The organism is Massilia sp. TSP1-1-2, assembly GCF_049896185.1.
Classification (GTDB): domain Bacteria; phylum Pseudomonadota; class Gammaproteobacteria; order Burkholderiales; family Burkholderiaceae_D; genus Telluria_A.
The window spans coordinates 166503-221693 of the sequence record NZ_JAFCTU010000005.1 but is presented as its reverse complement, the minus strand read 5'-3'; the positions used below and the strand labels follow the sequence as shown (position 1 = coordinate 221693).

General features: G+C 62.1%; 57 protein-coding genes and 1 tRNA gene (2 of these 58 running past the window's edge). 14 read left to right on the top strand and 44 right to left on the bottom strand.

All coding sequences use genetic code 11. The annotated features are described in order from the left end of the window. From ACP7BV_RS06660 to ACP7BV_RS06620, 9 genes are all read right to left on the bottom strand, one after another. Nucleotides 1-2053, bottom strand: the 5' portion of a protein-coding gene (locus ACP7BV_RS06660; protein ID WP_426102774.1) for an efflux RND transporter permease subunit. The gene continues 1064 nt to the left of window position 1, outside the view; the window shows 2053 of its 3117 coding nt (coding positions 1-2053); its start codon is at nt 2051-2053; the stop codon falls past the left edge of the window. Further along, complete coding sequence (locus ACP7BV_RS06655) at nt 2050-3555, bottom strand: efflux RND transporter periplasmic adaptor subunit (RefSeq protein WP_426102772.1); 1506 nt, start codon at nt 3553-3555, stop codon at nt 2050-2052. The genes ACP7BV_RS06660 and ACP7BV_RS06655 overlap by 4 nt, the downstream gene beginning before the upstream one ends. 252 nt (nt 3556-3807) lie before the next feature. Next, nucleotides 3808-5664, bottom strand: a complete 1857-nt coding sequence (gene sppA, locus ACP7BV_RS06650) for a signal peptide peptidase SppA (protein WP_426102770.1) — start codon at nt 5662-5664, stop codon at nt 3808-3810. A 156-nt stretch (nt 5665-5820) separates the two neighbouring features. Further along, nucleotides 5821-6285, bottom strand: a complete 465-nt coding sequence (locus tag ACP7BV_RS06645) for a metallophosphoesterase family protein (protein WP_426102768.1) — start codon at nt 6283-6285, stop codon at nt 5821-5823. A gap of 4 nt (nt 6286-6289) precedes the next feature. Continuing rightward, nucleotides 6290-6715 (bottom strand): hypothetical protein, encoded by a 426-nt coding sequence (locus ACP7BV_RS06640; RefSeq protein ID WP_426102766.1) that lies wholly within the window; start codon nt 6713-6715, stop codon nt 6290-6292. A gap of 413 nt (nt 6716-7128) precedes the next feature. Next, a complete protein-coding gene (locus ACP7BV_RS06635) occupies nt 7129-8697 on the bottom strand; it encodes an NYN domain-containing protein (protein WP_426102764.1) in 1569 nt (522 codons plus the stop codon). Between the two features lie 382 nt (nt 8698-9079). Beyond that, nucleotides 9080-11059 carry an alpha/beta hydrolase domain-containing protein gene (locus ACP7BV_RS06630; protein ID WP_426102762.1) on the bottom strand — a complete coding sequence of 660 codons (1980 nt, stop codon included), beginning with the start codon at nt 11057-11059 and terminating at the stop codon, nt 9080-9082. 10 nt (nt 11060-11069) lie between these two features. Continuing rightward, entirely contained in the window at nt 11070-11492 is a 423-nt protein-coding gene (locus ACP7BV_RS06625) for a DUF1810 domain-containing protein (protein WP_426102760.1), read from the bottom strand. A gap of 45 nt (nt 11493-11537) precedes the next feature. Next, on the bottom strand, nt 11538-11939 hold the full coding sequence (locus ACP7BV_RS06620) for a GFA family protein (protein ID WP_426102758.1): 402 nt from the start codon (nt 11937-11939) through the stop codon (nt 11538-11540). A gap of 42 nt (nt 11940-11981) precedes the next feature. Between ACP7BV_RS06620 and ACP7BV_RS06615 the strand changes: the two genes are divergently transcribed. Both ACP7BV_RS06615 and ACP7BV_RS06610 read left to right on the top strand, forming a co-directional pair. Continuing rightward, nucleotides 11982-12206: a DUF3820 family protein gene (locus tag ACP7BV_RS06615; RefSeq protein ID WP_426102756.1), complete on the top strand. Its 225-nt coding sequence runs from the start codon at nt 11982-11984 to the stop codon at nt 12204-12206. 57 nt (nt 12207-12263) lie between these two features. Next, nucleotides 12264-13142, top strand: a complete 879-nt coding sequence (locus ACP7BV_RS06610; protein ID WP_426102754.1) for an alpha/beta hydrolase — start codon at nt 12264-12266, stop codon at nt 13140-13142. 73 nt (nt 13143-13215) lie between these two features. On the opposite strand, the gene ACP7BV_RS06605 is transcribed toward ACP7BV_RS06610, so the two are convergent. The 4 genes from ACP7BV_RS06605 to ACP7BV_RS06590 all read right to left on the bottom strand — a co-directional run bounded on the left by ACP7BV_RS06605 (nt 13216) and on the right by ACP7BV_RS06590 (nt 18659). Further along, nucleotides 13216-13416 (bottom strand): hypothetical protein, encoded by a 201-nt coding sequence (locus ACP7BV_RS06605; RefSeq protein ID WP_426102752.1) that lies wholly within the window; start codon nt 13414-13416, stop codon nt 13216-13218. Then, nucleotides 13413-15266, bottom strand: a complete 1854-nt coding sequence (locus ACP7BV_RS06600; protein WP_426102750.1) for a glycosyltransferase family 2 protein — start codon at nt 15264-15266, stop codon at nt 13413-13415. Before ACP7BV_RS06600 ends, ACP7BV_RS06605 begins: the two co-directional genes overlap by 4 nt. 87 nt (nt 15267-15353) lie before the next feature. Beyond that, nucleotides 15354-17513: a putative bifunctional diguanylate cyclase/phosphodiesterase gene (locus ACP7BV_RS06595; RefSeq protein ID WP_426102748.1), complete on the bottom strand. Its 2160-nt coding sequence runs from the start codon at nt 17511-17513 to the stop codon at nt 15354-15356. A 168-nt stretch (nt 17514-17681) separates the two neighbouring features. Then, nucleotides 17682-18659: an EAL and HDOD domain-containing protein gene (locus ACP7BV_RS06590; protein WP_426102746.1), complete on the bottom strand. Its 978-nt coding sequence runs from the start codon at nt 18657-18659 to the stop codon at nt 17682-17684. Between the two features lie 237 nt (nt 18660-18896). Here ACP7BV_RS06590 and ACP7BV_RS06585 point away from each other — a divergent pair, with 237 nt between their 5' ends. The 6 genes from ACP7BV_RS06585 to ACP7BV_RS06560 all read left to right on the top strand — a co-directional run bounded on the left by ACP7BV_RS06585 (nt 18897) and on the right by ACP7BV_RS06560 (nt 24061). After that, nucleotides 18897-19598, top strand: coding sequence for a pirin family protein (locus ACP7BV_RS06585; protein ID WP_426102744.1), 702 nt, complete (start codon nt 18897-18899; stop codon nt 19596-19598). A 91-nt stretch (nt 19599-19689) separates the two neighbouring features. Continuing rightward, on the top strand, nt 19690-20334 hold the full coding sequence (gene ribA, locus ACP7BV_RS06580) for a GTP cyclohydrolase II (protein WP_426102742.1): 645 nt from the start codon (nt 19690-19692) through the stop codon (nt 20332-20334). A gap of 57 nt (nt 20335-20391) precedes the next feature. Continuing rightward, the gene (locus ACP7BV_RS06575) at nt 20392-21828 is read left to right on the top strand and encodes a S1 family peptidase (protein WP_426102740.1); all 1437 of its coding nucleotides are present in this window, start codon (nt 20392-20394) and stop codon (nt 21826-21828) included. Then, the gene (locus ACP7BV_RS06570; RefSeq protein WP_426102738.1) at nt 21825-22796 is read left to right on the top strand and encodes an FHA domain-containing protein; all 972 of its coding nucleotides are present in this window, start codon (nt 21825-21827) and stop codon (nt 22794-22796) included. Before ACP7BV_RS06575 ends, ACP7BV_RS06570 begins: the two co-directional genes overlap by 4 nt. 121 nt (nt 22797-22917) lie before the next feature. Then, the gene (locus ACP7BV_RS06565; protein ID WP_426102736.1) at nt 22918-23292 is read left to right on the top strand and encodes a cupin domain-containing protein; all 375 of its coding nucleotides are present in this window, start codon (nt 22918-22920) and stop codon (nt 23290-23292) included. A 217-nt stretch (nt 23293-23509) separates the two neighbouring features. After that, complete coding sequence (locus tag ACP7BV_RS06560; protein ID WP_426102734.1) at nt 23510-24061, top strand: outer membrane beta-barrel protein; 552 nt, start codon at nt 23510-23512, stop codon at nt 24059-24061. Between the two features lie 107 nt (nt 24062-24168). Here ACP7BV_RS06560 and ACP7BV_RS06555 read toward each other — a convergent pair whose 3' ends face one another. Further along, entirely contained in the window at nt 24169-24453 is a 285-nt protein-coding gene (locus ACP7BV_RS06555; protein ID WP_426102732.1) for a WGxxGxxG family protein, read from the bottom strand. 259 nt (nt 24454-24712) lie between these two features. Between ACP7BV_RS06555 and ACP7BV_RS06550 the strand changes: the two genes are divergently transcribed. The 3 genes from ACP7BV_RS06550 (at nt 24713) to ACP7BV_RS06540 (ending at nt 27817) form a co-directional block, all read left to right on the top strand. Then, entirely contained in the window at nt 24713-25771 is a 1059-nt protein-coding gene (locus tag ACP7BV_RS06550; protein WP_426102730.1) for a sensor histidine kinase, read from the top strand. After that, nucleotides 25759-26472, top strand: a complete 714-nt coding sequence (locus ACP7BV_RS06545) for a LytR/AlgR family response regulator transcription factor (RefSeq protein WP_426102728.1) — start codon at nt 25759-25761, stop codon at nt 26470-26472. The genes ACP7BV_RS06550 and ACP7BV_RS06545 overlap by 13 nt, the downstream gene beginning before the upstream one ends. A 136-nt stretch (nt 26473-26608) precedes the next feature. Next, the gene (locus ACP7BV_RS06540) at nt 26609-27817 is read left to right on the top strand and encodes an acyltransferase family protein (protein ID WP_426102726.1); all 1209 of its coding nucleotides are present in this window, start codon (nt 26609-26611) and stop codon (nt 27815-27817) included. Between the two features lie 144 nt (nt 27818-27961). On the opposite strand, the gene ACP7BV_RS06535 is transcribed toward ACP7BV_RS06540, so the two are convergent. Together ACP7BV_RS06535 and ACP7BV_RS06530 are read right to left on the bottom strand one after the other, a co-directional pair. Continuing rightward, a complete protein-coding gene (locus tag ACP7BV_RS06535) occupies nt 27962-28594 on the bottom strand; it encodes a phasin family protein (RefSeq protein WP_426102724.1) in 633 nt (210 codons plus the stop codon). Nucleotides 28595-29011: 417 nt separating this feature from the next. Continuing rightward, nucleotides 29012-29443, bottom strand: a complete 432-nt coding sequence (locus tag ACP7BV_RS06530; RefSeq protein ID WP_426102722.1) for a VOC family protein — start codon at nt 29441-29443, stop codon at nt 29012-29014. A gap of 152 nt (nt 29444-29595) precedes the next feature. On the opposite strand from ACP7BV_RS06530, the gene ACP7BV_RS06525 reads away from it, so the two are divergent. Beyond that, the gene (locus tag ACP7BV_RS06525) at nt 29596-30504 is read left to right on the top strand and encodes an ABC transporter ATP-binding protein (protein WP_426102720.1); all 909 of its coding nucleotides are present in this window, start codon (nt 29596-29598) and stop codon (nt 30502-30504) included. Further along, the gene (locus ACP7BV_RS06520; protein ID WP_426102718.1) at nt 30494-31234 is read left to right on the top strand and encodes an ABC transporter permease; all 741 of its coding nucleotides are present in this window, start codon (nt 30494-30496) and stop codon (nt 31232-31234) included. Before ACP7BV_RS06525 ends, ACP7BV_RS06520 begins: the two co-directional genes overlap by 11 nt. Nucleotides 31235-31245: 11 nt before the next feature. Here the strand turns inward: ACP7BV_RS06520 and ACP7BV_RS06515 are convergent, their stop codons facing one another. The 4 genes from ACP7BV_RS06515 to ACP7BV_RS06500 form a co-directional block, all read right to left on the bottom strand. Then, a complete protein-coding gene (locus ACP7BV_RS06515; RefSeq protein ID WP_426102716.1) occupies nt 31246-31797 on the bottom strand; it encodes an NADPH-dependent FMN reductase in 552 nt (183 codons plus the stop codon). Nucleotides 31798-31899: 102 nt separating this feature from the next. Beyond that, the gene (locus ACP7BV_RS06510; RefSeq protein WP_426102714.1) at nt 31900-32208 is read right to left on the bottom strand and encodes a hypothetical protein; all 309 of its coding nucleotides are present in this window, start codon (nt 32206-32208) and stop codon (nt 31900-31902) included. Between the two features lies 1 nt (nt 32209). After that, nucleotides 32210-33463, bottom strand: a complete 1254-nt coding sequence (locus tag ACP7BV_RS06505) for an MFS transporter (protein ID WP_426102712.1) — start codon at nt 33461-33463, stop codon at nt 32210-32212. Then, the gene (locus ACP7BV_RS06500; protein ID WP_426102710.1) at nt 33447-33911 is read right to left on the bottom strand and encodes a MarR family winged helix-turn-helix transcriptional regulator; all 465 of its coding nucleotides are present in this window, start codon (nt 33909-33911) and stop codon (nt 33447-33449) included. The genes ACP7BV_RS06505 and ACP7BV_RS06500 overlap by 17 nt, the downstream gene beginning before the upstream one ends. A 140-nt stretch (nt 33912-34051) precedes the next feature. Here ACP7BV_RS06500 and ACP7BV_RS06495 point away from each other — a divergent pair, with 140 nt between their 5' ends. Next, the gene (locus tag ACP7BV_RS06495; protein WP_426102708.1) at nt 34052-34579 is read left to right on the top strand and encodes a PaaI family thioesterase; all 528 of its coding nucleotides are present in this window, start codon (nt 34052-34054) and stop codon (nt 34577-34579) included. Nucleotides 34580-34588: 9 nt separating this feature from the next. On the opposite strand, the gene ACP7BV_RS06490 is transcribed toward ACP7BV_RS06495, so the two are convergent. The 24 genes from ACP7BV_RS06490 to tpiA all read right to left on the bottom strand — a co-directional run. Beyond that, entirely contained in the window at nt 34589-35275 is a 687-nt protein-coding gene (locus ACP7BV_RS06490) for a hypothetical protein (protein ID WP_426102706.1), read from the bottom strand. Between the two features lie 45 nt (nt 35276-35320). Then, the gene (locus tag ACP7BV_RS06485) at nt 35321-36259 is read right to left on the bottom strand and encodes an alpha/beta fold hydrolase (RefSeq protein WP_426102704.1); all 939 of its coding nucleotides are present in this window, start codon (nt 36257-36259) and stop codon (nt 35321-35323) included. A 91-nt stretch (nt 36260-36350) separates the two neighbouring features. Then, complete coding sequence (gene ispF, locus ACP7BV_RS06480; RefSeq protein ID WP_426102702.1) at nt 36351-36866, bottom strand: 2-C-methyl-D-erythritol 2,4-cyclodiphosphate synthase; 516 nt, start codon at nt 36864-36866, stop codon at nt 36351-36353. A gap of 23 nt (nt 36867-36889) precedes the next feature. Further along, entirely contained in the window at nt 36890-37597 is a 708-nt protein-coding gene (ispD, locus tag ACP7BV_RS06475) for a 2-C-methyl-D-erythritol 4-phosphate cytidylyltransferase (RefSeq protein ID WP_426102700.1), read from the bottom strand. A gap of 4 nt (nt 37598-37601) precedes the next feature. Beyond that, entirely contained in the window at nt 37602-38294 is a 693-nt protein-coding gene (locus ACP7BV_RS06470) for a hypothetical protein (RefSeq protein WP_426102698.1), read from the bottom strand. Nucleotides 38295-38305: 11 nt separating this feature from the next. Continuing rightward, a complete protein-coding gene (locus ACP7BV_RS06465; RefSeq protein WP_426102696.1) occupies nt 38306-38860 on the bottom strand; it encodes an NUDIX domain-containing protein in 555 nt (184 codons plus the stop codon). Between the two features lie 20 nt (nt 38861-38880). Then, nucleotides 38881-39183: a DUF2818 family protein gene (locus ACP7BV_RS06460; RefSeq protein WP_426102694.1), complete on the bottom strand. Its 303-nt coding sequence runs from the start codon at nt 39181-39183 to the stop codon at nt 38881-38883. Nucleotides 39184-39193: 10 nt separating this feature from the next. Further along, a complete protein-coding gene (nuoN, locus tag ACP7BV_RS06455; RefSeq protein WP_426102692.1) occupies nt 39194-40702 on the bottom strand; it encodes an NADH-quinone oxidoreductase subunit NuoN in 1509 nt (502 codons plus the stop codon). An 11-nt stretch (nt 40703-40713) separates the two neighbouring features. Continuing rightward, on the bottom strand, nt 40714-42195 hold the full coding sequence (locus tag ACP7BV_RS06450) for an NADH-quinone oxidoreductase subunit M (protein WP_426102690.1): 1482 nt from the start codon (nt 42193-42195) through the stop codon (nt 40714-40716). A gap of 24 nt (nt 42196-42219) precedes the next feature. Beyond that, nucleotides 42220-44298, bottom strand: coding sequence for an NADH-quinone oxidoreductase subunit L (nuoL, locus tag ACP7BV_RS06445; protein WP_426102688.1), 2079 nt, complete (start codon nt 44296-44298; stop codon nt 42220-42222). Nucleotides 44299-44363: 65 nt separating this feature from the next. Further along, nucleotides 44364-44672, bottom strand: a complete 309-nt coding sequence (nuoK, locus tag ACP7BV_RS06440; protein ID WP_426102686.1) for an NADH-quinone oxidoreductase subunit NuoK — start codon at nt 44670-44672, stop codon at nt 44364-44366. Then, nucleotides 44669-45355 (bottom strand): NADH-quinone oxidoreductase subunit J, encoded by a 687-nt coding sequence (locus ACP7BV_RS06435; protein WP_426102684.1) that lies wholly within the window; start codon nt 45353-45355, stop codon nt 44669-44671. The genes nuoK and ACP7BV_RS06435 overlap by 4 nt, the downstream gene beginning before the upstream one ends. A gap of 23 nt (nt 45356-45378) precedes the next feature. Continuing rightward, on the bottom strand, nt 45379-45867 hold the full coding sequence (gene nuoI / locus ACP7BV_RS06430; RefSeq protein WP_426102682.1) for an NADH-quinone oxidoreductase subunit NuoI: 489 nt from the start codon (nt 45865-45867) through the stop codon (nt 45379-45381). Between the two features lie 12 nt (nt 45868-45879). Next, nucleotides 45880-46968: an NADH-quinone oxidoreductase subunit NuoH gene (nuoH, locus tag ACP7BV_RS06425; protein ID WP_426102680.1), complete on the bottom strand. Its 1089-nt coding sequence runs from the start codon at nt 46966-46968 to the stop codon at nt 45880-45882. Next, on the bottom strand, nt 46968-49307 hold the full coding sequence (gene nuoG, locus ACP7BV_RS06420; RefSeq protein ID WP_426102678.1) for an NADH-quinone oxidoreductase subunit NuoG: 2340 nt from the start codon (nt 49305-49307) through the stop codon (nt 46968-46970). Before nuoG ends, nuoH begins: the two co-directional genes overlap by 1 nt. Before the next feature lie 15 nt (nt 49308-49322). Continuing rightward, a complete protein-coding gene (gene nuoF, locus ACP7BV_RS06415; protein WP_426102676.1) occupies nt 49323-50618 on the bottom strand; it encodes an NADH-quinone oxidoreductase subunit NuoF in 1296 nt (431 codons plus the stop codon). Beyond that, the gene (gene nuoE, locus ACP7BV_RS06410; RefSeq protein WP_426102674.1) at nt 50615-51094 is read right to left on the bottom strand and encodes an NADH-quinone oxidoreductase subunit NuoE; all 480 of its coding nucleotides are present in this window, start codon (nt 51092-51094) and stop codon (nt 50615-50617) included. The genes nuoF and nuoE overlap by 4 nt, the downstream gene beginning before the upstream one ends. Nucleotides 51095-51136: 42 nt before the next feature. Then, a complete protein-coding gene (locus tag ACP7BV_RS06405; RefSeq protein WP_426102672.1) occupies nt 51137-52390 on the bottom strand; it encodes an NADH-quinone oxidoreductase subunit D in 1254 nt (417 codons plus the stop codon). Continuing rightward, entirely contained in the window at nt 52383-52997 is a 615-nt protein-coding gene (locus tag ACP7BV_RS06400) for an NADH-quinone oxidoreductase subunit C (RefSeq protein ID WP_426102670.1), read from the bottom strand. Before ACP7BV_RS06400 ends, ACP7BV_RS06405 begins: the two co-directional genes overlap by 8 nt. A gap of 23 nt (nt 52998-53020) precedes the next feature. Beyond that, nucleotides 53021-53497, bottom strand: coding sequence for a NuoB/complex I 20 kDa subunit family protein (locus ACP7BV_RS06395; protein ID WP_426102668.1), 477 nt, complete (start codon nt 53495-53497; stop codon nt 53021-53023). 3 nt (nt 53498-53500) lie between these two features. Beyond that, nucleotides 53501-53875: an NADH-quinone oxidoreductase subunit A gene (locus ACP7BV_RS06390; RefSeq protein WP_426102666.1), complete on the bottom strand. Its 375-nt coding sequence runs from the start codon at nt 53873-53875 to the stop codon at nt 53501-53503. Nucleotides 53876-54051: 176 nt separating this feature from the next. Beyond that, nucleotides 54052-54138 (bottom strand) — tRNA-Leu (locus ACP7BV_RS06385). Between the two features lie 153 nt (nt 54139-54291). Continuing rightward, entirely contained in the window at nt 54292-54723 is a 432-nt protein-coding gene (gene secG / locus ACP7BV_RS06380; RefSeq protein ID WP_426102664.1) for a preprotein translocase subunit SecG, read from the bottom strand. Nucleotides 54724-54811: 88 nt separating this feature from the next. Next, nucleotides 54812-55191: the 3' portion of a triose-phosphate isomerase gene (gene tpiA, locus ACP7BV_RS06375; RefSeq protein ID WP_426102662.1), read on the bottom strand. It continues 376 nt past the right edge of the window; the window shows 380 of its 756 coding nt (coding positions 377-756); its start codon lies off the right edge, out of view — the gene reads right to left on this strand; it ends in the stop codon at nt 54812-54814.

Genomic DNA, 55191 nt, shown 5'->3' with positions numbered 1-55191 from the left:
CCAGTTTGCTCGCCCATTCGGTGACGGTGGCGTTGTCGGCCCCTTCGATCGATGCGCGGTATTGGGTGGGGCCGGTTTCGGCATCGATGGTCAAGTCCTGCGTCGGCTGCACATAGAGCGTCACGCCCGCCACCTGCGCGGCGCGGCGGCGCAGTCGCTCCATGATGGCCGCCTGGTCGCTCGTGCGGTCGTGCTTGAGATTGATCAGCATGCGTCCGGTGTGCAGCATCATGTTGTTGGCCGCGTCAACGCCGACGTTGGAGCTGAGCGACTCGACATCCGGATCGGCCAGGATTTCCCTGGCCGTCGCCTGCTGCAGCTCTGCCATGCGGTCATACGAGATCGCCTGGCGCATTTCAACGCGCGCCTGCAACTGGCCGGTGTCCTGGGTCGGGAACAAGCCCTTGGGTATCAAGATGTAGAGCAGCACGGTGAGCAGTAGCGTTGCCAGCGCCACGATCAGCGTCAGGCCCTGGCGCGCCAGCACCCAGTTCAAGGCATGGTCGTAGCGCACGATCACGCGGTCGAAAAAAGCCTGGGTCTTGAGCGCGAAGCGGCCCGGCTTTTCATCTGCGCTTGCCCGCAGCCAGCGCGCCGACATCATCGGCACCAGCGTGAGCGAGACCACGGCCGAGATCAGAATCGTGATCGCCAGCGTGATGGCAAACTCGCGAAACAGGCGCCCCACCACGTCACCCATGAACAGCAGCGGAATGAGCACAGCGATCAGCGACACCGTCAGCGAAATGATGGTAAAACCGATCTGCTGCGCGCCCTTGATGGCCGCAGCCATCGGCGTTTCGCCTTTTTCGATGTAGCGCGCGATGTTCTCGATCATGACGATGGCGTCGTCGACGACAAAGCCGGTGGCAATCGTCAGCGCCATCAGCGACAGGTTGTTCAGGCTGTAGCCGAGCATGTACATGGCGCCGCAGGTGCCGATCAGGGAAATGGGCACGGCCAGGCTGGCGATCACGGTGGCGCGCACGCTGTGGAGGAAGGCAAAAATCACCAGCACCACCAGCAGCACGGCCAGCAGCAACTCCAGTTCCACGTGTTCGACCGAGGCGCGAATGCCGGTGGTGCGGTCCGACAGCACGTCGAGCCGGACCGCCGCCGGCAGGCTGGCCGACAGCTCGGGCAGGCGCTTTTTGATGGCGTCGACGGTGGCGATGACGTTGGCGCCGGGCTGGCGCTGCACATTCAGGATGATGGCCGGCTTCAGGTTTGCCCAGGCGCCGAGCTTGACGTTTTCGGCGCTGTCGACCACCTTGGCCACGTCTTTCAGGCGCACCGGCGCGCCGTTCTTGTAGGAGACGATCAGGTTTTCATAGTCGGGCACGGTCAGCAACTGGTCGTTGGCGTTGATCGCGTAGGAGCGCGTGGGGCCGTCGAAATTACCCTTGGCGCTGTTGGCGTTGGCGCCGGATATGGCGCTGCGCAGCGTGTCCAGGCCGAGGCCGTAGGACGCCAAGGCGCCGGTATCGGCCTGGATGCGCACCGCCGGCCGCTGACCGCCGCTGAGCGTCACCAGGCCGACGCCCGAGACCTGGCTGATTTTCAGCGCCAGGCGTGTATTGACGAGGTTTTGCACTTCGGTCAACGGCAGCGTGTCCGACGTAATAGCCAGCGTGAGCACTGGCGCGTCGGCCGGGTTGACCTTGGCGTAGACCGGCGGCGCCGGCAGGTCGGCCGGCAGCAGCGAGCCGCCCGCGTTGATCGCGGCCTGCACTTCCTGTTCGGCGACGTCGAGCGTTTCTCCAAGCCCGAACTGCAGCGTCACGACCGACACGCCCGAGGCGCTGTTTGAACTCATGCGCTGCAAGCCCGCCATCTGGCCGAAGCGCCGTTCGAGCGGCGCGGTGACGGTGCGCGCCATCACTTCGGGGCTGGCGCCGGGATACAGCGTTTGCACCTGGATGGTCGGGAAATCCACCTGCGGCAGCGCCGACAGCGGCAGGAACTTGAAGCCCACCAGCCCGGCCAGCACGATGGCCAGCATCAGCAGCGATGTCGCTACCGGGCGTTGGATGAACGGGGAGGACGGATTCATTGCGCCTCCGCGCCTTCACGCTGGCGCCGCGGGCGCTCGCCTGTGGGCGCGGTTTCGCCCGTGCGCGGCGGACGCTCGCCGGTGGCGCCGTCACGCGCACGGCGGCCCTCGCCGGCTGCTGGTGCGGCTGCCGGTGCGGCGGTTGGCACGGCGCTTGGTACGGTAGCCGGTGCAGGTGCCGCTGCCGCAGTCTCGGCAGGAGCCGCGCCTTCAGGCCGCTGGCGGCGGCCCGCGCCACCGCGTTCGCCACGTTTACCGCCGGCACCGGCTGCCTGCGGCTTGTCACCCGGCAGCGTCACCTTGGCGCCATCCTTGAGGCGGTCGGCCCCTTCGGAAATCACCTGCTCGCCGGCTGACAAGCCGGTCTTGATTTCGACCTTGTCGACGGTGGCCTGGCCGCGCGTGACGGGCCGCACGGCCACCGTGCGTTCTGCGGCGTTGAGCACATACACAAAGTCGCCCGTGCTGCTGTTGCGCAGCGCCGTTACCGGCACCATGACGGCGCCCTTGATGGTGCGCAGTTCCAGGCGCAGGTTGACGAACTGGCTCGGGAACAGCGATTGGTCGGCATTGGCAAAGCGCGCCTTGGCGCGCACGGTCCCGGTTTGCACATCGACCTGGTTGTCGAGGGCGGCGAACTTGCCCGTTGCAAGCGGCACCGTGCGGGTGCGGTCAAAAGCGGTCGCCGGCAAAGGGCTGTCGGCGCGCACGCTGGCCTGCAGGTCGGGCACGCGGTCTTGCGGCACGGCAAATTCAACGTCGATCGGCGAGAGCTGGGTTATGACGGCGATGCCGGCCGCGTCGCCGCTGCCGACCAGGTTGCCCATGTCGATCACGCGCAAGCCCACGCGGCCACTGATCGGCGCCTTCACTTGGGTATAGCTCAGGTTCAGCTTGGCGATGCCCTCGGCGGCGCGGTCGGTCATGGAGGTGCCTTCGAGCTGCTTGACGAGGGCAGCCTGGGTGTCGACCTCCTGGCGCGCGATGGAGTCTTGCGCCAGCAGCGTGCGAAAGCGTTCGAGCGTGACGCGCGCGCTGGCCAATTGGGCCTCGTTGCGCTGGCGCGTCCCGGAAGCTTGCAGCAGCGCCATCTCGAACGAGCGCGGGTCGATGGTGGCGAGCACCTGGCCGGACTTGACCAGTTGCCCTTCGCTGAAGTTGATTTTCTGGAGGATGCCGGACACCTGCGGGCGCACCGTGGCCGTGGCCGCTGCGGTAACGGTGCCCAGCGCGTCGACGCTGACGGGAATGTCGGCCAGTTCGGCAGTGGCCACGCCGACGGTGGTGGCCAGCCCTCCACGCCCGCCTCGTCCGCCGCCGCCGCCGCCGCCACCGGCGACCCCGCGCGCACCGGCTGCGCCCTGCGCCGCGCCGCCCTCAGGCGCTTGGTGCGTCAAGTACCACGCCAGCCCACCCAGAGCGGCCATTGCCAGCACGGCGATAACGGTGCCAATGAGCTTGGCGCGCCGGGTACGCGCAGGTTTTGTCGTGAGGGCATCCATGTGTTTCCTTGTCTTGATAGCAACGATTGTTGTAAAGACTGTAGCATGTGGAGCGGTAAAAATATGTTTCGGACCGTACATTAAAGTTGGAACTTTTAAGCAAGCAGCCTTGTCGGGCTTGGCTGGTCAAGGCGCTGTCATAGTGCAACGCAATAAAAAACGGGCGCATGATCATCATGCGCCCGTCAAAATGGCCGTCTATTCAGCTACATAGCGTTACAAACTCGCTACAAAACTCCCGTTATGGTCGCCTTATGGCAGGGTGCACATGCAGTGGGTGATTGTCTGGAACGGGTTATGGCTGCCGCTCATGTCGGTCAGCCACGCCATGTCCTTGCCCACTTGCGCAACCGAACTTTGCGGCAAGCCGGCCGGCAGCAAGCCCAGTTTCACCTGGACCGTGAAGGCAGTTGACGCGCTGGCGCCGAACATTTCTAGGAAATGCTCGAAGGCCGAACCATCGCGCTCGATGTAAGCAACCCGAAAGCCAGGCGCCAGCTTGGCCAGCTTGGCGGCCGACTTGAGCGCGTCGCCGTAGCTGCCGATGGTGTCGACCAGGCCACGTTCCTGCGCCTGCAGGCCGGTCCATACCCGGCCCTGGCCCACTTCATTGATCTTGGCCGGCGTGGTCTTGCGTGCCACTGCCGCCTTGGTGGTGAAGTCCGTATAAATACGTTCCACATTGCTTTGCAACAGCTGGGCCACGCGCGGGTCGAGCGGGCGCAGGGGGTTGTAGGCATCCGCCAGCCAGGTCGTGGTGTGGCCCGCCGTGTGCACGCCCAGCTTGTCGGCCACCTTGTCGGCGGTCGGAATCAGCGCAAACACGCCGATCGAACCGGTGATGGTGGAGCGGTCGGCGATGACTTCATCGGCCGCCATCGCGATCCAGTAACCGCCGGACGCGGCAACGTTGCCCATCGACACCACGACCGGTTTGCCCGCCGCGCGCGTGAGTTCAAGTTCGCGCCGGATCAGTTCGGAGCCGTACGGGCTGCCGCCGGGCGAATCGACACGTAGGACGATGGCCTTGATGGCGTCGTCTTCGCGCGCCTTGCGGATCATGTTGGCCGTCGACAGGCCGCCGATGGCGCCCGGGCTGGCGGTGCCGTCGGTGATCTCGCCTTCGGCCACGACCACGCCGACGCCGTCGCCAAACAGCTTGGGCGTCTGGCGCACCAGGTAGTCATGGAAGCTGACCTGGCGGAACGTCTTGTTGTCTTCATCTTTGGCGCCGCGCTTGATCATCATGGCGCGGATTTCGTCGCGCGTTTTCAGGCCGTCGACCAGTTTGTTGGACATGGCCAGCTTGCCGATATCGCCTTTCGCCTCTTCAAGCAGCTTGGGCAGATTGTCGATCAGCGTCATGACTGTGCCGGCGGGCAGCTTGCGGTTCTTTTCAATGTCGGCGGTGTAACCTGCCCACAGCGCGTCGTACAGGTAGGCTTCAGCCTCGGCTGCGGCGGGCGACGGGCCGTTGCCGATGAACGGCTCGGCGGCGCTCTTGTAGGTGCCCACTTTGAGCAGGTTGACCGTCACGCCCAGTTTGTCGAGCGCATCGCGATAGTAATTGCGGTGGCCGCCGAAACCGCGAATGAGCAAGGTGCCCATCGGGTGCATGTAGACCTCGCTGGCGTGCGAAGCGAGCAGGTAGCGCTTCTGGTCATAGCTGCCGCCCCAGGCGATGACGGGCTTGCCGGCCGCGCGCACCCGGTCGAGCGCGGAGCCGACTTCGTGCAGCGTGGCCAGGCCGGCACCGTTAAGGTCGTCAAGCATGAGGACGACGCTGCCGATGTTTTTGTCCTTGGCGGCTGCATCGAGCACGGTGAGCACGTCGCGCAACTGCACCGAGCGCTCCTGTTCGCCGCTGATATTGGACACCAGCGCATCGCGCACGGTTCCGCTGTGCTGCTCGACCAGGTCGCCCTTGAGTTCCAGGACAAGCGACGTCTTGGCGGTGATCGGCTTGGCGCCGCCGCTGAACATGGCCGCGACGATGATAATCAGGATCAGCAGGAACAGCAGATTCAGGACAGCGCGGCGCGTGGCGTCGAGCGTTCTCCACACCGCGCCGAAGCCGCGGCGCAAGGGGGAAATGGGTTTGGATGACATTAAAGCTCCGGCAGGTAAAAGTTATGGTTATGGTGGGAAAAACGCGTACTGTAAGCGAAAGCGAGGTGATTATGGTCTAAATGATCATTGTATGGGGTGCGACGCGACGAGCAAGGGTTATATGCCGCTGAAACGCATCAATTCAAGAACGAACGCCTAAGCCAGGTTCAATTCGACGATGCGCGCGTGCATGGTGCCGTCGTTGACGTCGATGAGGGCCACCGAAACGGGCAGCTTGAAGCGGCGCGGCCCTGCGCTGCCGGGATTGAGGTAGAGCACCGGGCCGCGCTGCTGGGCCAGCGGGCGGTGCGAGTGGCCGTAAATGACGACTTGCACCCCTTCGCGCACGGGATCGATGTCGAGGGTGGCGATGTCGTGTACCGCGTAAAGCAACACCGATCCGACCTGCAGGCGCGCGCTGGCAGGCACGGCGCGCGCCCACGCCCCCGTGTCGTTGTTGCCGCGCACCACCGTCAGCGGCGCGATGGCGGCCAGCTCGGCCAGGATAGCGGCGTTGCCGATGTCGCCGCCGTGGACGATGTAGTCGCTCCCGGCGAGCGCCGCCATTGCTTCGGGCCGCAGCAGGCCGTGGGTGTCGGAGATGACGCCGATGCGGACCATGCGATCAGGTCTCCTGGCCCTGCATGCGGCGAAACGGCCCGATGCAAGCCTCAAGCGACTCGGACGCGCACATCAGGAACAGCGCGCCGGACGGATGAAAGTGAACGAAATGGGTCGCCTTGGCGCCTGCCTTGGTGATCTGGCCGACGCAATCTTTTTTGCCGTTGTCCTTGACCAGGCGGTCTTCGAGCTTGTAGAAGCCCTTGGCGCTGGGCTGGGGCAGGATGTTAAATTCGCTCTGGGCGATTTCTTCGGCGCTGGTGACGAGCGTAGTGCCGTCGCCGCGGAAGCGATAGACTTCGGAGCAGCTGCCGTCAGGGAGCGTGAGTTTCCAGATGCCGAGAATGGGATGGTCGGCCGCAGGCGGCGCCGCGATGGCGGGCTGAGCGAGAATGACCAGGGAAAGCATGACTCCAATGAGCGAACGCATGGCGGACTCCTTGATGCCTGATGGGTGTGCAGGTTAGACAGGGATGCTGCTTGTCAGTTTGCCCGTTTTTTGGAGATTGTGCATGGCGCAAGTGCGGATGGCAACAAGCGAAGTGCACGCATACGAGCACGTCAGTCCAGGTCTTTCGCGCTAAGGAGCGCAGCAGAGTCACGTCGTCCTCGCGCACGCGGCTGTCGCAAATGGGGCTGCAGCGCCGCAAAGTTACATCGTCCTCGCGCACGCGGGGACCCATGGAACGGTTCAACTGAGCAACTGTTCTATGGGTCCCCGCGTACGCGAGGACGATGTGGTGGTGCTCATAGCGCCACTTACCCCGCAAGAGTGGTGCACACAGCACCATTTACTTCGCAAGTGTGACGCTCACACCACCAATCGCCTCACAAGCGGAAAGCTTACTCCGCTTCCGCCTTCGGCTTGGCCGGCTTGCGCGGACGCGCCGCCGGCTTGCGGGCAGCCTTCTTCGGGGCCTCGGCTTCGACAGCAGCCTCGGCCGCCTCAGGCGCGTCTTCCACCCGCGCCTCGGCCACCGGCTCTTCGGCCACCGGCTCTTCCGCCATCAGCGCAGCGTCAACCTTGCTCACTGCACTCTTGCGCGCACCACGCGTGCTGCGGCGCTTTTCCTGCACGGGCTCTGGCACCAGCTCCGGGGCTGGCTCCGGCGCCACCTGAATTACTTCAGCGACGCTCTCGTGCTCGTCCTCATCGTCGCCTTGCGCCAAATGCATCTGGCGTTCCAGCTCGGCCTGATTAGGCACCGGCTCGTAGACATCGGCCCCCTTGCGACCATTGCGCCCGCCCCGGCCCGCACCACGGCGCGCGTCGCCCTTGCCCTGCGGCTTGGGCATCGGCGGCTGCAATTCGATCGGGTCGATCGCTTCGCTGTCCTGCGCCGGCGGCGCCTGGTCGTTGACCACTGCCTCGCTGCGGTAACCACGCCCACCACGGCGGCGCGCATCGGATTGGGGCGCCTGTTGCTGGCGCTCGCGCGGCGCTCTTGGCTCCCGCGGCGCGCGCCCTTCGCGCGGTGGGCGCGCTTCGCGTGGCTCCTGCACCTCGACCAGCGCGCTGTCCTGCTCGCCCGCCTGCTCCGTCGCCGGCTCGCCGGCGGCCGCGTTCAGGGCCGGCGGATTGCTGCTGCGGTACACATAGGCGCCCGATTTCTCGTCACGGCCAAATTCAAGCATGCCGCGGTTCTGCGCTTCTTCGAGCAGGTTGCCGAAGGTGCGAAAGCCGTAGTAAGTCTCATTGAAATCGGGACGGCGGCGCTTCAAGGTATCCTTGAGCAGCGAGGCCCAGATCTTGCCGCTGTCGCCGCGTTCGGATACCAGCGCGTCGAACATCTCGACCACCAGCTCGATCGCCTTGGCCTTGCGCTCTTCCAGTTCTTCCTTGCGGCGGATGGCTTCGTCGGACGTGCCGGCAACAGCGGGACGGCGCGTTTCAGGCTTCTTGCGCTCGTCGCGCTTGGCGGCGGCGCGTTTCACTTCGCGTACCAGGTCGTCGTAGAAAATGAATTCGTCGCAGTTGGCCACCAGCAGATCCGAGGTCGACTGCTTGACGCCCACGCCGATCACCTGCTTGGCGTTCTCGCGCAGCTTGGACACCAGGGGCGAAAAGTCGGAGTCGCCACTGATGATAACGAAGGTGTTGACGTGCGATTTTGTGTAGCAAAGGTCGAGCGCATCGACCACCAGGCGGATGTCGGCCGAGTTCTTGCCCGACTGGCGCACATGGGGAATCTCGATCAGCTCGAAGTTCGCTTCGTGCATGGTGGCCTTGAAGCCCTTGTAGCGCTCCCAATCGCAATACGCCTTCTTGACCACGATGCTGCCCTTGAGCAGGAGACGTTCGAGTACCGGCTTGATGTCGAATTTTTCGTAGTTCGCGTCGCGCACGCCGAGCGCGACGTTCTCGAAGTCGCAAAAGACGGCCATGCTGATGTTGTCGTTCGATGATGCCATATTGTGTGTTCTCTGATGATGGTTGGTCTGACTAAGGACAGATTATACGCAACAACCAAAAAAGGGCGGTTTGGGCTTGACCTGGCGCCTGCCACATGTCATTGGGCGATCCTTGCCAATCACTGCTTCGGGAGAAGAAACGATACTGATCGCGTCCCTACCGCCGTTTTCCCTCGCCTTTGCCCAGCGTGCGCCGGTTTTGCCATCAGCTACACATACCACATCGTCCTCGCGATCGCGGGGACCCAAAGAACGGTGGATCTGAGCAACTGCTCCATGGGTCCCCGCGTTCGCGAGGACGATGTTGTTTTAGTTTTTCGATTGCCGAACTTCGCGATTTCTGGGTCAGTCACCGCTTGTAAAAATGGATGACGACTGCCGCCTATGGCGCCACGCGGGTGTCCCCCTTGGCGCGCTCGATGTAGCGCTCGACATCTTCCTGCAGCAACAGTCCTTGGTCGCGCAGCTCGCGCGCGGCCAGCGCCACCGCCTTGGCGTATGCAATCCGGCTGGCGTATCGCTGGGCGATGGCGCGGCGCGAATCGCCGACGCGCGCGCTCGCCGGGAAAGGCAGGTGCATGCCGTTCAAGCCGCACAGCTGCCCTTCGGCGTAGCCCCTGCGGCGCAGGTTCCAGCCAGTGTAGGTCGCCAGCGGCACGGCCACGTCGGGCAGGCGGATGCCGGCGATGTCGTTGCCGTCCACATCGACCATCGGCACCTGCACGTTGTAGCGCAGGCCCGGCTGCGCGCGCGCCGACTCGCCGCTGTAATCGACTACTATCAACTCATTAAGCGCGGCTGGAAAATCCACTCCGGCCAGGTCGGGAAAGCCGACAGCCTCGCGCGTAGGCTGGGTCAGCATGCTGTCGGCATGGCGCGGGTAGCGGCTGGCAGGCGGCTCCTTGCCACTGCGCGCCCAGTCGACCAGCCGGTCGAGCAGCACGCGCACCGCCGGCCCCTGGCGCGCCGGATTGCTCGGGTATTTGCATACGACAGTAAATGGCCGGTCGGCGGCCATGTGCTGGGTGGACGACATCAGGTACGCGCGCACGTCATTTGGCAATGCGATGTCCTTGCCGGCGCCGTTGTCCACCACCAGCGACGCGCGGCCCTGCCAGAATTCGACGCTGCTGTCGACATGCATCAGCTTAGGACAGGTGGCCGTGGCCTGGCAGCGCGCAAAGATGCCGTCGGTCCTGCCGCTGACCGGGTCGGTGGTGACCGCGTAGCTGAAGGGGAACTGGTCGCCATAAGTGACGTGATCCAGATGCTGGGTCGAGTAGCGGCCCGGTTGGCCAAAGCGCACGTTCACAAAACTTTTGCGGCTTCCGGCGATCAGCGGCATGGCGCCGTCGAAGACTTTGCCACCGGCCGGATCCTGGTTGAAGCCCTGCCAGATCAGGTCGCGCAGCACCCGCCCGGACTGCGATACGCCAACCGCGATGGCCACGTTGGGCCGGATGTCGGACAGCGGATTGGCCTGCCCTGCCCCGTCAGGCGCGCCCGACTTGAGAAAGCTGGTCACGTCGCGCACGGCCGCCATGCCAAGGCCCATCAGACGGGGGTTGCTGGCCTGGTAGTCAAAGCGGTAGATGGCGCCGGCATCAACTCCGCCGGGCCGGGCGATCGTGACGGCCGACGCGCCCTCGAAGCGCCACGCGCTGCGCGCCACGAGCACCGGAGCCGCCGTGGCGTAGGCGCGCACCGTGAGCGCAGCTTGCGACTGGTCGAGCGAGGCGGCGGGATAGGCAAGCGCTATCGTTCCCGTGGTCTCGCCATTGTCGAACACGGCCTCGGCGAAGCTTGGCCCTGTGATCGGCATGCCGGCCCGCGTGGCGAGCGGCAGTTGCATGCCGGCCGCGCTGCCATTGGCGGCCAGCGGGACATCGCCCTGCCAGCCGATCCAGGCCAGCGTGTGCCCGCGCCGCATGGTAAAGCCATTGCCGGCGGTGGCCGGCTTTCCGGCCTCGCTGACGGCGTCGTTGGCCATGACGGGGAACAGATAGCCGCCGCGATTGGGCAGCTCGACCAGCAGTGCGCGCGACGCGTGCACTGCTTCGCGCGGACGCAGGATCACGACATCGGTCTGGTATGAAATCCAGGCGAGCGGCGTGCCGCCCTGGTCAATATCGGCGATGATCCGGTTCAACGGGTGGCGCGGATTGATGCGCATGTGGGCTACCGCAACGATGGTCTCGTATTCGCCGCCGCCTTCGAACGGGGCGCCGGCAAAGGCGGGGGTGCGGCTGACGATGTCAAAGCGGTCGACGACGCTGGCGAGCGTGTCGGACGGGCCGGTGGATGCACAGCCGGCCAGCAATAGCGCGGGAAATAGGCACAGCAGGTGGCGCGTTCGGGTCAATGAAGGCTCCTCAGGAAAGCAGCGCCAGCGTGGCCGCATCGGGCGCGCCGTTGTAGAATTTTTTTAGGCACGTGCGAAACAGCGGCTCGTCCGGCGCCGCCTGGGCGAACAGGGTCAGCGAGGAATGCAGTTTCAACTCGTCCGGATCGCCGAAGATCTGGTGGGCGCTGCGCCCTTCGGTGGCGGCGAGCAAGGCGGCGCATTCGCGCAGCCGCGCGCCAAGCACCGGATGGGCGAGCAAGGCGCGCGCTTCAGCGATCGAGGAAATCGCATAGCGCTGCGCCATCGCGCTGCGGCCAAGGCCGGCAAGCTGCGGGAAAATAAACCACATCCAGTGGGTGCGTTTGTGCGCCGCGCGCAGTTCGGCGACGACGGCGTCGTAGACCGGCGCCTGCGCCTCGGTGAAACGGGCAAGATCAAATGGTTCTTCCATGCTTTTCTCCTTGGGCACGATTATGCACTGGCGTGACGGTTGCGCTTACAAATAGCCGGTTTCCATGGGCATGCTATCCCAGCGATCGTTGTGCCCGTCCAGATAGGTCACTGGCGTCGCTGCGAGCTCCTGGTCCGTGACATCGTCCAGACAGGTGACGTTCACGCCGTAGAATCTGCCCCACCGCGGCGAGTTGCCAGTGCCGAACGACCTTACGCCGCAATGCTTGCAGAAAAAGTGCTCATCCGTTTTGGTGCCGAACTGGTAGAGCGACAGCGCCTCGGCGCCGGCAAGCAAGCGAAAGGCGTCGGGCTTCACCACCGCCGGCCAGCATCGCAATTTTTTGCAAATCGAGCAATTGCAGCGCAAAGTGCCCAGGCTCAAGTCAATGTCGGCCTCGAAGCGCACCGCCTTGCAATGGCAGCTGCCGTGATAAGTCTTGCGCATCGTTTCCCCGTTATGTCATTTTGCGTTAGAGTGTTGCCCACCATGAAGCCCGAACATCTCCAACTGCTGCTAACCCGTGAAATGCCTTATGGAAAATACAAAGGCAAATTCATTGCCGACCTCCCTGGCCACTACCTCGGCTGGTTCGCGCGCGAAGGGTTTCCGCGCGGCGAACTGGGCGAGCTGCTCGCGCTGATGTACGAGCTTGACCACAATGCGCTGCGCGGCTTGCTCGACCCTTTGCGCCCCACCCGTAGGCGCTATTAAGCAACATTGGCCGAAAATTAAGTGATAATGAGCACTACCTTATCACTGGAGCGCTCATTGAAAAAGCTGTTTTTTGCCCCGTTTTTTGCCATGTGCATGGTCGCCTTGTCCAACACTGCCTGGTCGCAGGCCGCGCCGCCCTACGTTCTTGACGATACTGCCGTGCACAGCCTGCACGCCAAGGAACTCAAGCGCGATTACCAGATCATGGTCAGCCTGCCGCCTTCGTACAACAGCTCGACCAGGCGCTATCCCGTCGTCTTTGTGACCGACGCAAATTATGCGTTCCCGCTCACGCGCAGCGTGGCAAAGCGGGTCGGCGCCAATGGACGCGGCCTGGAAGAATTCATTTTGGTGGGCCTGGGCTATGCGACCGGCGATACGAGTGAATTTAGCCGGCGGCGCGACTACACGCCGGTTAATCCTCCGGATTCCAATTATGTGTCCGACATGCCGGGCCGAACGCCGCAATTTGGCAAGGCAGAAGCTTACCGGCGCTTTATCGCTACCGACGTTTTCCCGCTGATTGCGCAGCGTTACCGATCCGATATGGCCCGGAAGGTCTTTGTGGGCCACTCGTACGGTAGTTTGCTCGGGTTGCAGGTGCTGTTCACCGAGCCGTCGATGTTCGACCAATATATTTTGGGCAGTCCGTCACTGTGGTACGGCAAGCGCGTGATGTTCGAGCGCGAAAAGGCCTTCGCGGCATCCCACAAGGAGTTAAAGGCACGGCTGTATTTTGGCGTCGGCTCGCTCGAGACGGGGCCGGAGGAAAACATGGTGGCCGATCTCAAGCAGTTTCAGGCGCTGCTCAAAGCGCGGCATTATCCGGGCTTGCAGATCGAGAGCCGCGTGTTTGCCGATGAAGACCATCTGACGCTGGCGCCCGGCTTGATTACCCGCGGCCTCAAGTGGACGCTGCCAGGGAAAAAATAGCGGCTGCGGACGGCGGCTGGCGTCACGCGCTGGCAATTTTCCGTCCCGGCGCAGTGCGCATTAAGGGCGCGCCTTACCTGCGCCGTTTGTGCGGCATCGTGATGACGCGCAGGATGGTGTCGAGCGAGACGCCGTTCGAAAGCAGGTACCAGGTCGCCACCTCGTGCCCAAGCGACTCGAGCGACACCAAGCCTACTGCCACCTTCCCCGCCAGCTCCTGGTGCTTCCTGCGGTCTGTGTAGGAAATGACGATCTCGCAGCGCATGCGCTTCAAGCTGCGCTCCTCGCGCTCGAGGACGCCCCGCTGGCACTGGCGATCACCGTGCGGAAAAACGCCACCAGGTCCGGTACATGATGGTCGAAGGTGAACAGCGCACGCTGCGCCCACACGTTAGCGCGCACCGCTTCCATGGCGCTGCGCTCGCGCAGCTGGTGCGCCAGGCCGGCGACCGTGTCGTAAAAGACGCCAATGCCAAGTTCGCGCGCGAGCGTCTGGCTGGCGACGATGGCGCCTGGGTTGGCGCGCTGGATCATCGGCAGCCCAGCCGCAGCCAGCGTTGCCATGCGCGCGGGGATGTTCAGGTCGTCCCAGTTGGCGCGCCGCAGTTCGCCGTGGTTTTCGCTGACAAAGGCGTGCAGCCAGCCGGCGTCGTAACGCGAAAACTCCTGCACCCAGCGCGCCTGTTCGACGTTGGCGTGCAAATGCAGGTGCGCCGGCGCCAGCGCGCGGGCCTTGGCGATCCATTCGCGCCATTGCCCCTGGGTGAAGTCGCCGTAAAAATGCAGGTGAACGCCACGCTGCGCCAGCTCGGCCACCGTTTGCGGATGCAGGCCCATGGGCCGGCCCGGCACCACGGTGTGGATCTCGCCGCTGCAAGAAGAAAGCAATTCGCCGGCGCTTTGCTCGAACCAGTCTTTTTTGGGCAAGTCGCCGTCAAGCACAAAGCATGGCCGGGTGTGCGACAGGCCCGGCACCACGGTGTCGAACCAGTCGCGCATTTCGGCACTGGCGAACATGCGCCCGTCCGCATACCGGAACAAGTCAATGAGCTGTGGCCAGGTTCCTTTTTCCATGCAGATGAACGGGCCTTCCTTAAAGTGCCAGACAAACGGAATGCCGGCGGTGGACATGAGCACCTCATGCGCGAAAGGCACGGCCTGCCAGTTAAGCTGCGCGTAGATGAGATCGGGCTTGATGCGCGCGATCTCTTCGCGCCACTGGTCGTGCGCCAGGTCGGTCACGCGGCCAAACGGCAACGGGCCGATGCTGTTGTACCAGTACGGTTCCTGCATCCACAGACCATACAGCGTGTGACCTTGCTCTTCGAGCGCCAGCACGCGCTCGGCGTTGTAGGCCAGTTCGCCCACCAGCAGGATCTTGAGACCGTCGGGCGCACTGGCTGTTGCAGGCCGCGCGCGCATGGCCGCGTAGTGCGCCACCTCGTCGATCGCGTTGCCAACGGTGCTGTGAAACCTGAGCGGCTCCTGCACGCGGTAGCGCAGGCGGAAAGGGTTGATGCCGCCCACCGGTTCCTGCATCACCTTGTGCCGCTGGTGCGGATGATCGACCCACTCGCAGGTGACGTGGCCGGTGTACGCAACATCACCTGCCAAGCGCAGTTTTCCCCAGAACAGCCGCTCCAGATCATCCGATTCGATCTGCGAGCGTTCCAGCCAGCGCTCGCTGCCTTGGCGGTGCATGCACTGCACCAGCTGCAGCGGGTAGCCGGCGATGTGCCCGTCGGCGCTGCGGTTGTAATGGTGGCGCACCCCGGCGCAGGCAAGCGAAGCGCGCGGGTTGGCGTCCAGCGCCTGGCACAGCGCCAGCAGATGATCGCGGTAATACACGTCGTCGCTCGGGAGATAAGCAACGCGCGGCGCGCGGGCGCGCGCCAGGCCTTGGTTAAGCGCCGCGCCCAGGCCGCCGTTACGCGGCAGGCGCACGTAGCGCACGCGCGCGTCTTCCTGGTAAGGCAGCACCGCGCTGCCCGTATCGTCTTGCGAGCCGTCGTCGATGATGATCAGCTCCCAGTCGTCCAGGCTTTGCGCCAGCAGGCTGTCGAGCGCGCGCCGGATGAAACGGCTTTGTTGAAACGTCGGCATGACGACACTAGCCTGTGGCACGGCACACTCCCCTGATTGGAACACGCAGCAGATAATGGGCTAAAAAGTGTCGATTCGATTGAGCTAAAACAGCCGGGCGAAGGCGCGTCACGGAGAAAGCAGCAGCGTCTTTCCTGCGCGCAGCATGGCGGCGAATTCGTCGGCAGTTACAGCCGGACTGAACAAGTAACCTTGCAATTGGTCGCAGCCAAGGTCGCGCAGGAAAGCCATCTGTTCGGCTGTTTCAACGCCTTCGGCAACAATCTCCTGACGCAATTGCTGGGCCATGGTGACGATGGCGCGCGCGATGGCGCAATCGTTTTCCTCGTGCGGCAGGCCGATCACGAAGCTGCGGTCGATCTTGAGCGTGCTGATGGGAAAACGCTTCAGGTAGGCCAGGCTGGAGTAGCCGGTGCCAAAATCGTCCAGCGCCAGCGTCATGCCCATCGCCACCAGCGCGTTCATGATGGCGACGACGTCGGCGCCCTTGACCAGCAGGCTCTCGGTAATTTCCAGCATCAGCTGGCGCGGCTCGACGCCATGGCGGCCCAGCACTGCGTGCAGGCGCGCGGGCAGCTGCGCGTCGAACTGGCGCGCCGACAGGTTGACCGCGATGGGGGGGGTGGCAAGGCCGGCGTCGCCCCAGGCGCGCACCTGGCGGCACGCCTGGTCCAGCACCCAGCTGCCGATGTCGAGTATGAGCCCGGTTTCCTCGGCCAAGGGGATGAACATGGCAGGCGCGATCATGCCGCGCTGCGGATGGCGCCAGCGCAGCAGCGCTTCGGCGCCCACGATGCGTCCGCTGCGCAGGCTGACCTTGGGTTGGTAGTGCAGCGCCAGCTCACCGGCGGCAAGCGCGGCGCGCAGCTCGGTCTCCAGTCGCATGTGCTCCTTGGCGCGCTGGTCCATTTCGCGGTGGTAGAACAGGTAGCCGCAGGCGTGCAGAGCGGCGCACTTGGTCATGGCCACGTCGGCGTAGCGCACCAGCGTGGCGCTGTCGGCGGCGTCGTCGGGATAAATCGCAATGCCGATCCGCGCGCTCACCTGCAGGCTGTGGCCGGCCACGACGATCGGGTGCGCCAGGGCGCTGAGCAGCTTGTCGGCGACGATGGCGGCGTGCTCGCGTTTTTCAATCAGCGGCATGGCGACGGCAAAGCGGTCCCCTTCGATGCGCGCCAAAATGTCGTCGGGGCGGATCAGTTGCCGAAAGCGCCGTCCAATCTCAGATATCAAGTCGCTCGCAACGTCGTCGCCGAGCGTGTCGCCAATGGCGCCGATGCGGCCAATTTCTACGACCATCAGCGCGCCGTGCTGGCCGATGCGGTGCGCCTCGACCAGCACCTGGCGCAGCAAGGTGCCAAGCAAGGCGCGGTTCGGCAGCCCGGTCACGCTGTCGTAGTTGGCCATGCGCTGCATGCGCGCCTCGGCGTCTTTGTGCACGCTGATGTCGGAAAACAGCGAAAACGTATGCGTGATCACGCCTTGCGCACTTCTCACCACGCTGATGGTGACCGACTGCGGGAACAGTTCGCCGTTCTTGCGCCTGCCGATGATTTCGCCACGCCAGGCGCCTTCGCCGGCCATCGCGGCGCGCACCTTGGCGCGAAACTCGGCGTCGTGCACGCCCGAGCGCAGCAGGTCGGGCGTCTGGCCGATGGCTTCAAGCGGCGAATAGCCGGTGATGCGCGTAAACGAACTGTTGATCGAGACGATGCGCTCACTGGCGTCGGTAATGAGCACGCCCTGGTCGCTGTCTTCGATGATGCGCGCGTGCAGGCGGGTCTTTTCGGCCGCGTTCAAGTGCTCCACCGCGTTCGACAGGTGCACCAGCCTGCCCGCCGGCTGCAGGGCGTCGTCGTGGAGCATCGACACGGCCAGCCGTACCCAGATCAGAAACCCGCTTTTGGTGCGGCGCTGCGCTTCGATCAGCCCTGCGCCGCCTTCCAAAAACAGTTCGCGTACGGTCTCGCCGCGGTCGGCGTCGCCGTACAGGAACAGCACGTGCTGGCCGATCGCTTCCTGGCGGGTGTAGCCGAACATCGCTTCGGCGCCCTTGCTCCAGCCGGTCAGGTAGCCGGCCGCGTCGAGCATGATGACCGGATCAAGGGCCTCGTCAACACGTTGCGCGTGCTGCTCCGTGTTCGCTTGCAAGAGCGCCGCTTCCAGCTGCGCCAGGGTGTGTGCCGAGGTGTGTGCCAACTCCGCGCCGTCGAGAGCGCGGGCCGCGCGCACCAGGAGCAGACAGCGCTCCAGCGCCGTTTCAGGCATCGAAGCCGGCCTGGGCGCCGTCTAGCAGCCTGTCGGACTTAATGGAGGCGGCCGAAAAATCCACCTGACCGGTCCATATTTTACCGCTTTTTTGGTCAATAGAACCACTATTGACCTTCAAAATCGTCGAAATCTGTCCTCGGCCAGCTGAATTTCCGGCTCGCCTCGTTAAGTCCGACAAGCTGCTAGCGCGCCAAGCATCCAGAGGTTGGCGTCGGTCGCCGCCGCGTTAAATTCGGCCACGCCCAGCCCCAATGCGGCGAGCTGGCCGGCGACGGCGGCATCGTCGCCCTCTTCAAACGCTTCGGACAGGCGCAGCATCAGGCCAAGCTCGCCCTTGTACTCGAGCAGCGCCTGGTGCACCGTGTCGCTCATCGACAGCGGCGCAAGCACCTCGGTCAGCGGCATGCCGAACAGGACGCCGAGCAGCGAAAACATGCCGATGATGAAAGCCTGGTCCTGGGTATGCTTGTCCAGGCCGCGCGCCTTGGCCAGTTGTTCGAGCAACCGCGCGCGCACTGCCACGCGCGCAAGCAGCATCCCGGAGCGAACATCGCCCTGGCGCGCCGCAAACAGCATCAGGTTGACCCAGCGCCGCAATTGCTGGCGCCCCAGGATCAGGATGGCCTGCGAAAAACTGGTGATGCGCCGCCCGGTGCCCATGCCGAGCGAATTGACCAGCCTTAGCAAGTGGTAGGACAGCGTGGGATCTTTGCGCAGCAGCGCTTCGATATCGTGGGTGTGGGCGTCGGCGGCGACCAGCTGCGCCAGTTGCAGCGACAAGGCGCGCGAGGCGGCCTGGGCGCCGGTGGCCTTGGGCGGCGCCGCCATGTACCAGTCGCCTTCAATGAGCAGCGTGCCTTGCGGGATGGCTTCCTGCAGCAGGCGCTTGTCCTCGCGCAGCAGCGTGCCGAGCACCAGCTGGTGCCAACCGGCGGCGCTGAGCGCCTCGGCCAGCGGAACGGCCAGCGCCGTGCGGTAGTAGCACGGCATCCCGCCGCCAAGGGCGACAAAATCGGCGCTGTCGAACAGCGCCAGCACGTCAGCCGCGTTGCCCGGGCCGATATCCATCAACAGCGCGGCGGGCGCGCCGCTCTGGTTTGCCAATACGCGGAAAAACACCAACGGAGCCGAGGAAGTTGTCATTTTTTGTCGCAATGGTTCCCAATTATTCCTATAGTACATCTAAATGTTTGCCAGCCACCGACGATTGCAATCCCGACAATTGCGCCCCCGAACCGCTACTATTTGTCATGTTCGATTTTTTCGATCATAGCTGATGAGATTCTCCGTTTTTCAATTGTGTGCAGTGCTTCTATACTGGCTACATCAGTCAGGCAAACACATCGAAATTATTGCATCTCAACTTTACCGGAGCACATCATGCTGGAAGTCAGAAAAAGCGCAGAACGCGGCAATGCAAACCACGGCTGGCTGCAGTCGCAGCATACGTTTTCATTCGGCGACTACCACGATCCGCAACACGTCGGTTTCGGCCCGCTATTGGTCATCAACGAAGACCAGGTGGCGCCGGGCCAGGGTTTTGGCACGCACGGCCACCGCGACATGGAAATCATTTCCTACGTGCTGGAGGGCGCGCTGGAACACAAAGACAGCCTGGGCACCGGTTCCGTGCTCCATTACGGCGACGTGCAGCGCATGAGCGCAGGCTCGGGCGTACGCCACAGCGAATTTAACGGCTCGCAAAGCGAACCGGTGCATTTTTTGCAGATCTGGATCAAGCCGCACGTGACCGGCATTGCGCCCAGTTACGAGGAAAAGCATTTTGCGCCCCACTCCAAGCAAGGACAGCTGCGCCTGGTGGCCTCGAGCGACGGGCGCGACGGTTCGGTGCTGATCCACCAGGATGCGGCCCTGTACGCGGCAATCCTGAACGGGGCCGACAGCGCCGAACACGCGCTCACGGCAGGGCGCACCGGCTACGTGCACGTGGTGCGTGGGCGCATCAACGTCAACGGCACCACGCTGGAAGGGGGCGACGCGCTCAAGATCAGTGGCGAAAGCGCCATTCGCCTTAGCCAGGCCGAGGCGGCCGAAGTGCTGGTATTCGACCTGCCCTACTGATCAGACAGGCAGCTTTAGAGCCCGGCCCCCAACGGGAGGCCGGGTTTTCCGCTACACTTGGGGCTACAGCAATAGATTTGAGAACAGCACCATGCCGTCCGTCCCGCACCAAGATTTGTTGGATTACACCACCTCGTGCCTGCTCCCCACCCCGTGGGCGCAGTTCACGCTGCATGCGTTTGTGGAGCATGCCACCGGCAAGGAACACCTGGCCATGACGCTGGGCGAGATCGGCAATGGCGAACCGGTGCTGGCGCGCGTGCACTCCGAATGCCTGACCGGCGACGTACTCTTTTCACAACGTTGCGACTGCGGCGCCCAACTCGAGGGCGCCCTCAAGCGCATTGCCGACGAAGGCCGCGGCATCTTGCTGTACCTGCGCCAGGAAGGCCGCGGCATCGGGCTGGTGAACAAGATTCGCGCTTACCGCCTGCAGGAAGCCGGCGCCGACACGGTCGAAGCCAACGTCGCGCTCGGCTTTCATGCGGACGCACGCAATTACGAATTGTGCCAGCCCATGTTCGCCCAATTCGGCATCCGTTCGCTGCGCCTGATGACCAACAATCCCCGCAAGATCGAAGCGATGGAAAAACTGGGCGTGCGCGTGACCGAGCGCGTGCCGCTGCTGGTGAACCGCAATGCCTTCAACACGGGCTACCTTGACACCAAGGCCGCCAAGCTCGGCCACATGATGACGCCGCTGGCCGAGGCCGTCGCACAGGACGGCGAACTCTGATTGGTGCGGATACGGTAAGCTGGCGGCAAGACGAAGAATCATTTTGCCAAGGATTGCATGAAATTAATTCCGATTGCCGTGCTGATGTCGTGCCTGGCCGCCCATGGCGCGCACGCGGCGCAAAGCGCGCCCCCGGCTAAAGCCCCCGCCCCGATCAAACTTCCCGCGCCAGTGGCGCCGCCTGCCGCTGCCATCGCCGTACCGCCCACCGCAGCCGTGCCGCCTGCCACCGGTGCGGCGACCAGCGCCGCGATTGACGATGCCGCCCCGCTGCCGCCACCCTCGTCGGCTGCGCAAAAGCTGTATTCGGCCGCCAAGGGCGACCTTTTGCAAATCCGCATGCTGCTCAAGAACGGGCGCAGCCAGTCTTCCGTGGGCTCGGGCTTCATGGTCGGCACCAGCAACCTGGTGCTGACCAACTACCACGTGGTGTCGCAAATGGCGATCGACCCGGACGTATATGTGGGCGAATTTGTCGACACCGACGGCAAGAGCGGCCCGGTGCAACTGCTGGCCGTGGACGTGCTGCATGACCTGGCCGTGGTGCGCATCAACCGCGCCGGCACCGGCTTTTTCGAGGTGCCCGACAAGCCCGTCAAGCTGACGCAAGGCCAGTATCTGTACTCGCTGGGCAATCCGCTAGACCTGGGCTTTGCGATCTCCGAAGGCTCGTACAACGGCATCATCTCGCGCAGCTTTTACGACCAGCTGATGTTTACCGGCCCGATCAACTCGGGCATGAGCGGCGGCCCGAGCGTGACGGTGGACGGGGTGGTGGCCGGCGTGAACGTGTCGAAGCGGCGCGACGGGGAGCTGGTCAGCTTCCTGGTGCCGATCCGCTTTGCCCAGGAACTGCTGAAAAAGGTGGCCGCGCAGCCGGCCCCGCCCAAAGACTTCAATCCGCTGATCGGCCAGCAGTTGCTGGCGCATCAGCGCGCGATGATCGACCGCCTGCTCGACGCCCCGCTCGACCTGAAGATGATGGGACCGTACGTGGTGCCGGTGCGCGAGTCCGAGCAGGTGCGCTGCTGGGGGCGCTCGAATGTCAAGGCCGAAGCGACCTTCAATGCTGACACCATCGCCTGCGCGATGGAGTCGGCCATTTTCGTGTCGGAGTCGCAGCAGACCGGGCATGTCTCGATGACGCACCAGTACGTGCGTTCCACCAGCCTGGATGAATTGCGTTTTGCTGCGCTGGCCAGCACGCTGTTCAAGGCGGAAAATCTGGGCAACAACAAGGATGCGCGCCTGACCGGCCCGATGTGCACCGAAAGCTTCGTCAAGACCAAGACGCTGCCGCTGCGGGTGGTCAGTTGCGTGCGCGCGTATCGCAAGTTCGCGGGCCTGTACAACTTTACGTTGCTCACGGCCAGCACCGACGACGGCAGGGCCAATTTGCAAAGCCGGCTCGACGTCTCGGGCGTTTCGTACGAAAACGGTTTGCGCACCACGCGCGCGTTTCTCGATGCGCTGGGCCGCAGGGGCGCCAAATGAGCGCGCCCTACTTCATCGAAACGCTGGCGCGCAATGGCGACGTGCTGCACCGGCATCAGGTCAATACGCTGCCGATCCGGCTCGGACGCGGCTACGACAACGATTTTATTCTCGACGACGCCTTTGCCGCGCCGCGCCACGCCGTGATTGAAGCTGACGCCGACGGCGCCATCGTGCTGCGCGACCTGGGCAGCAAGAACGGCGTGATCCATCGGGGCAAGCGCCATGCGACGCTGGCGCTGACGGGCAACACCGTGGTGCGGATCGGCCACACCACGCTGCGCGTGCGCGCCGCCGATTTTGCCGTGGCGCCTGAAATGCTGGACCGCACGCGCCACGGCTGGGAAGGCGTGCTGCCGGGGCTGGTGGGCATGCTGATGATCGGCGCGGTGGCGCTGTTCATGGTGTGGATCAACGACACACAGGCGTTCCAGCTGGTGCGCTATATCCAGGCGCTGGCGTACGGCATTGGCGCGGGGCTGGTCTGGAGCGGCGCGTGGGCGTTCGCCAACCGCCTGTTCGGGCGCCACGCGCGGCTGGGGCGGCATTTGTTCATCTTTGGCTGCGGCGTGACGGCGCTGACCGCCTACAAGATCATTTCGAGCGCGACGGCGTATGCGTTTTCGCTCGAAGGGCTGACCCGTTACAGCTCGCACGCGGCGATCGCGATCGCCGCCGGCGTGGTGTTCTATCACCTGGGGACGGTCAAGCCGCATAACACGCGCCGCTTTGCGCTCGCGTGCGTGGTGCTCGCGCTGCTGGGGTCCGGTCTGAAACTGCTCAGTAACGAGCAGCGCACCGGCAGCCTGGCCGATGATCCGTATATGTCGGTGGTGCTGCAACCATCGATGCGCGTGAGTCCCGATCACAGCGTCGACGAATTCATGGGCGACGTGACTGCGCTCAAGAAGAAGCTCGATGAGGAGCGGACCAAGAAGGTAAAAGATGATGAGAGCGGCGACGAGTAGCAGGATCAATTGAGACATAGCTTGCTTGCCGGAAGAGCGCAAACGCAGGTAGCGCACCGGCGCGGGCAGACCCGTCAATGACAGGGAAACCGTCATGGACCTTTCACGCAGGCGGTAAATAATGAAAGCTTCTGCTTCCGAACTCATGCGATTGCTTCCTGGCAAAGCCAGCGAACGTTGGCCTTCCGGCGCCCCGTTCATCGCAGCCATGGCGCACGGTTCAATGTCCGTCGAACTGTATGCGCCCATCGGCAGCGATCAGCAGTCGCCGCACGAACAGGACGAACTCTACTTTATCCAGCAGGGCAGCGGGACAATTGCCATTGGAGAATCGCAGTACGGCTTCGCGCCCGGGGACTGCTTTTTCGTCGGTGCCGGCGTGGAGCACCGCTTTACGGCGTTCACGCCGGACTTTTCGACGTGGGTTGTATTTTGGGGGCCGAAGGGTGGCGAGTCTGCTGCCGCCCTTCCAGAGTCCACCGATGGTTCCCGATGAATAGCGGCCTCGCCTGTCTTGTGCCTGCCAAAGTCGGTGAAAGACGATCAGGGCGCAGACGCGTGTAAGAGATGGCGGCGCCGCGACCACAAGCTTGTCAGAACGGCAGCTCATACATTACCATTCGTCAATATCGCATTGGCATCCCGACTTTCCGTAGCAAGGCAAGCGCGGCAGGCTATATTTTTCGCGACTCACTGACTACTGAAGGTTTGCAATGAAGAAGATCCTGTTCGCAACGCTGGTTGCCGCTGCGACGGCAGCGCCTGCCGTCCACGCCGATCCATCCGCCTATGTCGGCCTGGCAGTCGGCGCCGGCAGCGGCAAGGTGACCATCAGGGACGGCTTGACGTCGCTTGACAGCAACAACAATCCGTTGCCCTTGAACGGTTATGTCGGCTACGCCTTCCACCCCAACTTTGCGGTCGAGGGCGGCATCACGTTTTTTGGCGAGTACACCTTTAACGGCGAGCCAACGGCGCTGTTTGGCATTTTTCACGCGGCCATCAAAGGCAGCATGAACTTGAACGATAAATGGCTGCTGACCGGCAAGGTCGGCGTGGCGCGGCAGCGCATGGTGGTTGACGTGCCGGGCAGCACCAGCTTTACGTTTGAATCGACCACGCCCTTGCTGGGCGTAGGGACGGAATATCGCTTCTCGGAGCGCTTTTCGGCAACGCTGGAATTGAACGACTATGGCACCAGCAACAAGCGCGAAGCGCGGATGCAAGTGCGCAACCTGGAAGCTGGCATCAAGTATCGCTTTTAGGCTGCCGGGCATTTCAACGATGCGCTGCGTGCAAGCGGAGGGGAAACGTCAGCGATGTCGTGTTCGCCCCCATCCGCCGTGTTCGATCAGGCCAACCGCGCTGTAGCTTAACGCTGCGGGCTCATGGTCGTGGTCAAGCGATGTTCTTCCGGTTTGCGGCGCAAGCCGAGCAGACCGGCGAGGCCGAGCAGGCCGATCCAGCCGAAATCACGATGCTTTTCTTCAACGCGCTCGGTCGTCGTGGTGGTCGGTGTCGCGGTCGAAGTGGCTGCCATATTGTTGGCCGTGGTCTCGGCAGGCGCCGTGTTCTGCGCCATGGCGGGAAGGGCGCATGCCGCGCTGAGGGCAACAGCGGCGAGGACTTGGCTAACGGTTTGAACTGGTTTCATCATGGCTCCTTGCAGGTTGTGGGGAAGTTATCGAGGGGCTCTTCGGGCAATCGAAGAAAACAAATCTTATGGCAGGCTCATGCGCTGCAAGGTAGGGCAAGGTATTGCGCCCATGTGGGAATTTGCCGACCAAATTATCGGCTGGAAATTGCGTGGGCGGCAGTGGCAGCCTGGCTCTGGCAACAGGTTCTGGCAGCAGATCGCAGCGGTACCGCTGGAAGCGGCTTCACCTTATAATCGGCAACCTTTACGATAGGCGCCCATGTCCATCCACCGAGGCAAACGCTTCTTCGCACTGGCCCTTCTGCTGTTCTGGGCAATGATGGTCGCGGTCGCGGTCCAGGATTACGCGCGCGACGAAGGCCACGCCTACTGGCAGCCGGTGCTGTGGGAAAGCTCGTCTTTTTTTGCCGGTACCTGCCTGCTCCTGATTCAGTATTACTTCACGCGCAGCCGCGATGACCTGATTAACCAGCCGGCGCGCTGGTTCAGCTTGCAGGCCATGTGGCTGCCGCTGTACTGGACTGCATTCGTCCCGATCGCCTTCGGCATCCGCCACGCCGTCTACGCCATGGCCGGCCAGCGCTACGAACATGAACCCTGGGGCGAGACCTTCGTCTACGAGTCGGCCAAGCTCACCGTTTTCATCATCCTGATCTACCTGGTGCGCTTCGGCGTCCTGTCGTACTTGCAGCTGCTCGAAGAAAAGCTACGCGTCGAAAAGGCCAATGCGCTGCTACGCCAGGCCCAGCTTCAGCGCCTGGCCCAGCAGATGCAGCCGCACTTCCTGTTCAACGCGCTCAACACCATTTCGTCGCTGATGCATACCGACGTCGACCGGGCCGACGCGACGTTGATCCAGCTCGCCGACGTGCTGCGCACCACGCTTGACGTGAGCGACCTGCACGAGGCGCCTTTGGCGACCGAACTGCGCCTGGCGCAAGGTTACGCGCGCGTGATGCAGGAGCGCTATGCCGAGCGCGTGGCAATCGCCTGGCGCATCGAAGACGACACGCTCGCGTGCGTGCTGCCGGTCATGAGCATCCAGCCACTGCTGGAGAACATCTTCAAGCACACGGTGGAGCGGCGCCGCCAGCTGACCCACATTACCATCTCGGCCACTTGCACCGACGGCGTTCTGCTGGTGCGCCTGGACGACGACACGGGCGTGCTGACCCACGCTCCCGCCTCAAGCGGCATTGGCCTGTCCAACTTGCGCGAGCGCCTCTCGGTGCTGTACGGCGAGCGCGCCACGCTGGCGCTGACGCAGCTGGCGCCGGCAGGCGTGCGCGCCGAGATGCGGCTGCCATGCGGATCCTGATCGTCGACGACGAGCGCCCCGCGCGCGACAAGCTGCGCCGGCTGCTGGCGCAGGAAGCCGACGTCACGGCGCTGGCCGAAGCGCGCGACGGCGTCGAGGCGCTCGAGGAGGTCGCGGCCTTCAAGCCGGACGTGGCTTTCCTCGATATCCAGATGCCGGAAATCAGCGGGATCGAGCTGGCCGCCTCGCTGCCGGCGCCCGCGCCGCTGATCGTGTTCGCCACCGCCTTCGACCAGTACGCCATCAAGGCGTTCGACGCCAACGCCATCGACTATCTGCTCAAGCCCTACGACCAGGCCAGGCTGCAGCGCGCGCTCGAACGGGTGCGCCTGCGCCTGCGCGCGCCGCACAGCGTGCCGGCCTTTGACAGCGGCCACGCGGTGCGCCAGCTGCTCATTAGCGAGCGCGGCGTCACCCGCGTGATCAAGGTCGACCAGCTGCAATGGCTGGAGACGGCCGACAATTATGTCGTGCTGCACACGGGGGCCGAGACGCCGCTGATGCGCCAGACGCTGGCCGGCCTGCTGGACAAACTCGGTCCGGGTTTTGTGCGCTGCCACCGGCGCGCGGCCGTGCAGCTGAACTGGATCGAGCGCGTCATTGCGCTGGACAAGGGCGATTGCGAACTGGTGCTGCGGGGCGGCGCGCGCGTGCCGTGCAGCCGCCAATACCGCGCCGGCGTCATCGAAAAACTTTCGTAGTCCGTCCGAGTAATCGACAGGGGCCAGAGCATCCGTTTCGCCCCACCGGCATCCCGGCTCGCCACATGTCGCTGGCCGGGCGCGCGCCGGCCTCTTACGCTGTAGCTGTCATCCACATCTTCAGCGAAGTCTTTTCATGAATCCGAACAGCCGCTTGTATTTCCTTGACTGGGTACGCATTCTCGCCTTCCTGGTCTTGATTCTGTACCACGTGGGCATGTACTACGTGACCTGGGACTGGCACGTCAAGAGCGCTTTCGCCAGCGACGTGGCCGAGCCGTTCATGATGCTGTCCTCGCCATGGCGTCTTGGCCTGCTGTTTCTGATCTCGGGCGTGGCGGCCAGCTTCATGCTGGCCAAGGTTGGCGCGGCGCGCTTCATGCGCCAGCGCAGCGTGCGCCTGCTGGTGCCGCTGGTGTTCGGCATGTTCGTGATCGTGCCGCCGCAGGCGTATTTTGAACTGGTGGAAAAGGTCGCCTACAACGCCAGCTATAGCCAATTCATGCACCTGTACATGACGACCAATGGCGACTTTTGCCGCAGCACCGAATGCCTTCGCCTGCCGACCTGGAACCATCTGTGGTTCGTCGCCTACCTGTGGGTCTATACACTGGTGCTGGGCGCGATCGTGCTGGCGCTCGGACCGCGTTTTGACGCTGTCGCGCGCAAGGTCGTCGCCGCGCTGGCCGGCTGGAAGCTGATCGTGTTGCCGGTGGCGGTGCTGGGCATGGCGCGCATCGCATTGCTGTCGCGGTTTCCCGCTACCCACGACCTGACGGGGGACTGGTACAACCATGCGACTTATCTGCCGTTGTTTATCCTGGGCGCCATGCTGGGCCGCTCTGGCGCAGCGTGGCAGCGCTTTGACGATGCACGCTGGATTGCGCTGGGGCTAGCTTGTGCCAGCTGGGCCGCGTTGATCGTGTTCTACTCGCTGCCCGACAATCCCGCGCTGCACGCGGCCATTGAGACCTGGCGCATGGCGATGCGCGTGGTCTACATGCTGTGCGCGTGGAGCGCGATCATGGCCGCATGCGGGTTTGCCCAACGTCACCTGAACCGGGATAATGCAAGCCGCGTTTATTTGACCGAGGCCGTATTCCCGGTCTACATCCTGCACCAGACGCTGATCGTCTCGATCGCGCACCTGATCAAACCGGCCAAGGTAGCGCCGGGGCCGGAAGCCCTGATCTTGATTGTCTTGACGATCACGATCAGCTTCGGCGTCTTTGAGCTGGTGCGGCGAGTGGGATGGTTGCGGCCGTTTTTCGGGCTGGGACGGCCCGTCGCGGCACCTGAATTGGTCGCGGTCGGCGCGAAGGGCTGGCAACGGCAGTTTTCTTGAGCAAGCCGCTTTTCTTGAGCAAATGACGCTTCTTGAGCAAACAACGCTCTTGAGCAAACGATGAAAAGCCCGCCACAGCGAACCGTTGGCGGGCCTGGAACTCAGGCGGCAAGCACCTGAGCTACGGGAATGCTACAGAGGAAATTACGACGGCTTGCCAGTTGCGCCGCTCTTGCCGCTGGTCGAAGCGCTGCTGCCGATGTTTGCGCCGCTGCCATGCAAGCCGCTGCCGCTCAGATCGCTCTGGCTGCCGCCGGTCGAGCTGCCCTGGCTACTGGCGCCTTGCGAACCAGATTGCGAACCACCTTGCGAGCTGCCGCTCTGGCCGCTCTGCATACTGGCGCCGCCACGGATATCACCATTGCCGCGCTGCGAACCGTTTTGTGCAAACGGGTCACTGAATTTGCGCATGGTTTCTTGCTGGTTGCGCATATTGCGTTCGGTTTCCTCGGTTGCGACACGCTGCACTTCATCGGCCAGCGCACGTGCGGTGCGGCTGGTTTCCTGAACGTGCTGCTCGGTGACGCGAGCGAGCTGGACTTGCGCATCGGCTGCAACGCGCGAGATGTGCTGCTGGTACGCGCGCAGCTTGTCGGTTGCTGGCTGGGCGCGCGATGCTGCTGCGCTGATGACGTCGGTCTGGCGGTCAGCCGTCAGCATTTGCTGCCCGGTCTGGGTGGCTTCTTCCAGCATGGTCTGGGTCAGCTGGATATTCAGGTCGCACAGTTGCTGGAACGACTGGAACAGCGACTTGGACATGTCGTTGATGAACGACATTTGTGCATCGAGATGCGAACGCACAGCAGGAGTAACGGATTGTGAGAATGGATACATGTGCACCTCTATGTGAAAAATTCATGGAAAAGGAATGCGGCTCCGAGACAACTGGGCTGGTTGCCAATATGTTGTCTCGCCGCTGCAAGAAGTGGTGAACACCTGACTGTCGTTGATTTCTGCGAACCCGACAGCACGTCTTCAGCACAAGTAGCAAGGCTAGGTTAGTGAGCGTCCGCGCCTTTGATCTGGATCAATCGTGTTTAAGTCGTCAACACGACTTTTCCCATCTTGGCACGCTTATGTTGCAGCGCAATAAAATGAGGCGGTGTTTTTTCCCGGAGGACTCAGAATGCTTGCCTCTGTGGACGATGGTGCAATGCAACAAAAAATGCTGTAGGTCAAGTGCTTTCGAGCGATTTAGACACCACGGAAAGTTCCATGGCGGTCCGCCGGCGGACCTTTCAATTCGACCGTATTACCTTCAGGATCGTGCAGATAGAGGGAAGGGCCCTGCCCTTCGGCGCCGTAGCGCGTCTCCACGGGGCCGGCCGCAACGCCATGGTGGGCGAGGTGGGCGTGGATGGCGACCGCATCGAAAGCTTCCACGCGAAAACAAAAATGATCGACGTTACGCCCTTGCGCACCTGGGGCAGCACCGCCAATGCTGCCAAGCTTGCCACCCACGGGCACCAAGTCGACCAAGGAAGTGCCGGCACGCAACTGAACCAGGCCGACAGCGTCGTCGCGCCGCTCAAGGATGCAGCCCAGCACCGAACAATAAAAGTGCATCATCGCGTCCAGATTGATGACACGCAGCACGATATGGTCGATGTGGCGGAGCTTGAACACGGCAGTAGGCCCACTTGCGCAAAATATCATCATAGCGTGATTGCCACATTTCGACAGTTGGGCGCTGAAAAAACGCATCCTGTCGCTTGGCGCAAGATTGAGCCAAGGCACGCCGCTAATATTGACTAATTAAAACAGATCCAAGGTAAATCATGATTTCCCACGTCATCCAGATGAGCGGGGTGTGCAAGGCCTTCGGCAAGCACCAAGTGATTGACGGACTCAGCCTGGCGGTGCCCGAGCACAGCATTTTTGCTTTCCTGGGCAACAACGGTGAAGGCAAGTCGACGGTGATTCGGATGATCACCGGCCTGTTGCGGGCCGACCGCGGCGACATCGACGTGCTGGGCATGGACGTGCGCACAGAGCGCCGCGCCATCCTGAGCCAGATCGGCGCCATTGTCGACGCGCCCAGCCTGTACCCCAACTTGAATGCCGACGAATTCCTGCGCATTGGCTGCATCATCAAGGACTTGGCGCCAACCGAGGTGGGGCGGGTGCTGGAACTGGTCAAGCTCGAGAAAACCCGCGGGCGCTTGATCGGCAAGTTCTCGTTGGGAATGAAGCAGCGCCTGGCGATCGCCCACGCCCTGCTGGGCTCGCCTCGCCTGCTGATCATGGACGAGCCGACCAACGGCCTCGATCCCGAAGGCACGCTCGACATTCGCACCTTGCTCAAGTCGCTGCCGGCCGTCAACGGTACCAGCATTTTTATCTCCAGCCACAACTTGGCGGAAATCGAAAAGACGGCCACCCATGTGGCGCTGCTCAAGGGCGGCAGCGTGCGTTTCCAGGCGCCAATCGACGACTTGCTGGCGCAGCAGACGGGCGCGCTGGCGATCGACGTGGGCGACATTGCGCGCGCGCACCAGTTGCTCTCCGGCGCCGCCTACCAGGTCGAACGCACCGAAGGCGGGCAGTTGCGGGTGTCAGGCGTGGAGCGGCACCATGCCGACCGCGTGCACGCGCTGCTGGTGCATGCGGGGATACGGCTGTACCAGTCGGTGTATCACACGCCGTCGCTTGAACAATGGTTTTTGGGGGAGCACCATGTTTCGTAAGCTCGTTGCGGTAGAACTGCTCAAGATCCGGCGCTCGCTGGCGCTATTGATGATGTTCGTCATCCCGCTGGTGGTGGTGCTGCTGAACTTCGCCATGCTCGTCAAGCGCCACGACATCGCGCAGATCGATGCCAGGCAGTGGTTCTTTTACTGGACCGGCATTACGGGTTCGTGGTCGTACTTCATGATGCCGCTGTATATGGCCTTGATCACCGGTTTGCTCAACGGCCAGGAACACAAGAACCAGACCTGGCGCCTGATGCTCACGTTGCCGTTGTTGCAGTTGCAGCTGTTTGTCGTCAAGGGCATCCTGGCCTGGTTGTTCGTGGTGGGTTCGACGCTGGTGCTACTGGGCGCCACGCTGCTCACGGTCGGCGGCCTGCTGCTGGCGGGGGCGCCCATGGACGGCGCCTTGTCGATCGAGCTGCTGACCATCTTGGGCAAGGTGGCGCTGACCTGCATCCCGGTACTGGTGTTCCAGCACGCGATCAGCTGGCGTTTCCAGAACCTGGTGTTGCCGCTGGCGGTAGGCGTGGTCGCCACCATGGGGGCGCAGCAGATCGGCAGCTCCACTTACTGGGTCTGGTATCCATGGTCGTATCCGATCATGGCGATGCTGGGTAGCGATCCGGCCAAGCAGCAGCACGCGATGATGCTCGCCGCAGTGGTCGGCGCGGCGCTGCTGGCCGTCTCGGCCATTCTGCTGGGGCGGCGCGAAGTGGAGAATTGACGGGAAGCGAACTAGTCCGCGTGGCGTTCGACCCAGGTGGCAAAGGCGTCGATGAACTTTTGCAAAAAGGGGCGCGTATGTTCGTCGGTCAGCTCGTCGCCGGTGAACAGTTTGTCGGCCTTGGCAAGGTAAGCTTCGGGCTGCTGCATGGCTGGCATGTTCAAGAACACCAGGCACTGGCGCAAGTGGTGGTTGGCGCCAAAGCCGCCGGAGGCGCCCGGCGACGCGCTCACTACCGCGCATGGTTTGCCTTCCCACGCGCTCTGGCCATAGGGGCGCGAGCCGACATCGATCGCGTTTTTCAGTACCCCGGGCATGGAGCGGTTGTATTCCGGGGTGCAGAACAGGACGCCGTCGAACTGGCGAATCTTGTCGCGAAATTCCACGTAGGTGGCCGGGGGCGCAGCGTCATCGTCCTGGTTGTAGAGCGCGAGCTGGCCGATCTCGACGATCTCCATGTCCAGCTGGGGCGGCGCGAGCAGCATCAACGTCTTGGCAACCTTGCGGTTGAACGACTCCGTGCGCAAGCTGCCCACAATCACAGCGATTTTTCTCGTAGCCATAGCGTTCCTCTCAGATATTAGTCGGTGTATCGCAGCGTATCGCCCCAAATAGTAGCATTTTCACACCACAGCGCCGTTCCGCTGGAACACCCTACCCGCCTGCTATATTCGGCCGCGCCGGAATTCACCCAGGAATTTTTTGGCCTGGGCAGGCGTCAGCACGAGCACCGGATCGGCGTGATACACGTACAGGAACGGCGTGCCGCCCAGCCGGTCGGTCAGCTTGGCCGACACCAGGAAACGCGTGCCCGCCGGGTACACGCTGGCGTCGACCAGGCGGCGCGAACACTGCACGGCCAGGCTGGGCGCGAACGCTTGCCCCGCCATCGGGCGAATCCGCAGCAGGCCGCTGCGCCGGTCGATGAACGATTCAACCGCCACGTCGCGGTAGGCGTAAAGATCGCGCGCCATGTCACGCCTTGGCCGCGAGCGCCGGTCCGCGCGCCACGTGCGCCTCGCGGATCGGCAGGTTGATCAGCGCGGCAGCCAGCGCGAGCACGATGTCGGCGTACCACATCCAGGTGTAGTCGCCGTAGGTGACGAACGACAGGCCGCCCAGCCACGCGCCGAAAAACGCGCCGGTCTGGTGTGACAGCAGCGTCAGGCCAAACAGCGTGGAGAGGTAGCGTACGCCGAACAGCTTGCCCACCAGCCCGGCGGTCGGCGGCACCGTGGCAAGCCAGGTAAAGCCAAGCGCGCCGGCGAACACGTAAAACGTCATCGGCGTCTTGGGCGCGAGCAGGTACGCGCCGATGATCAGCGCGCGGCTCGCATACAGCAATGCCAGCAGGGTCTTCATGCGGTAGCGCGACGACAAGGCGCCCATCGACAGGCTGCCCGCGATATTGAATAGCCCGATCAGCGCCAGCGCCATGGCCGACACGCTCGGCGACAAATTGCACAGCGCGACTTCGCCCGGCAGGTGCGTGACCAGAAAGGCGATATGAAAGCCGCAGGTAAAAAAGCCGGCGTGCAGGAACAGGTAGCTGGGGTCCTTGAGCGCGATTTTTATTTGCGCGCCAAGGCCGATGCCGGGTGCTTCGACCGGCTTGAGCGAGGCCGCAGGACCGGCCTTGGCCAGCCCCGCCGACTTGCGCAGCGGCCAGGCCAGCGGAATGGTCAGCAGCGTGGCCGCCGCCATGGTCAGCATGGCCATGACCCAGCCCGCCCCGCCGATGATGGCTTGCATCAGCGGCGCGAACACGAACTGCCCGAACGAGCCGCCGGCGTTGATGAAGCCCGATGCAAAGGCGCGCCGCTCGGCCGGCAGGCGCTGCGCGGTGGCCCCGATCAGGATCGAAAACGAGCCGGCGCCCGCCCCCGCCGCGCTCAGGATGCCCATGCACAGGATCAGCCCCCACTGCGAGCTGACGAAGGGCGTGAGCGCCGTGCCGATGGCCAGCATGAAGGCGCCCAGGATGATGACCTTGGCCGAACCCCACTTGTCGGCCACGGCGCCGAACACGGGCTGCACGGCACCCCAGACAAACTGCCCGATCGCCATCGCAAAGCTGATCCTGGCAATCCCAAGCCCGGTCGAGGTGTTAATCGGGGACATGAACAAACCCGTGGTCAGGCGCGCGCCCATGGTGATCATCAGGATCGCGGCGGCGGCCAGGATCAGCATCCAGGCCGCGCGCGGCGTCATGTCATTGTGCGTGTTCATGGCTTGCATCCTCGAGCAAAGGGGTCAGTTGGATCATGGTGGTTTCCAGTTGCTGGTGCAGCGCGCGTACGGCGTCGCGCCCCATCCGCGTTTCAAATTCGGTTTGCGCGCGGCGCCAGGCGATGTAGGCGCGCTTGAGCATCTGGCGCCCGGAGCCGGTGATGGTGACGATGCGCTGGCGGCTGTCGGCCCCGCTCTTGAGCTCGACCCAGCCCGCGTCCAGCAGCGGCCTGAGATTGCGCGTAAGCGTGGTGCGATCAAGCCCGAGGATGTCGGCAAGTTCGGCCACCGGCAGAGCGGCGCGCGCGGCGTTTACCAGCAGGCTGTATTGGGTAGTCTTCAGACCGACCGTGGCCATGTGCTGGTCATACAGGCGCGACATGGCGCGCGTGAGTTTACGCAGTTTGAAGCAGGTGCAGCCAAGCGGCTTTTCGATCAGGTCAGTCATGGATGTCTTCAGATAGGTGCAAGGACACGCAGTTGCAATCCATATAGGTGCAATTACACATGTTCGCTGAAATGGATTATAGTGCATCTACACGCTTTGTGTACTTTGCTGTTAACCCGATCAAAAAAAAGGACGCGCTTATGGAAAACACAGATAAACGCCAGCAATGGCTGGACGAGGCGGCGGCGACGCGCGCAGTGCTGGCCGCACCCGGCGTTGCGGCCCGCGACGAGCTGAAAAACCGCAGCGGCATCGAGTTCCTCGGCGCGATCGGCAACGGCACCCTGCCGCCCGCCCCCATTGCCGAACTGCTGGGCATCACGCCGATCTCGGTGGCGCCGGGCGTGACGGTATTTCAGGGCTCGCCCACGCTGGCGCACTACAATCCGAGCGGCGTGGTGCATGGCGGGTATGCCGCTTCCCTGCTCGACACGGCGGTCGGCTGCGCGATCCACACGCTGCTCCCGGCCGGCAAAGGCTATACGACGCTGGAACTGAAGGTGAACTATATCCGCGCGATGACCGACAAGACCGGCCCGGTGCGGGCGGAAGGAAAAGTGGTCAACCTCGGCGCCCAGGTAAGCATTGCCGAGGGTCGGATCACGGACGCGAACGGCAAGCTGTACGCGTTTGCGACGACCACGTGCCTGGTGTTCGATATCGCCTGAGCGCGTTCGCTAGCGCGTAGCGGCGCCCTTGAGTTCGTGCGCACTTTCAATGAACTGGTACTCGCGCTTTTTGTTGAGCGCGATGAGCAGCGTCCACCCTCCCCTGACCGCCTTGTTGTAAAACTCGGCCCGGTAGCAGGCAGCATAGCGCCCCTCGAAAAAACTCGCATGCTGGCGGCACTCGAGCGCGGGCGCCTGCGAAATCGAGGCCACGCCCAGGGGCGAGTTGCCGAAGTCGATCGCCGGTTTGCCATCCTTGCGCGCTTTCTGCTCGTCCTTCAAGAAGGCCAGGCCGGCAGTTTCCACGCGCGCCTTGATGGCGAACGCATTGGGCAGAGGGACGTTATCGGACAGGAAAAAGTAATCCTTGCCCGGATAGCTTTGCTTGCCGTAGTCGATCGCCGGGCACTTTTTGTCGGCCAGCGACTTGCCCACGCCAGTCCTCATCTTGCCGATCTGGACATCAGCCTTGTTGGCGTCCACGCCGAACTCGTACAACACGCACATCTCGGTGCCGCCGCTGTCGGGCGCGGTCAGCACTTGCGAACCCTCGGCCGGCGACGAACACTTTCTCAGTGTCGCCCCCAGCGGCAAGTTGACCTTGGATTTTTTGGCGGGGTCGGCGTACAGCGTCGTCATGTACGGCCTCATTTCGCATTCAAGCGGGGCGACATCGACGGGGGTGGCGGCTAGCATGGCAATTCCTCAGGTTGAATGGCGGCGGTCAGAAGCCGATATTGTTCATCGTTCGCGCCCGATTGTCAAAAGCGGCGAGGCGCGAAACGCCAGGTAGTCCTTGGCCGTTTGCTCGGGCGCTTCGGCCATCGGCAAGTGCCCGATGCCCTCCATGATGATGACGCGCGAATTGGGGAACAACTGGCGGAACGATTCTGCGCCGGCCGGGTTGAGGATCTGGTCTTCGGCGCCCCACACGATTAACGCCGGCGTGTCCATCGGCTTGAATGTTTGCTCAAGCAGGGGCGACTCGGCCATGTGTTTCATGATGCGCGTGTGCAGCTCCAAGTCGGCCACCGCGCGCCGGCCCAGCGTCTGGCGCACAAAGCCGGGCAGGAACGGCGCCTTGTGGGTCGTGGCGCGGATCGTTTCGTTGAAGTCGCTGACCTTCTCCACCAGCAGCGGATTCTTGCCGGTCTTTTGGTAGTTGAGCAGCATGGCTGAACTGTGGGAAGCGACGGTGCCCCCCGGGTCGAGCAGCCACAGGCTGGCAACCATATGGCCATACGGCGCGGCGAACTGCGCGGCGATGAAGCCGCCCATCGAATTGCCACCCATGTGCAAGCGCGTGATGCCAAGCTCGGTGACCAGGCCGTGGATGCGACCGACCTGCTCGGCCATGGTATAGCTGGCCTTGAGGTTGCGGGAGGCGTCGCCAAAGCCGGGCAAGTCCGGAATGATCACGCGGTAGTGCGGCGTGAGAAAGCGCGCGATGCGGGTGAAGTTGTCCTTGTCGCCGCCAAAGCCGTGAATGAGCAGCAGGACCTCGCCCTTGCCGCCTTCAAGGTAAGGCATGTCGAAGCCGTCGACGTGCGCACGTTTCAGTTCGAGGCCGCCGATGCGCCGTTCGAACCAGAGCCCGAGCGCGGTCAGTTCGGCTGGCGCCACCAGCAAGGCGAGCATGATGACGGCAATGGCCGCCACAATCACGTACATGAAGATCATTCGGCATTCCCGATCGTTAGCAAGCGATCATCATACCGAATGATACGGCTGTAGTGGGCGTTATCGCTTTGCTATTCCCGGGTGCGCCGAACTACGCGGCCGGTGTTTTGATCAGCATGCAGATCGCCTCGGCCGCCATGCCTTCTTCGCGGCCAAGATAACCGAGCTTCTCGTTGGTCTTGGCCTTGATGTTGATTTGCTGGGGCGAGACGCCGACGTCTTCGGCGACGCGGGAGACCATCTGCGCGATGTGCGGCGCCATCTTGGGCGACTGCGCGATGATGGTGGCGTCGATATTGCCGATCGTGTAACCGGTCGCCACCACGCGGTGCGCCACTTCACGCAGCAAGGTGCGCGAGTCGGCCCCGGCGAACATGGGATCGGTGTCGGGGAAGTGCTTGCCGATGTCGCCCAGCCCGGCCGCGCCGAGCATGGAGTCGATGATCGCGTGCAGCAGCACGTCGGCGTCGGAGTGGCCGAACAGGCCAGTCTTGTGGGGAATCGTCACGCCGCCGATGACCAGCTTGCGGCCCTCGACGAGGGCGTGGCAGTCGTAGCCGGTCCCGATGCGAAACGGGGGTGCGAGGTTATAAGAAGCCAGAGCCATGATATATGTTCACAATAGTCAGGTTAAGGCGCGGCCAGGTACATCTCGGCGATCCGGATGTCGGCGGGCAGCGTCACTTTCAAATTACGGGGATGTCCTTCGACCAGCATGGGCGAGGCGCCCATTGCTTCGACCGCACTGGCGTCATCGGTAATGATGCTGGCGTCGGTGGCCGCTGCAAGCGCGTCGCGCAGCAGCCGGTAGCGGAACATTTGCGGGGTCTGCGCAAGCCACAAGCCGTCCCGCGGTATTGTGGAAACGGCGGAGACAGCGCTGCCTTCGCGCTTGACGGTATCAACCACCGGCAGCGCGAGCAGGCCGCCAACGGCGTGCCCGCCAACGCAAATAATGAGTTTTTCAATCAGCGCCGCGTTCAAGCCAGGCCGCGCGGCGTCGTGCACCAGCACCCAGTCCTGCGCGTCGAGGGTCCCGCCGAGCAGGTGCAGCGCGTTTTGCACCGAGGCGAGCCGCGAGGCGCCGCCGCAGCGTAGCACGGTTACGCGGGCGCTGGCGTCAATGCCAGAGACGAGCGCGTCGATGTACGGGTCCGCCGCGCTGACGACCACGTAGACGTGGGCGACGAGCGGGCTGGCCAGAAAGGCGTCGATGGTGTGCCGCAGCATGGGTTTGCCGGCGATGGGCAGATACTGTTTAGGCCCGTCGGCCGCCATTCGCGCGCCGACGCCGGCGGCCGGAATCAGGGCAACGTAGTTGGGCGCTTGCTGGGTCATTGATTTATCTTCTCGTTTTTTGGGCCGGTCCGATAAGGGACTGTACCTCACCTTGGCAAACTCTGCTCAGTCGCGCATATTCTTGCGGCGAATCGATGAGCGCCTGTTTTTCTTCGACCTTGATCAGCTCGCGTTTCATGTAGGGCATCCAGCCGGTGTCGACCTCGCGCTGCAGCGCCGCGCGCGCCTGGCCGGAACGCGCGTACAGCGGCTTGTTATCGAAACGGTCCGACAGCGCCTTGCGCACCACTGACTCCACTTTCGGCAAATGGTCAAGATAGGTCTTGAGATGGCGCATCTCATGAGCAAGAATTTCATCATATGCGCAGGTTCCCGGCGAAAACTCTCTGCCGATGTAGATCACGATCGGAATGTAGTACAGCGACACGCCGATGCGCGGCGAAATGCACTCGTAGCCGGACAGCGGATCTTGCAAGATGCTGCCGTTCAGGTCGATCTCGAGGCGCGACTGGGTGCGCGTCAGTCCCAGCACATAGGCGTTGGCCGGTGCGCCGCCCTTGAGCGCAGTAAGCGCGCGAAAGGACTTTGAATTGTCGATCGAATACCCATTTTCCTGGGTCGACATCACCGTCACGGCCCGGGCCATAGTGTCTTCGCAGCGCACCTGGAACAGCGTGCGCGAGGCGTGCGCCAGGTTCGCGCAGCACAGCATGACCAACAACAGGATCGCTCTCATGGCGCTGTGATTCAGCTTTGCCACGCGCCGGCTGCGATCTTCTCTAACCAGAAGGCGCCGATGATGGTCTTGACGTCGGTGATGGCGCCGCTGCGCACCATGGCCAGCATTTCGGGCACGGTAGCGGTGAAAGTCTCGAGGAACTCGCCCTCGTCGAGCTTGGCCTCGCCGGCGGTCAAGCCGCGCGCGACGAACAGGTCGAGGTGCTCGTCCGAGTAGGCGATGGCATTGTGGATGGTGCACAGGAACTGCCAGTTGCTGGCGGTGTAGCCGGTTTCTTCCTGCAGTTCGCGCTTGGCGCAGGTGAGCGTGGATTCGCCCGGGTCGATTTTACCGGCCGGGAACTCGATGAAGACGCGCCCGAGCGGGTAGCGGAACTGGCGTTCGAGCAGCACGCGGCCGTCGTCGAACAGCGCCAGGATCACGACGGCGCCGGGGTGCTTGATATATTCGCGCATGCCGACCGAATCGTCAGGCAGGCTGACACGGTCGCTGGTGACCTTCAGGAATGGGCCATCATAGACCACACTGCCGTCAATACGGGTTTCTTCAAGCTGTGAATCCATGCTGCCAACTCCCGGTTCGTTTAAGCGTGTTGCTTGCGCAGGTAGCGATAGACGAAGCCGGGAAACCCGAGCACGACAAAGAGAGGCACCGTGATCATGTAGAACTCCCTGACCTGGGTGAAGACATTGCCGATCCGGGCTTCGAGCGCATACGCGACCGCACCAGTGGCAAAGTATAGAACAAGCAGCTCAAGCACGCGCGTCCACGCGTGCTTCCTGCCTTTGAGCGCAATGATGCCAAACAGAGCTTCAGTCACATACGGCAGGTTGGCGAACACCAGTGCAAGCGCGATCACCAACCAGCTTGAGATTGACACATCCATCAAATATCCATCAACTGGCGAGCGTCTTGAGCATCGCGTTCGAGCAGGCCGCCAGCAGCGGACCGGCGTAAATACCCAGCACCACGATGGCGATGCCGTTGGCGGTCAAGGTGGCGCGCATGTCAAACGGTACGGCCAGCGGCGCCGTATCGATTGGTTCGTCGAACCACATGACCTTGACCACGCGCAGGTAGTAGAACGCGCCGATCAGCGAGAACATCACCGCCACCACGGTCAGCCACACGGCACCGGTATTGAGCACCGATTGCAGCACTGCGAACTTGGCGGCAAAGCCCATCATCGGCGGCACGCCGGCCAGCGAAAACAGCAGGATTGACATCACGGTCGCAAACCACGGGCTGCGCTTGGACAGGCCCTTGAAGTCGGCGAGTTCTTCCGCTTCAAAACCGGAGCGCGCCAGCAGCATGATCAAGCCGAAGGTGCCAAGCGTAGTCAAGACATAGGTAATAATGTAGTACATCGCCGAGCTGTAGGCGGCAGAGGCCATCGCCAGCGACGGGTCTTCACGCCCTGCTACCACGCCCGACATCAGCCCAAGCAAAACAAATCCTACTTGCGCGATGGTCGAATAGGCCAGCATGCGTTTCAGGTTGGTCTGCGCGATGGCGGTCAGGTTGCCGATCGCCAGCGACAGCACGGCCAACACCATCAACATCGGCTGCCATTTGATCGCGAGCGGGAACAGTCCTTCGGCGAGCAGGCGAATACAGATGGCGAAAGCGGCAATCTTTGGCGCAGCGCCCAGCAACAGCGTCACGGCCGTTGGCGAACCCTGGTAGACGTCCGGAACCCACATGTGGAACGGTACGGCTCCCAGCTTGAAGGCAAGGCCGGCAACCACGAATACGATACCGAAGACGAGAACGGTCCCGTTGGCGCGTGGATCGGTGGCGATGAACTTCGCGATTTCGCCGATGTCGAGCGAACCGGTAGCGCCGTACAGCATCGAGATGCCATACAACAGGAAGCCGGAAGCGAGCGCGCCGAGGATGAAGTACTTCATCGCAGCTTCGGTCGACACCGCATGGTCGCGGCGCAGCGCCACCAGCGCATACAGCGACAGCGACATCAGTTCCAGGCCCAGGTACACGATCAGCATGTTGTTGGCCGAGATCATGATCATCTGACCGAGCAGCGCGAACAGCGCCAGCACGTAGAATTCGCCGCCCAGGTTACCGGACACCATGCCGCGCTGCCCCACGTACTGGCGCGAGTAAATCAGCGTCATGGCCACGGCCAGATAGGTGAACATCTTGAGCAGGTTCGACATCGGATCCGAGACGAACATGTTGTAGAAGGTGTAGACCGTGGTGCCGGCGGCGTAATCGCCCCAGCTCAGGTAAGCGCAGCCGGCCAGCGTGGCCAGCGAGAGCACATAGGTCAGCGTGCGGCGCGACTCCGACAGGAACATGTCGATCAGCAGGATCGCCGAGGCGGCGACCAGCAGGAAGATTTCGGCGTAAACCGGGACCAGATTTGGATTGATAATTTCGTTCATAGTCTGTTTTATTACCGCAGTTTCGACACTTTGACGTGTGCGATCAAGTCAGCAACCGAAGTTTGCATCGTATCGGTGAATGGCGCCGGGTAAAGGCCCATTGCGATCACAGCGATCGCCAGGATTCCCAGCATCAGGAATTCGCGCTTGTTCAAGTCGACCAGTGCGGCGACGTTCTTGTTGGCGATGGCGCCGAACACCACGCGCTTGACCATCCACAGCGAGTAAGCCGCGCCAAAGATCAATGCCGTGGCAGCCAGCATGCCGATCCAGAAGTTGTACTGGACCGCGCCCAAAATCACCATGAATTCGCCGACAAAACCGGACGTCGCAGGCAAGCCGCAGTTCGCCATCGAGAACAGCACGATGAAGGCTGCGAACTTCGGCATGGTGTTGACCACCCCGCCGTAGTCGGCGATTTCGCGCGAGTGCATGCGGTCATACAGTACGCCGATGCAAAGGAACATTGCGCCGGAAATGAAGCCGTGAGAAATCATCTGCACGATGCCACCCGAGACGGACATCTGGTTGAACATGAAAAAGCCCAGCGTCACAAAACCCATATGCGCGATCGACGAATAGGCGACCAGTTTTTTCATGTCTTTCTGGACCAATGCGACCAGGCCGACGTAGATCACCGCGATCAAGGACAGCGTGATGATGAAAGGGGCCATCGCGATCGATGCATCCGGCGTGATCGGCAGCGAAAACCGCAGAAAGCCGTACGCGCCCAGTTTCAGCATGATCGCGGCCAGCACGGCCGAGCCGCCCGTTGGCGCTTCGACGTGGACGTCCGGCAGCCAGGTGTGGACCGGGAACATCGGCACCTTGACGGCAAATGCCGCCAGGAAAGCCAGGAAAATAAAGGTCTGTTCGCGCGAGGTCAACGCCAGCTTGTGCCAGTCGAGAATATTGAAGCTGCCCGAGGCGTTGTACAGGTAGATGATGGCCACTAACGTCAGCAAGGAACCCAGGAAGGTGTACAAGAAGAACTTGAACGACGCGTACACGCGGTTCGAGCCGCCCCAGATGCCGATGATGATGAACATCGGGATCAAGGTCGCTTCAAAGAAGAAGTAGAACAGCAGGCCGTCCATGGCGCTGAACACGCCGATCATCAAGCCCGACAGGATCAGGAACGCACCCATGTACTGGGCCACGCGCTTTTCGATCACTTCCCAGGCCGAGATCACGACGATCACGGTGATGAAAGCGGTCAGCGGCACAAACCACAGCGACAGGCCGTCCACTGCCAGCCGGTACCAGATATCGAACTGGCCGATCCACGGCGCTTCTTCGGCAAACTGCATGCCGTGCGCGGCGTTGTCGAAGTTTTGCAGCAGCGGAAGCGTGATGGCAAAGCTGACGATGGCGCCAGCCAAGGCGAGCCAGCGCGAGAGGCCAGGATTGTCATCGCGGCCAATAAACAAAATCAGTGCGCCGAAGATGATCGGGAGCCAGATCGCCAGGCTCAGATACGGGAGAGAATTCATGTTGTCGTTATCTTTGCGGTCTTGTTAAGCGTGCCAGAACGGGAGGAAGTACATCAGCGCGCCGAGCACGCCGATGATCATCACGAACGCGTAATGGTAGATGTAGCCGGTCTGGCCGCCGCGGATGATGGACGACATCCAGCCGACCACTTTGGCGCTGCCGTTGACGATGACGCCATCGATCAGGCCCTTGTCGCCCACGTTCCACAGGCCGCCGCCGAGCAGGCGCGCGCCGCCGGCGAACACCACGTCGTTGAACTTGTCCATGTAGTACTTGTTGTCCAGCAGCGTGTGGACCGCCTTGAACTTGGCATAGAACCATGCCGGCACGCGCGGGTTGACCATGTAGCAGTAGTAGGCCGAGCCTACGCCGGCCAGCATCAACCAGAACGGCGCCGTCATCAAGGCGTGGGTTGCCATGCCCAGCCAGCCGTCCACTTCATGGAACTCGTGCGCCAGCTCTTTCATCGCTTCGTGGTTTTCGGCCACGGTGATGACGCCCTTGAAGAAGTCCCCGTGCAGCATCGGGCCGATCGTCATGGCGCCGATGATCACCGACGGGATGGCCAGCAGGATCAGTGGCAGCGTGACCACCAGCGGCGATTCGTGCGGCTTCTGGCCCGGGGCGAGGCCGTGGTGCGCGTGGTCGTCATGATCATGAGCGTCTTCTTCATTGTGCGCGTTTGAGTCATGGCCGTGGCTATGGTCATCCGTGTGCGCTTTTCCGAAACGCTCTTCGCCGTGGAACACCAGGAAGTACATGCGGAACGAGTAGAAGGCAGTGACGAATACGCCAGCCAGTACCGCAAAGTTGGCAAAGCCTGCGCCCCAGATATGGGTTGCGTGCACCGCTTCAATGATGCTGTCCTTCGAATAGAAACCCGAGAAGAACGGGGTGCCGATCAGCGCCAGGGAGCCAAGCAGCGCGGTGATCCAGGTGATCGGCATGTACTTGCGCAGGCCGCCCATGTTGCGGATGTCCTGGTCGTGGTGCATGCCGATGATGACGGAACCGGCGCCCAGGAACAGCAGCGCCTTGAAGAAGGCGTGCGTCATCAGGTGGAACACGGCAACCGAGTAGGCGGACGAACCCAGCGCCACCGTCATGTAGCCCAGCTGCGAGAGCGTCGAGTAAGCAACCACGCGCTTGATGTCGTTCTGGATGATGCCCAAAAAGCCCATGAAAAGTGCGGTGATCGAACCGATGACCAGCACGAACGACAGCGCCGTGTCGGACAATTCAAACAGCGGCGACATGCGCGCCACCATGAAGATACCTGCCGTGACCATGGTCGCGGCGTGGATCAGTGCGGAAATCGGGGTCGGGCCTTCCATCGAATCAGGCAGCCAGACGTGCAGCGGAAACTGGGCCGACTTGCCCATCGCGCCAATGAACAGGCAAATGCAGGCAACCGTCAGCAGCATCCAGTCGGTGCCCGGCAAGAGCAGCGCGGCCAGTTCGGTCTTCTTGGCGAACACTTCCTGGTAGTTCATGGTACCGGCAAACGCCAGCAGCAGGCCGATACCAAGGATGAAGCCAAAGTCGCCCACGCGGTTCACCAGGAAAGCTTTCATGTTCGCGAAAATCGCGGTAGGACGGGTGTACCAGAAGCCGATCAGCAGGTACGACACCAGGCCCACTGCTTCCCAGCCGAAGAACAGTTGCAGGAAGTTGTTCGCCATGACCAGCATCAGCATCGAGAACGTGAACAGCGAGATATAGGCAAAGAAGCGGTTGTAGCCCGGGTCTTCGGCCATGTAGCCGATGGTGTAGATGTGCACCATCAGCGAGACGAAGCTGACCACGCACATCATCATCGCCGACAGCGCATCGATCTGGAAGCCGACTTCCATTTTCAGGGGGCCGACCGTCATCCAGTTGTAAATGGTGCCGTTGAACCAGCCGCCGCTATTGACATCCATGAGCGTGATCACGGACAGCACCAGGGCAATGAGCACGCCCGCGATCGTCACCGTATGCGACGTCTTGCGCCCGACCATATCGCCAAAGAACTTCGTACCGAACAAGCCTGCAATCACTGCGCCGGCCAGCGGCGCAAGGGGAATTGCAAGCAGGAGGTTAGGGTTGAGAGTACCCGCCATGTTGAACCTTAATCGTTGTTTATTCTAGTGTTAACTGCAAGCCAAGGGGCCGAGCGTTGAAACGCTTAGCCTTTGAGGCGGTCCAGGTCTTCGACGTTGATCGTGTCCAGGTTACGGAACATGACCACCAGGATCGCAAGGCCGATTGCCGATTCGGCGGCTGCGACGGTCAGGATGAAGAAAACGAAGATCTGCCCTGCCGCGTCGCCCAAATAGTGCGAGAACGCGATGAAGTTCATGTTCACCGCCAGCAGCATCAATTCAATGGCCATCAACAGCACGATGACGTTTTTACGGTTCAGGAAAATGCCCACGATCGAAATCGCGAACAGGATCGCGCCCAGGACCAGGTAGTGTGCGAGCGTTAAAGTCATTTGGTCTCCTTGCTGACGGCTTCTTTCGAGGCGGCGTCCTGGGCTTCGGCGGCGGCCAGTGCAGCTGCCTTCGATGCGGCGTCGATGGCCGGCTGGTCGACCGTTGCCATCTTGACGATGCGCAGGCGGTCGTTGCGCTTGACGCGCACGGCGTCGCCCGGGTTGAATGCCTTGGTGTCCTTGCGCTTGCGCAGCGTGAGCGCGACGGCGGCGACAATAGCCACCAGCAGGATCGCCGCGGCGATCTCAAAGCCGTAGATGTACTTGGTGTAGATCAGCAGGCCCAATTGCTTGGTGCCGCCGATGTTGCCATGGATGACACTCTGGTCTTCAAAATCGAGGAAGCCGCGCCACAGGACGGCAGCCATCTCGAGCACGATCACCACGCCGATGGTGGTGGCAATCGGCAGGTAGGACCAGAACCCTTCGCGCATCTTGTCGATATTAATATCCAACATCATGACCACGAACAGGAACAGCACCATGACGGCGCCGACATACACCAGCACCAGCACAATGGCCAAAAATTCCGCCTGCAGCAGCAGCCAGATGCCGGCCGCATTGAAGAACGCCAGCACCAGGAACAGCGCCGCGTGAACCGGGTTCCTGGCAGTGATGACGCGTGTTGCGGCGAACAGCATGATCACCGAGAACACGTAGAACATAATTGTTTTAAATTCCATAACTAACCCAGAAGAGGTGCAGATTAACGGTAAGGAGCGTCAGCGGCACGTGCGGCAGCGATCTCGGGCTCGTAGCGGTCGCCGACAGCCAACAGCATCTCTTTGGTGTAGTACAAGTCACCGCGCTTCTCGCCGTGGTACTCGAGCACGTGCGTCTCGACGATCGAATCGACCGGGCAGGATTCTTCGCAAAAGCCGCAGAAGATGCACTTGGTCAGGTCGATGTCGTAGCGCGTGGTACGGCGCGAACCGTCGTCGCGCTGTTCCGATTCGATCGTGATCGCCATTGCCGGGCACACCGCTTCACACAGCTTGCAGGCGATGCAGCGCTCTTCCCCGTTCGGGTAGCGGCGCAGCGCGTGCAGACCGCGGAAGCGAGGCGACATCGGGGTCTTCTCTTCCGGGTATTGCACGGTGATCTTGCGTGCGAACATGTACTTGCCCGTCAGCGCCAGGCCTTTGAACAGTTCGACCAGCAGCATGCTGCTGAAAAAGTCTTTAATTTGAGTCATTGTCCTTGTTCCTTACAACTTCCAAATATTCCAGGACGTCTGCATGATGCCCGCGACCAATACCAACCACACCAGCGTCACCGGGATGAAGATTTTCCAGCCCAGGCGCATGATCTGGTCATAGCGGTAGCGCGGGAAAGTACCACGCACCCAGATGAACAGCGAGACGATGAAGAACGCTTTGGCAAACAGCCAGAAGAAGCCCAGGAAACCGCCCAGCGTGCCGCCCACTTCGAGGAAGGCAAACGGTGCATGCCAGCCGCCCAGGAACATGATGGCCGCGAGCGTGCCGATCAGGATCATGTTGGCGTATTCGGCCAGCATGAACATCGCGTACGACATGCCCGAGTACTCGACCATGTGGCCGGCAACGATTTCGGACTCGCCTTCGACGACGTCGAACGGGCTGCGGTTGCACTCGGCAAGACCGGACGTGAGATACACCACGAACAGCGGCAGCAGCGGCAGCACGTTCCACGACACAAAACTCACGCCGTGTTCCACGCCCCAGCCCTTGTTTTGCATGCTGACGATGTCGGAGAAATTCAGGCTGCCCGATACCATCAAAATTACCACCAGCACAAAGCCGATCGGAATTTCATACGAAATCATTTGCGCCGAAGCACGCATGGCGCCCATGAACGAGTATTTCGAGTTCGACGCCCAGCCCGCGATGATGATGCCGTACACCTCGATCGAGGTAATCGCCATCAACAGCAGCAAGCCGGCGTTGACGTTGGCCAGCGCCAGGCCAGGGCCAAAAGGCACCACCACCCATGCGGCCAGGGCCGGCATGATGGTCATGATAGGACCGAGGATGAACAGGCCGGACGACGCCTTGGCCGGTACCACGATTTCTTTGAACAAAAGCTTCAAGGCATCGGCAATCGGCTGCAGCAGGCCGGCAGGGCCGACGCGGTTGGGGCCGATACGAATCTGGATCCAGCCGATCAGTTTTCGCTCCCACAGCGTTGCATAGGCAACCAGGCCCATCAACGGCAGCAGCACGCACATGATCTTGGCGATGGTCCACATCACGGGCCACACGTAGCCGATATTGGTCGTGCCCCAGGCGTTGATGCTATTAATCATTTCAGGCATCAGAGAGCCTCCCCTGCTTTTTCAACCGCGATGGCGCCGAACATCGCACCCAGGGTGGACGTTGCGGCATGCGACGAGGCAACACGCACCGCGTTCGCCGGCAGACGGGCATCGATGCCCGCCACCAGGATCGCCGAGCCGGAGCCCTGCGTAACCTTGACTTTGTCGCCGGCTTTTACGCCCAGCTTCTCGGCCAGCGCGGCAGGCAGTTGCACCAGCGGCATATTGGCGTCGGCGGTGCGCAGCAGCGGCTCGGAACGGCGCGCAATGGCGTCGGCGAAATAGATCGGCACGTCGGTCACGCGTTCCAGCGCGCCCGAGGTACCGAACGACGCGCACGACACAGCCGTTTTCGATGCGTTGTTCAATTTACCCGACAAATCGGTCACGCCTTTGCCGAACAACTCGTCGCGCACGGCTTCCGAGGTGTCGTAGTCAAAGCCGGGAACGCTCAGCAAGTTGCCCAGCACGCGCAGTACTTTCCAGGCCGGACGGGCGTCGCCCATCGGCTTAACGGTACCGTTGAAACTTTGCGCGCGGCCTTCGCAATTGACGTAGGTGCCGGACGTTTCGCTAAACGGCGCGATCGGCAACAGCACGTCGGCGTACTCGTAGCCATGCTGGAAGGCGGACATGACGACCACCATTTCAGCAGCGTCAAGCGCGGCTCTAGCTTGCTGCGGGTTGGCAGCGTCCAGCTCAGGCTCGGCGTTGAGCAGCACGTAGGCTTTTTTAGGCGTCTCGAACAGCGCTTGCGGATTCTTGGCAACAGCACCGGCCAGGTAGGCGCCGACGGTGTTTGCTGCTTCCGTCAGGTAGCCGAACTTGGCGCCGGTCTGCTCGGCAATCCACTGGGCAGCGGCGTGCAGTGCGGACGCTTGCGGGTGGTGCGCTGCAGCGTTGCCCATCAGGACAACTGCTGGTACGGCTGCGTCGCCAGTGTTCAGGCTCGCTGCAATCTTGTTGGCGGACTCGGACGGCTTGATATCGCCAAAACCTGCAGGGGCGGCGACGCCTTTGGCGGTTGCTACGGCAGCGACGATTTCCGACAAGGCGGCCAGCCAATCGGAAGGCGTTGCAATCATCTTGTTCGCCGTTGGAATCAACAGCTCATCGTCCGACCCGTGCACGATCGACAGCTTGCCGCCAGCCTTGACGGCGGCGCGCAGGCGCGTGGCGACCAGCGGGTGATCTTTGCGCAGGAAGGAGCCGACGATCAGCGCGCGCTTGACGGTGCTTAGTTCAGCGATCGGCATGCCGAGCCAAGGAATCACGTCGCCACCAAGGGCGAAGTCGCTCTGGCGTAGGCGGAAGTCGATGTTTTCGGTACCCAGACCACGCATGGCCTTGGCCAGCAGGTGCAATTCTTCAACGGTCGAATGGCCGGTGCCGATGGCGGCAATGCTGTCCGCGCCATGCTCGTGCTTGATGTTGCGCAGGCCGTGCGCGACGTATTCGAGTGCAGTCTGCCAGTCAGTTTCCTGCCACTGGCCGCCCTGCTTCAACATCGGCTTGGTCAAACGCGAATCGTTGTCCAGCGCTTCGTACGAAAAACGGTCCTTGTCCGACAGCCAGCATTCATTGATCGCTTCATTTTCCAGCGGCAGGACGCGCATCACTTTGCCGCCCTTGACCTGGACGATCAAATTGGTGCCGAGCGAATCGTGCGGGCTGATCGACTTGCGGCGCGACAGTTCCCAGGTCCGCGCAGTGTAGCGGAATGGACGCGACGTCAGTGCGCCAACCGGGCACAGGTCGATCATGTTGCCCGACACTTCAGAGTCGATCGTCTTGCCGACGAACGAGGTAATTTCAGCGTGCTCGCCGCGGCCCAGCATGCCCAGTTCCATGACGCCGGCCACTTCCTGGCCGAAACGCACGCAGCGGGTGCAGTGGATGCAACGGGTCATCTCGTTCATCGAGATCAGCGGACCGGCTTCTTTTGGCGCCACGACGCGCTTTTCTTCTTCGTAGCGCGAGTGCGACTTGCCGTAGCCAACTGCCAAGTCTTGCAACTGGCATTCGCCGCCCTGGTCGCAGATCGGGCAATCGAGCGGGTGGTTAATCAGCAAAAATTCCATCACCGATTTTTGCGCCTGAACCGCTTTTTCGCTGTTCGAACGCACGATCATGCCGGCCGAGACAGGGGTGGCGCAAGCCGGCAAAGGCTTGGGCGCCTTTTCCACTTCAACCAGGCACATGCGGCAGTTGGCAGCGATCGACAATTTCTTGTGATAGCAGAAGTGCGGGATATAGGTCCCGATCTTGTTCGCTGCGTCCATCACCATGGAACCTGGTGGGACCTCAACTTTAATACCGTCAATTTCAATTTCAACCATGAGATTTCTCTGGCCTTAGATATAAGCGGGCACGATACAGCGCTTGTGCTCAATGTGATATTCAAATTCTTCGCGGAAGTTCTTGATCATGGCCCGTACCGGCATCGCCGCCGCATCGCCCAGCGCGCAAATGGTGCGGCCCTGGATGTTGTCGGCGATCGAGAGCAGCATGTCCAGGTCGTCGGCGCGACCCTGGCCGTGCTCGATGCGGTGGATCATGCGGTACAGCCAGCCCGTGCCTTCGCGGCACGGCGTGCACTGGCCGCAAGATTCTTCGTAATAGAAGTACGACAGGCGCAGCAGCGACTTGACCATGCAGCGCGTCTCGTCCATGACGATGACGGCACCGGAACCGAGCATCGAGCCCGCTTTCGCGATCGAGTCGTAGTCCATGTCGGTGGCCATCATGACTTCGCCCGTCAGCACCGGCATGGACGAGCCGCCAGGAATGACTGCCTTGATTTTTTTACCGTCGCGCATGCCGCCCGCGAGCTTGAGCAACTCCGAAAACGGCGTGCCCATCGGAACTTCATAGTTGCCTGGCAATGCGACGTCGCCCGACATCGAAAAGATCTTGGTGCCGCCATTGTTTGGCTTGCCAAGCTTGGCGTACGCCTCGCCGCCCATGTTGATGACCCATGGCACTGCAGCGAAGGTTTCGGTATTGTTGATCGTAGTCGGCTTGCCGTACAGGCCAAAGGAGGCAGGGAAAGGCGGCTTGAAGCGCGGCTGCCCTTTCTTGCCTTCGAGCGATTCCAGCAAGGCCGTTTCTTCGCCGCAAATGTAGGCGCCATAACCGTGGAAAGCGTGCAGCTGGAACGTGAACTCGCTGCCCAAGATGCGCTCGCCCAGCATGTTGGCGGCGCGCGCTTCTTCCAGCGCTTCTTCAAAGCGGTCGTAGTCGGCAAAAATCTCGCCGTGGATATAGTTGTAACCCACGGTGATGCCCATGGCGTAAGCGCCAATGGCCATGCCTTCGATCAGCGCGTGCGGGTTGTAGCGGATGATGTCGCGGTCCTTGAACGTGCCAGGCTCGCCTTCGTCGGTGTTGCAGACGAGGTATTTTTGGCCAGGAAACTGGCGCGGCATGAAGCTCCACTTCAAGCCCGTCGGGAAACCGGCGCCGCCGCGACCGCGCAGGCTCGATGCCTTCAATTCCGCGATCACCTGTTCAGGCGTGATTTTTTCTTCCAGGATGCGGCGCAGCGCGCTGTAGCCGCCGCGGTTCACGTAATCCTGCAAATGCCAGTTCTTGCCGTCCAGGCCAGCCAAGATCAGCGGGGCGATGTGGCGATTATGGAGTGAGGTCATTTCTTCAGTTCCTCGACGAGTGCGTCGATCTTGTCGTTCGACATCCAGCTGCACATGCGCTTGTTATTGACCAGCATGACCGGTGCGTCGCCGCAGGCGCCCATGCACTCGCCTTCCACCAGCGTGAATTGATTGTCAGCGGTGGTTTCGCGAAAACCAATGCCGAGCTTTTCCTTCATGTACTGGGCCGCCTTCTCGCCGCCGGACAGCTGGCATGGCAAGTTGGTGCAGACGGAAATCTTGTATTTGCCGACCGGCTTGACGTTGTACATATTGTAGAACGTGGCAACTTCCTGCACGGCAATGGCTGGCATGCCCAGGTAGTCGGCAACGTCCTGCATCACTTCCGGCGGGAGCCAGCCTTTTTCATCCTGGGCAATGGCAAGCGCCGCCATGACTGCCGACTCTTTATGGTCAGGCGGGAACTTGGCGACTTCACGGTCGATTTTTTTGTATGACTGCTCTGATAACAACATGTTTTTTTGCCTCAATGGTGCCACGGGTCAGGAATGACCTGCTTACCGGTCAATACTTCCGAATACGATGTCTTGGGTGCCGATGATGGTGACCGCGTCCGCGATCATGTGTCCGCGCGCCATCTCGTCCAGGCTTTGCAGGTGGGCATAGTCCGGAGCGCGAATCTTCAGGCGGTACGGTTTGTTGGCGCCATCGGAGACGATATAGATGCCGAACTCGCCCTTCGGATGTTCCACTGCGGCATACGCCTCGCCCGGCGGGACGTGGAAGCCTTCGGTGAACAGCTTGAAGTGGTGAATCAGCGACTCCATGTTCGATTTCATGTCGGTGCGCGACGGCGGCGCCACCTTGTAGTTGTCGACCATGACCGGGCCCGGATTGGCGCGCAGCCACGTGATGGCTTGCTTGATGATGCGGTTCGACTGGCGCATCTCTTCAATACGCACCAGGTAGCGGTCGTAGCAGTCGCCATTGGTGCCAACGGGAATATCAAATTCCATCTTGTCGTAGACGGCGTAGGGCTGCTTTTTACGCAGATCCCACTCCACGCCCGAACCGCGCAGCATGGCGCCGGTAAAGCCCATGGCCAGCGCGTCTTCAGGCGAGACCACGCCGATGCCGACGGTACGCTGTTTCCAGATACGGTTGTCGGTCAGCAGCGTTTCGTATTCGTCCACGTACTTGACGAAACGGGTCGAAAAGTCTTCCAGGAAGTCGAGCAGCGAACCCTTGCGGTGTTCGTTCAGTTCGTCGATCGCCTTGGCGCTGCGGATGATCGATGCCTTGTGCTTGGGCATTGCATCCGGCAGGTCGCGGTACACGCCGCCCGGACGGTAGTATGCCGCGTGCATACGTGCGCCCGAAACAGCTTCATAGGCGTCGAACAGGTCTTCGCGGTCGCGGAAAGCGTACAGGAACGGACCCATGGCGCCCACGTCAAGCGCGTGCGCGCCCAGCCACATCAGGTGGTTCAGCAAGCGCGTGATTTCGTCGAACATGACGCGGATGTACTGGGCCCGCAGCGGCACTTCAATGCCAAGCAGCTTTTCGATCGCCAGCACGTAGGCGTGTTCGTTGGCCATCATCGACACATAGTCCAGACGGTCCATGTACGGCACCGACTGCAGGTAGGTGCGCGTCTCGGCCAGCTTTTCGGTACCGCGGTGCAAGAGGCCAATGTGCGGGTCGGCGCGCTGGATGACTTCGCCGTCGAGCTCGAGCACCAGGCGCAGCACGCCGTGCGCTGCCGGGTGCTGCGGTCCGAAGTTCAGGGTGTAGTTCTTAATTTCAGCCATGGTGTTTAGCCCCTGGGTTCATCCCGTAGGTTTCTTCGCGGATCACGCGCGGAATGATTTCACGCGGCTCGATCGTCACGGGTTGGTAGATCACCCGCTTCTGCTCCGGGTCGTAGCGCATTTCGACGTAACCGGTAATCGGGAAGTCCTTGCGGAACGGATGGCCGATGAAGCCGTAGTCGGTCAGGATGCGGCGCAGGTCGTTGTGGCCTTCGAACAGGATGCCGTACAGGTCGAACGCTTCGCGCTCGTACCAGTTGGCGGCGCGCCAGATCGGGGTAATCGAGTCCAGCACCGGCATCTCGTCGTCGGGCGCGAACACGCGCACGCGCACGCGCCAGTTGTGCGTGATCGACAGCAGGTGCGAGGTGGCGGCAAAGCGCAAGCCATCCCAGGTGCCTTCGCCGTAGGTGGAGTAATCCACGCCGCACAGGTCGAGCAATTGCTCGAAGCGCAAGGCGGGATGGTCGCGCAGGGTCAGCATGGCGGCCGAATAGTCGGCCGCCTTGACGACGAGCGTCACTTCGCCCAGCGCCGTCTTGACGCTTGCGCCCTCGCCCAGCACGGATGCCAGGGTTGCGGCCAGGTTTTCAATTTTGCTTGTCATATTCAGCTTGTGTCACAGTCAGCTTAGCGGGCGATGGTGTTGGTGCGCTTGATCTTGTTTTGCAGCTGCAAAATACCGTACAGCAGCGCTTCCGCCGTCGGCGGGCAACCCGGCACGTAGACGTCGACCGGCACGATGCGGTCGCAACCGCGCACTACCGAGTACGAATAGTGATAGTAGCCGCCGCCATTGGCGCACGAACCCATGGAAATGACCCAGCGCGGCTCGGGCATCTGGTCATAGACCTTGCGCAGTGCGGGGGCCATCTTGTTGCACAGCGTGCCGGCGACGATCATGACGTCGGACTGGCGCGGCGACGGACGGAACACGACGCCGAAGCGGTCCATGTCGTAACGGGCCGCACCCGTGTGCATCATTTCAACAGCGCAGCAAGCCAGACCGAACGTCATCGGGAACATCGAGCCCGTGCGCGCCCAGTTGATCAGCTTGTCGGCCGTCGTGGTGACAAAACCTTCGTTTAGTATGCCTTCAATTGACATGGCTTATTCCCAATCAAGGGCACCTTTCTTCCAGATGTACCAAAAACCGACCACGAATTCGGCGATGAACACCATCATCGTGACGAAACCGGACCAGCCCAGTTCACGCATGGAGACACCCCATGGGAAGAAAAACGCCGTTTCCAGATCAAACAAAATAAACAGAATCGCGACCAGGTAATACCGGACGTCGAATTTCATGCGGGCGTCTTCGAATGCTTCGAAGCCGCACTCGTACGGGGACAGTTTTGCCGCGTCGGGCTTGTGCTGGCCGAGCAGGTAACCCAGGACCTGGGGCACCACGCCGACGCCCAGGCCGACCAGGATGAACAGCAGAACGGGGAAGTATTCCGAGAGGACGAATGTAGTAGAGTCCACGAATAAGCCTATGTTGAACGATCGGTTAATGAACCACTGCCTAGCGCAGCGCCCTGTCTTAACGATCCTGGCTTGAAGCCTACCACCAGGATCCAGGAGACTGATCCTCGTAAAAAAGCCAGCTTAGGCATGAGCGTTTGATACTCATGCATCCTTGCTGGCTTCTTTGTAATTCTTGGTGCCGACGGCGAGACTCGAACTCGCACAGGATTTCTCCCACTACCCCCTCAAGATAGCGTGTCTACCAATTTCACCACGTCGGCATTGAAGTCCGCTATTCTACATTGTTACAGTGCTGTATTCAATGCATACTTGCGTAATAACAAGGATAAAACTTAAAAACATTACTTCTTTTTGATGCTTGGCCGCATGCGCGGCCGGACTTGCTGAAACGCTGTAGAACTATACAGTAAAAATTACTTCGGCACCTGACCGGCCGGCGTTGCCGGCGCTGGCGTCGCAACCGGCGCTGCAGGCACGGTCACAGCGGCTGGCGGCGCGGCTGGCACCGTTGGCGCCGCTTGCGGGATCGCTGCAGAGCCCGTGACTGGCGCAGGCGCGGTCACCTTGGCGGCACCTTCCATGATGCCGCCGCTCACGCCTTCCGTGCGCTTGGTGGCGTAGTTGGCCAGCACCAGGGTGGACGCGAAAAAGATCGCAGCGGCCACGCCGGTCGACTTGGACATGAAGTTCGACGAGCCGGTCGCACCGAACAGGCTGCCCGAAGCGCCCGAACCGAAGGCTGCGCCCATATCGGCGCCTTTGCCGTGCTGGAGCAACACCAGACCGATGATGGCCAGGGCGGACACGACCTGCACAATAACAACCAAATTTTGCAACGAGTTCATTTCTATTCCATTCCAGGTTTGACTGCGCTTATTGAATACTGCACTGAAGACTGCACGTACGTGACTAAATTCTTTTGACTACGTTCTTTTATTTTCCGGCGCGGATGATGGCGAGGAAATCCGCCGCTTTCAGCGCTGCCCCACCGATCAGGCCGCCATCGATGTCCGGCTGCGCCATCAGTTCCACGGCGTTGTCGGGTTTCATGCTGCCGCCATACAGGATCTGCACGGCGCTGCATTCTACCGGATTCTTTTCTGCGATCTGTGCGCGCAGGCGGGCATGCACTTCCTGCGCCATCTCGGGCGTGGCCGTCTTGCCGGTGCCAATGGCCCACACTGGCTCATAGGCGACGACGATCTGCGCCACACGGTCGCCTACCAGCGCCAACACGGCCTCGAGCTGATTGCGCACCACCACGTAGGTTTGCTCCGCCTCGCGCTCGGCCAGTGTTTCGCCGACGCAGGCGA

Excerpts from the sequence above, each read along its gene's own strand:
- ACP7BV_RS06590 (WP_426102746.1), bottom strand. The coding sequence starts at position 18,659 with ATGACAACTTCCTCGGCTCCGTTGGTGTTTTTCCGCGTATTGGCAAAC.
- ACP7BV_RS06405 (WP_426102672.1), bottom strand. The coding sequence starts at position 52,390 with ATGGCTGAAATTAAGAACTACACCCTGAACTTCGGACCGCAGCACCCG.
- ACP7BV_RS06505 (WP_426102712.1), bottom strand. The coding sequence starts at position 33,463 with ATGAACACGCACAATGACATGACGCCGCGCGCGGCCTGGATGCTGATC.
- ACP7BV_RS06515 (WP_426102716.1), bottom strand. The coding sequence starts at position 31,797 with ATGGCTACGAGAAAAATCGCTGTGATTGTGGGCAGCTTGCGCACGGAG.
- ACP7BV_RS06510 (WP_426102714.1), bottom strand. The coding sequence starts at position 32,208 with ATGGCGCGCGATCTTTACGCCTACCGCGACGTGGCGGTTGAATCGTTC.
- ACP7BV_RS06500 (WP_426102710.1), bottom strand. The coding sequence starts at position 33,911 with ATGACTGACCTGATCGAAAAGCCGCTTGGCTGCACCTGCTTCAAACTG.
- ACP7BV_RS06585 (WP_426102744.1), top strand. The coding sequence starts at position 18,897 with ATGCTGGAAGTCAGAAAAAGCGCAGAACGCGGCAATGCAAACCACGGC.
- sppA (WP_426102770.1), bottom strand. The coding sequence starts at position 5,664 with ATGTCATCCAAACCCATTTCCCCCTTGCGCCGCGGCTTCGGCGCGGTG.
- ACP7BV_RS06545 (WP_426102728.1), top strand. The coding sequence starts at position 25,759 with ATGCGGATCCTGATCGTCGACGACGAGCGCCCCGCGCGCGACAAGCTG.
- ACP7BV_RS06550 (WP_426102730.1), top strand. The coding sequence starts at position 24,713 with ATGTCCATCCACCGAGGCAAACGCTTCTTCGCACTGGCCCTTCTGCTG.
- ACP7BV_RS06555 (WP_426102732.1), bottom strand. The coding sequence starts at position 24,453 with ATGATGAAACCAGTTCAAACCGTTAGCCAAGTCCTCGCCGCTGTTGCC.
- ACP7BV_RS06490 (WP_426102706.1), bottom strand. The coding sequence starts at position 35,275 with ATGCTAGCCGCCACCCCCGTCGATGTCGCCCCGCTTGAATGCGAAATG.
- ACP7BV_RS06495 (WP_426102708.1), top strand. The coding sequence starts at position 34,052 with ATGGAAAACACAGATAAACGCCAGCAATGGCTGGACGAGGCGGCGGCG.
- ACP7BV_RS06625 (WP_426102760.1), bottom strand. The coding sequence starts at position 11,492 with ATGGAAGAACCATTTGATCTTGCCCGTTTCACCGAGGCGCAGGCGCCG.
- ACP7BV_RS06615 (WP_426102756.1), top strand. The coding sequence starts at position 11,982 with ATGAAGCCCGAACATCTCCAACTGCTGCTAACCCGTGAAATGCCTTAT.
- ACP7BV_RS06435 (WP_426102684.1), bottom strand. The coding sequence starts at position 45,355 with ATGGAATTTAAAACAATTATGTTCTACGTGTTCTCGGTGATCATGCTG.
- nuoH (WP_426102680.1), bottom strand. The coding sequence starts at position 46,968 with ATGCCTGAAATGATTAATAGCATCAACGCCTGGGGCACGACCAATATC.
- ACP7BV_RS06635 (WP_426102764.1), bottom strand. The coding sequence starts at position 8,697 with ATGGCATCATCGAACGACAACATCAGCATGGCCGTCTTTTGCGACTTC.
- ACP7BV_RS06400 (WP_426102670.1), bottom strand. The coding sequence starts at position 52,997 with ATGACAAGCAAAATTGAAAACCTGGCCGCAACCCTGGCATCCGTGCTG.
- ACP7BV_RS06470 (WP_426102698.1), bottom strand. The coding sequence starts at position 38,294 with ATGAGAGCGATCCTGTTGTTGGTCATGCTGTGCTGCGCGAACCTGGCG.
- nuoE (WP_426102674.1), bottom strand. The coding sequence starts at position 51,094 with ATGTTGTTATCAGAGCAGTCATACAAAAAAATCGACCGTGAAGTCGCC.
- ispF (WP_426102702.1), bottom strand. The coding sequence starts at position 36,866 with ATGGCTCTGGCTTCTTATAACCTCGCACCCCCGTTTCGCATCGGGACC.
- ACP7BV_RS06535 (WP_426102724.1), bottom strand. The coding sequence starts at position 28,594 with ATGTCGTTCATCAACGACATGTCCAAGTCGCTGTTCCAGTCGTTCCAG.
- ACP7BV_RS06640 (WP_426102766.1), bottom strand. The coding sequence starts at position 6,715 with ATGCGTTCGCTCATTGGAGTCATGCTTTCCCTGGTCATTCTCGCTCAG.
- ispD (WP_426102700.1), bottom strand. The coding sequence starts at position 37,597 with ATGACCCAGCAAGCGCCCAACTACGTTGCCCTGATTCCGGCCGCCGGC.
- secG (WP_426102664.1), bottom strand. The coding sequence starts at position 54,723 with ATGAACTCGTTGCAAAATTTGGTTGTTATTGTGCAGGTCGTGTCCGCC.
- ACP7BV_RS06540 (WP_426102726.1), top strand. The coding sequence starts at position 26,609 with ATGAATCCGAACAGCCGCTTGTATTTCCTTGACTGGGTACGCATTCTC.
- ACP7BV_RS06460 (WP_426102694.1), bottom strand. The coding sequence starts at position 39,183 with ATGGATGTGTCAATCTCAAGCTGGTTGGTGATCGCGCTTGCACTGGTG.
- ACP7BV_RS06450 (WP_426102690.1), bottom strand. The coding sequence starts at position 42,195 with ATGAATTCTCTCCCGTATCTGAGCCTGGCGATCTGGCTCCCGATCATC.
- ACP7BV_RS06645 (WP_426102768.1), bottom strand. The coding sequence starts at position 6,285 with ATGGTCCGCATCGGCGTCATCTCCGACACCCACGGCCTGCTGCGGCCC.
- ACP7BV_RS06395 (WP_426102668.1), bottom strand. The coding sequence starts at position 53,497 with ATGTCAATTGAAGGCATACTAAACGAAGGTTTTGTCACCACGACGGCC.
- ACP7BV_RS06595 (WP_426102748.1), bottom strand. The coding sequence starts at position 17,513 with ATGCCTGAAACGGCGCTGGAGCGCTGTCTGCTCCTGGTGCGCGCGGCC.
- ACP7BV_RS06570 (WP_426102738.1), top strand. The coding sequence starts at position 21,825 with ATGAGCGCGCCCTACTTCATCGAAACGCTGGCGCGCAATGGCGACGTG.
- ACP7BV_RS06525 (WP_426102720.1), top strand. The coding sequence starts at position 29,596 with ATGATTTCCCACGTCATCCAGATGAGCGGGGTGTGCAAGGCCTTCGGC.
- ACP7BV_RS06560 (WP_426102734.1), top strand. The coding sequence starts at position 23,510 with ATGAAGAAGATCCTGTTCGCAACGCTGGTTGCCGCTGCGACGGCAGCG.
- ACP7BV_RS06485 (WP_426102704.1), bottom strand. The coding sequence starts at position 36,259 with ATGATCTTCATGTACGTGATTGTGGCGGCCATTGCCGTCATCATGCTC.
- nuoI (WP_426102682.1), bottom strand. The coding sequence starts at position 45,867 with ATGACTCAAATTAAAGACTTTTTCAGCAGCATGCTGCTGGTCGAACTG.
- nuoN (WP_426102692.1), bottom strand. The coding sequence starts at position 40,702 with ATGAACGAAATTATCAATCCAAATCTGGTCCCGGTTTACGCCGAAATC.
- ACP7BV_RS06655 (WP_426102772.1), bottom strand. The coding sequence starts at position 3,555 with ATGGATGCCCTCACGACAAAACCTGCGCGTACCCGGCGCGCCAAGCTC.
- nuoG (WP_426102678.1), bottom strand. The coding sequence starts at position 49,307 with ATGGTTGAAATTGAAATTGACGGTATTAAAGTTGAGGTCCCACCAGGT.
- ribA (WP_426102742.1), top strand. The coding sequence starts at position 19,690 with ATGCCGTCCGTCCCGCACCAAGATTTGTTGGATTACACCACCTCGTGC.
- nuoL (WP_426102688.1), bottom strand. The coding sequence starts at position 44,298 with ATGGCGGGTACTCTCAACCCTAACCTCCTGCTTGCAATTCCCCTTGCG.
- ACP7BV_RS06465 (WP_426102696.1), bottom strand. The coding sequence starts at position 38,860 with ATGGATTCACAGCTTGAAGAAACCCGTATTGACGGCAGTGTGGTCTAT.
- nuoF (WP_426102676.1), bottom strand. The coding sequence starts at position 50,618 with ATGACCTCACTCCATAATCGCCACATCGCCCCGCTGATCTTGGCTGGC.
- ACP7BV_RS06520 (WP_426102718.1), top strand. The coding sequence starts at position 30,494 with ATGTTTCGTAAGCTCGTTGCGGTAGAACTGCTCAAGATCCGGCGCTCG.
- ACP7BV_RS06565 (WP_426102736.1), top strand. The coding sequence starts at position 22,918 with ATGAAAGCTTCTGCTTCCGAACTCATGCGATTGCTTCCTGGCAAAGCC.
- ACP7BV_RS06575 (WP_426102740.1), top strand. The coding sequence starts at position 20,392 with ATGAAATTAATTCCGATTGCCGTGCTGATGTCGTGCCTGGCCGCCCAT.
- nuoK (WP_426102686.1), bottom strand. The coding sequence starts at position 44,672 with ATGACTTTAACGCTCGCACACTACCTGGTCCTGGGCGCGATCCTGTTC.
- ACP7BV_RS06620 (WP_426102758.1), bottom strand. The coding sequence starts at position 11,939 with ATGCGCAAGACTTATCACGGCAGCTGCCATTGCAAGGCGGTGCGCTTC.